Raw genomic sequence first — 42,006 nt, 5'->3', positions numbered from 1 at the left:
GGTTTGCTTCCGGCTTCCTTCAGATTCGACCTCACGACCGACACCCTTGCCTTCAGCTAACAGTTCCTACTGCCAAGCCTGTAGCGGACTTGCACCGCCTAGTTATCGCCCATGCCGGGCGCACAAGCACAAGCAGCTCTGGCCCGGTAACCGGGCCAGAGCTGCTCGCAAAAAACCTCGTTCTACTTGCTGTAATCGCTGAAGTCAATCTCCAGGAACCGTTCCACTTCTACCTTCCAGCGGTTGTCCACAAAGTCGGTATGAAGAGGATGTTCATTATAGGCATCGTAGTCCGCTTGACCAGAGAAAGTCATCGCAAAACCATAGTCGAAGTCATTCTTGGGGCTGATCTGATCGTAGACGCGGAAATCCTGAACAGTCGGAATGCTGCTCAAGATGGAGCGTCCATCCTGCAAAAATTGCTGCGCTTCCGCCGATCCCCTCGGATGCTTCAAGCAAAAGATCACCATGTGCTGAATACGCTCTGACATCAGTATGCCTCCTTCAAAGAATAAGCTCATCTGCTTACTATAGCAAATTTTACCGAATCTGCCTATTCATTTTAAAATCGGCGGGAGTTCCAGCACAGATGGTTCAAGTTCTACTTATAATCGAGGATATAATCCACGTAATCAACGTCATACCAAGTGCCCGAGAGTTTAATTTTCAGCCCCGTTAGTATATATTGAACGGTTGGTACACTTGTTTTATAGCGCTGTATAGCAAGATATGTTTCTCCTCCCCATTCAAGCTTGGAAGCCTTTATTTTGTTCGCGCCATCTATGCTCAGGCCAATGACGTCGACTCCCGCAAAATCAAGTTCAGGGGTGACATCGCCTAAACCGTGGGCAGGCGCCTTAAACTTAATAAGAATCAGATCTGCATCCTGAGAGCCCCTTGGCAGCTCATATCGTTGCCCCTCCCCGGTTACCAAGGGGGCATAAACTTGTCCGGTCACGCTGTGGTAAGGAGTGAGGCTTTCAAGCTCCAACTGGGCTTTGGTCGTAACTACAATCGTCTCTGGCTCCGAGCAGCCTGCCTCGTTGCAGCCTTGGAACGCAAACGTATAGGTCGTAGCCGGAGTAAGAGAGTCGAACAACCAACTCGAACTGTCCACCAGCACACCGTCCTTATATATCTTTACTTGTTCCACATCAACATTTATAAAAATATAGAAATTAACCGACGTAGACCCAATGTAATTAACGCTCAGGCTTTGAAAGGGACCCGGTTTCCCTGTTAGCGTGATCGGCTGGACCGACCGCGGCTCGCCGGAGCCAAGCGTTATGGGAGTTGTTGTCACCGTGGTATACCCTTCCTTAGTAACCGTCAAGGTATAACTTTTTCCTGAAGGAACTTGATCGAACCTATAGAATCCCCACTCGTTCGTTAACGTCTGTCGGTCCGTTCCTTCCAGCACGACGCTTGCTCCAGCCACCTCCTTACCTAGGCGGTCCCTCACATAGCCTTCCAGTGACCCATCAACCCATATGCCTGGAATCGGAACATGGATCCCTCTGGATGGGAGATGGCAAGTAGTAGCCGAGCAGCTATCCTCCAAGCTGCCCCTAAAGGTATGGGCCGGAACCTTGCCCTTAAAGGTCAGGGTATAGAGCTTATCGGCCGTTTGCCCGTCTACGTTCAGAACGACAAGGTCTGGATACTGCGGGTAATGAGTAACCTTCGTTATTTGCAGACCTCCATCCATATCAAACTCGGCTGCCTGCGGACTCACTATAGGCGAATCGAATTCGACGGCAACCAGATCGGAGCGCAAGCTGCTGATGTGCTTGATATTCCCTTCATGCTGCTTGAGCGTCACAACAAAGGATTTAGTCATGATGTATGCCTTATAGTAGATATGGGCTTGGACGGTAACCTCCGCATCCCCTTCTCCTGCTGCAGGACGTTGAAAATTAAAGGAGGAAATAAATTGAGGATGGCTGGACGTCCAAGCTACGTAGTAATCCCGACCGTCCCCGTTGCCCCATAGAGGCTCTTTGGTTACCGACTGTGCCGAATCACCTTCCTTAAAACCAAGCGTCACCTTATTAAAAATCTCGCTCAAAATCCGGTACGTTTCTTTGGCTCTATCGTAGCTCTGCAAGCTTCCGGTATCCAAATCACCTACCGTCGCCCCCAGTTTCTGGGCGGTCTGGAAGGCTTGATTCGCTTCCTCCATTTTGGAGACCAGTAACTCATAGTTAACAATAGCGTTAAGTGAATTATATAAATCATTCACCCGCTGAATAGCTTTCATCTTGGCACTTGCTGCTAGGTCCGGATCAATCTGAGGCGTGACCCCTCCTTCAATAAACAGGTTGGCGATAGACTCGGGGTCTCCGGTAACAGCTAAGGCTGCATCGCTCGTCAACGTATTCAACCGAACGCCTGCCCCAACATGAAGTTTGGAATCTCCTGCTTCGCCCGCGACGTACACCTGTCCGATCCTTCCTTTGCCGTCCAGCCGAAGCTCCATTTTAGGGGAAGCCATCCTTATCGCTCCCCAAGCCGCGGCCTCATCGGTGCTTACCGCTGCGTTAGCTTTCAATATGAGCAGTCGGATAGCAGTCTGATCCACTCCACTTCCACTGGCCGGAGGGGCTGCTTTAAGCACGACCCCTGGTGCCTCGGACGTTACCTCGCTGTCAAACCGACCCTTCAACGTAATGATCTTGCCCTCTGCTGAAGCTGTAAGCTTGATGGCTCCAAATTTCCCTTCTGCCGACGAAGATTCCAGGATCGTCTGAGAGGAAACTTCCGTTTCCGTAATAGCCGTTCCTTGTTGAGCCTCGATCCTTACTTCTTTACCGTTATTATTTAAGGTATGAACCTTTAGCTGCTTGACGATCGTATTTCTCAGCTTGATGGAATTGGCACTTCCCGACCTGACGAATAACCGCTCCGGGTGGATATTTTGCAACGTCACTTCACCGTCGGGACCCGGGTCCACGATCAGTTCCTGAACTGTCGTAACCGCTCCATCAGCTGGTCCGTAGGTGCCCGTTTTGCTGATTGTAATCGAGGTCTGCGGTTTTCCGCTTGCAAGCAGCTGTTCGGCTGTGGACGCGGCAGGAGTTCCCCCACCGCCACCGCCTCCACCCCCGCCGCCTCCGCCAACTAACGGTGTGCCTATGCCTGTTATACTGAGTCCTGTTGCTTTCCCCTTATAGCTGAGCTTATACACCTGACCCGCGCTTTGAGCCGCAGTCGTCAGCACGACGATCTTATTGCTCCCAGCTTTTAAAGCAGACTCCTTTATTTCCAATTTCGGGTCGAAGGAAAACTGCGACTTATTGACGTCCTGAACGGGTAAGGCAAAGGTGAGCTCTACGGTCGTGGAGGAGACAGCTGTCGCCGATTGAATAACCGGAGTATCTCCTGCTGTCTGTTCTTGCTCCTCTATCAATGCTTTGGTCTTGGCTCTATAGTCCGCTTGATTCATCTTGTATTCATAGGTCAGCCTCGCCATAGCCTGACGATCAGCCGGCTGCTTAGGTTTGAAGCTAAGCGTACCGTCGGGATTACCGATACCGTTGACGAGTCCGATCCGTGAGGATATCGCAACAGCGGGCTTAGCCCAGTCTGCCACATCGGCGTAGTCGGCAAAGGATGGAGACTCTCGAAATTGACCTGCTTCTTTCTCCAATCCCAAGGAACGAATAAAAAAGACAATGAGCTCCTCCCTTGTCACGTGAGCATCCGGAGAAAAGCTATGCTCCGAGGTCCCCTTCGTCAGACCGCTTGCAGTCAAAGCCCCCACGTAACCTCGATACCAGCTGTCCTTGCTTACATCCAAGAACGGCTCAGCCTTATCCGGTTCCTCCGCAAGTCCTTGACTCAAGACTAATATCTTGGCCAGCTCCGCGCGGGTGATCAATTTCGCAGGCTGAAATGTTCCGTCCGGGTATCCCGAGAGGATGCCTTGACTGGCCAATTCCGTTATTTCATGCTCCGCAAAAGACTGATGCGTATCCGTAAAAATCGCGCCTTGCTTAGCTTCGGACGCCATAGCTGGGAGAACCAAGCTTGTCAGCATGGTCCCTGCCGCAAGATAAGTGACCATTCTTCGAGTAAATCCCTTATTCATACGCCCTTATGCCTCCAAATGATGTATTCGATGCTATTTCTATGAAGTCGGTCTAATTATAGAAGAAATAGGTAAATAAATATACCATTATTTTAGTAGTTCTACACATGGTTGGAAGATATGTGTTAGACCTAGCATGTGCCCTTACGGAAGCTGGCCTCGCTTTATCGCAAAAAAGCCAGTCCCCCTAAGAAACAGGACTGGCTTAGCCTATGTGAGATATAGAATTACTAAAATATAACAAACACCCGGCCTATCCCATAGCTATGGCATTGAATTCGGCCTACAACGGTGACCCTCCCGGCGCTTGGTCGTGATTTCCATAGGGTTAGCGAAAATTTCTTCGCCTTGAATCGAGTACTTCACCGCCTCTGCGATGAGCCAAGGACTACTTATGCCCTGGATTGCGCAATATAGCTCAAGATCTTAGCGTTCAGCTTGGACACACGCTCCATATCGCCATCAGGGATTGGCAGCAGCGGCAGCCGTGGGGCGCCGATATCAAGACCACGAAGCTTCAATATCGCTTTGCAAGCGCCGTATAAGGAAACCGTGGCAAGCAGTTCAGAAATAATTTCGTTCACGCGGAATTGCCACTCCCGGGCTTCTTCCATTTGGCCGTCGGCAAAGCATTGTTCTATTTTCATGAACAGCTCCGGCATAATGCCGTACGTGCCTCCAATTCCCCCGTCCGCACCGATGCTTCGGCCTGCCAAGTACTGTTCGTCGGGACCGTTGAACACGAGGAAATCGGGTCCGCCCGCCGCTTTGAACTGCTGCAGCTCGTAGGTGCTTTCCGAAGAAATTTTCACCCCGATCACCTTCTCTTGAGCAGCCATCTTCGTAAGAAGCGAAGTTGAGAGCTGGAAGCCTGTCGTCTGCGGAATATGGTAGATGATAAACGGCAGCGACGTGCTGTCGATCATCTCCTGCCAATGCTTCTCCACGCTGGCAGGCGACAGTCGGTAATAAATCGCCGGCACCGCGGATATCGCATCTGCGCCAACCGATTCCGCATGTTGTGAAAGCTCTACGCTCTCCCGTGTCGAAGGCGCGCCGACATGCACGATCACCGCCAGCTCCCCGCGAACCTCCTCCATCACCGCCTCAAGCACAAGCTTGCGTTCGGCAGCGCTTTGCAGCATCCCTTCGCCTGTGCTTCCGCCGACGTACAAGCCTTTTACGCCGACGTTGACATAATGGCGGGCCAGCTTCTTCACAGCTGCCAGGGATACGTCCCCATGCTCATCGTAGCAAGCATACATCGCAATAATAATGCCCTTGAATTTGTCTACATCGTACGGTTTCATCGTAACCATCTCCTGAAGTTGTTCTAGCCTTTCAAAGCAATGCGGCCTTTGATCGCATACAGCCTGGCATTCTTCACTTTAAAGCCAATCTTGAACCCTTGTTCATGACTTCCCAACTCGTCATACTTGTTCCATAGCACCGCGCCGTCGGTCATCGTTTCCGTAATCGTTTGAAACTCTTCAAAACGGTAACCGTCCACCGGATTTCCGTCCCGATCACGGATTTCCACCTTCACATAGCCATCTTCCCAGATGTCCGCGGTTAGACACAGGCATCCTCCCGTCGTGGTTAACATGGAAGTTTCCAATGTTCCCTCCCGCAGTTTATCGACGGGCTCATAGCCGGCAAACCGGTCGATCCCAATCGACGCCACGTTCAGGCTCGTTTCGCGGAAGTTGGTATGCTGCCCGTTGCCGCCCATATAATAAAAATCGATCCGGTCTGGATGGACGACTGGAATACTCGGATAAATGCACCCGCTATCGTAGTCCCCATCCGGGTATTCGCCTTTTCCGCGCGGGATAACCGGAACTCCTGAGCAAACCCGGCTCCAGGACAAGGTGTCTCCGCTGAAGGTCAGCTCGCAGTCAACCTTATCCCAGTGCGCAAGCTCGCGGTCCCCGTCATGGTAAATGGTTGCAAGTCCAAGGTACAAGTCGGCATAACGGAAGATCGGCATCGAATAGATTTGATCGTCCAGCCCGTCTCCCTTAAATACCTCCACCGGCTTGCTCCAGTTTATAAAATCATCGCTTTCGCTGCGGACCACATTGCGCAAATTCCGGGTCCAATGGCGGGAGATCAGCACATACTTCTCTAAATGCTCATCCCAATAAGCAAAATTGTGGGTGTCGGCCTTGATCACGCGAACCCGCGGCTCCCACGGAATCGGCTCGCACCAATGGACGCCGTCCGGCGAGAACGAAGCTGCAAGCAGCCTCGGGTCCTCGTCCAGACGAAGCATCATTTTGTAGCGTTTGGCCGGATCGGTTTCGCGAGGGTCTCGGAATACGGATGCCCCGTGTGCGTCCAGCATGATCAGGTTGTTGTCGGTGCTGCCCTGGAACTCCACCGTGCCCAGACTTGGCTTGATCCAGTTGATCCCGTCTTCCGAGTAAGCGTACGCAAGTCCGGTCTCGCGTCCTGGCCTAGGGACGTACTGATTCCCTCTGCGCTTGTCCAGCGGGGTCGTTGCTGACACCTGATCGATCACGAACAAGGTATAATAACAGCGGTAAATCTTATATGCTTCATCGTAGAACACGTTCGGGTATCCGTTATCGTAACGAACCTCCCATGGACGGGGCGGGTTCGAGAAGAAATCCTCGGTAAACAGCGGGTTATGCGAGCTCTTTTTAATCTCGCCCGGCTTGATGGTCATATTTTCAAATTTCTTGATCACCGCAGTATCTAATAATAAAAGCTTCTTTTCCATGATAACCTCCACAATTCCTATAAAGTTAACCCTTGACCGAACCGATCATAACTCCCTTGACAAAGTATTTCTGAACAAACGGATATACCATCACAATCGGGAATGTGGTAATGATGATCGCCGCGGCTTTGACGCTTTCCGTCGGCAGCGTATTGGCAATCGAATCGACCGCTCCGGAACTCGCGGCTACATGGATCGCGTCCAGCATTTCCTTCAGCAGCAGCTGCATCGGCCACTTGTTCTTATCCGTAATAAAGATCGCCGCGTTAAACCAATTATTCCAATGTGCCACCGCGTAGAAGAGCCCAATCGTCGCCAGCGCCGCCTTCGACAACGGGAGTATGATCGACGAGAAAATTTTATACTCATTCGCTCCGTCCAGATGCGCGGATTCAATCAGGCTATCCGGAATCGCCGAGAAAAAGTTGCGTAAAATCAATGTGTTCCACGCGCTCATTAATCCCGGAAGAATCAAGGCGAGGTACGTATCCTTTAAGCCGATGGACGAAATGAGCAAATACTTCGGAATAAGTCCGCCGTTAAAGAGCATCGTAATAAACAGCAAAATGGTAAAAAAATTACGATAAGGCAAGTTCTTCTTCGACAGACCATAGGCAAACATGCTGGTTACCAGCACATTTAAGAACGTTCCGAAGCCCGTTACGCCGACACTGACGAGAAAGGCGCGCAGCATGGCGCTGTTTTCGACGAGTAAATAGTGGTACGCCGAGAAAGAAATCGATTTGGGAATCAGTGTATACCCATACGTAAGAATATCCTCGTTCCTCATCACAGACTGGTTAATAATGAAGATAAAAGGGATGATAATGGCCAAGCTGAACAAGGAAAGCACAGAATAATTGACAATGTCAAACATTTCGATTTTCCGCTTGCGCGGTTTCATTGTTTTACTGTGCTGCATAGTTACCATACCCCCTTATCCCCGAACATTTTGGCTCCCTTATTAGCCAGCAGGATGAGCACAAGCGCCACCACATTCTTAAATAATCCGATGGCCGAAGCATACGAATAGTTCGCGTTCAATAGCCCTTCGCGGTATACATACGTATCGATAATATCCCCAACGCTGTAAACGCCTGGCGAGTACAAGAGCAGCACCTGTTCGAACCCCGCATCCAGGATATTGCCGAGATCCAGAATTAACAAAATAATAATGATGTGTGAAATGGACGGGATACTGATGTACCACATTTTCTGAAAACGTGACGCTCCGTCCAGATCGGCGCTTTCGTACAATTCCACCGGCGTACCAGCAAGAGCGGCAAGGTACACAATGCTGCCCCAGCCTACCGACGCCCAGACGTGGGTTACGACCAAGATGCTTCTGAAGTAGTTTTCGTTGCCCAAGAAGTCGATCGGCTGCGAGCCTAACGCCTGCATGATCCCATTAATAGGTCCGCCCGACGGGGATAATATAAAGCTCACCAGCCCCGCAATAATAACCGCTGACAAAAAATGCGGGAGGTACGAGATCGATTGTGCGATCTTCTTAAACCTCTTATTTCTTACTTCGTTGATCAGAAGCGCCAGCAAAATCGCCGAGGCAAAGCTCAGCACCAGTTTATACACGCTGATAAGCAGCGTATTGGTCAGCAGGCGCGTAAAATAATAGGAGCTGAAAAAATCCCGAAAGTGCTTCAACCCTACCCAATCCGGATTGAAGATGATCGACTCGATGCCGCCGAACGGCTTGAAATCTTGAAAGGCAATAATAATCCCGTACATCGGAATATATTGAAATATGATCAGGTACAGAAAGCCCGGCAGCATCATCAAATAAATGAGCCAATACCTTTTGAAACCGGTGATCAACTTATTGGTTCTTGTCGCCTCCGCATTCCTGTTCATCGTAGATCACCACCATCTAAGCTGTTACTTGCAGAAAAGTCAGGTCATTGATTTTTCTTAAACTCCAGATATTGCACCGTCTTATCCTCGATAAGCTGCTGTCCGCCTTGGGCAAGCCACTGCTTCATAACTTTATCCCACTCGTCAGCCTTCATCGTTCCGTTAAATACTTTGCCTTTGGCCTCGGTCAGCAGCGTGTTCAAGTCATTCATTTTACTTTGCGACTGGAATTTGCTGTTGTCATACGGCGTAAGCACGTCCGGAGGCGTGAAGGTCGGCAGCGATTTGATCGTGACATTCAGCTTATTCATTAAGTTGTAGGTCCATGTGTCAAGCGGCCACGGGCTTTTTCTCCAGCTTCCGAAGCCTTCATGAATGTTATAAAGCTGGTAGTATTGGGCCGTAGTCCAATCCGTTGGCTTGTCGGAATTAATCTCGATCTGCCCGTTCGGCTTCACGTTGTAGTTCTCACCCTCGATTCCGTACAGCGACAGCTTCTGCCCTTCTTCCGAAGTCGTATAATCCAGATATTCCAACGCCTTCTCCGGATGTTTGCTGGAAGCTGTAATTAAACTGACCACCTTCGCCGGTTGTGCGACCGAGTATTTGTTTACAGCATCCGGGCTTCCGGTCAAGGTAATCGGTTGGAAATCCACATCGGGAATCGAATTTGCCAGAACCTCGATGCCGTTGTACAGAAATCTCGTCCACCAGGAGGCGGTGCTTCCCACCTTGTTTTGAGTCACAAAAACGAGTTGGTCCTGAAGCTTCGTCGTGCCGATTTGATTGTACAGGTAACCTTGATCCGTCCAGTCCTTCATCGTTTTCAGGAAGGCGGTATACCCTGGAGCCAGCTCGTACGGCTTCAACTTGTTATCGCTTTCATCAAACCACCAGTAAGCGCCCGATTTGCCGAAGAACGGCAGCATGGCCTGTTCCAGCTCCGCAATGCTCGTAGCCATCAGTGGAACGGTATCCGCTTTTCCGTTACCGTCGGGATCGTTTTCTTTGAACTTTTTCAGCATAGCTACATATTCGTCCATGGTTGTCGGCACTGGCATATTAAGCTTCTTCAGCCAATCCATACGTACCTGGACAAAGGCCGGGATCGTCTGTGCCACCTGCAGCGGTACGCCAAGGTATTGATCGCCGTACAAGACGCTTGCCCAAGCTTCCGGCGATGCCGAATTCTTCAGGTTCGGGTATTTGTCGAGTTCCGCCTTGCTGATCGTGTGGATCGCACCGCTTTTACTTAATTTAATCGCATCCAGCAGCGGCACTCCCGGAATGACATCCAATTGCTCTTTGGCGGACATCATTAAGTTGGCCTTCTGTGTAACTTGTCCCGACGGCACCATCACAAGCTGCAAGTCGACTCCGGTAGCCTCTTTCAACTTCGTATGCACCTTGTCGCGCTGTTCGCTAGGCTTGTCCTGCGCGTTATTTCCCGAGATCGTCACGATCTTCACGGGTTCGTTCGTCTTTTCAGCCGTTCCGGCACTTTCCGGTGATACTGCTGTTTGGCATCCGTTTAACACAGGTGCGACCAAGAGCATCGTTGTAACCATGGGCAAGAGCTTCTTCATAGATGTTCCCCCTTAGCAGTTAAGTTGAGCTGACTTATTTATTGTAATTCGGACTGCTCTCTATTAAAATGCTAATAGTGACTATTAGATTGCGTTTAGTGATAAGTAGACGAAAGGAGATTTCGCTTATGAATGCGAAAATGGTGATCCCCAAGCCCAAGTACGCCTCGATATCTACGAATTTCAAAATTTTTCATTATTACGACGAGCGAATCGATAAGGCGGGTCCCCATCAGCATGATTTTTATGAAATCTTCTTTTTTCTATCCGGTGAAGTGACTTATATTGTGAATGATGTGAAGTATAAAATTCATCCGGGCGATATTTTGTTGATCAATGCAGGCGAAACTCATTATCCGATCGTCAACGATGCTCATAAGGTTTTTAATCGAATGGTATTATGGATCAACAAGGATTTTTTAAATGAGCTTTGCACTGAGGAAACCGACTTACGCTCCTGCTTCACCGCCGATTCAAAAATACGGCTCATTACCCCTGATGTGACGACGTACGATCATATTAAAGCGGCATTCGACTATTTGTACCAAAACTCCAATATGGACTTTTATGGCAAGGACGTCATGCTGCGGTCTTATTTGGAACAGCTACTCGTGCAGATCAACAGCATCAATATGCATTTCAATATGCTGTTCCAAACCGAAAATATGGAGCAGGATCTGCTCATCGATTCCGTGTTGAACTATATATCCCGTAATTTTCAGAACGACTTGTCCCTTGATCATATTGCCGAGCGGTTCTACCTGAATAAATATAATTTGAACCGAAGGTTCAGGAAGTATACAGGAATCACCATGTATAAATTTATTATTGAGAAGCGCTTGGAATATGCGAAGGTGTTGATTGTTCGAGGGATTCCTATCACGGAGGTTTATAAACATTGCGGGTTCGGGGATTATTGCAATTTTTACAGGCTGTTTAAAAACAAGTTCGGCATCAGTCCGAAGCAGTATTATTCGATTGCCTTTAAAGAGGAACCGCTTCCATGAGAAAATGGCGAGCATTCAAGATGCAATTGATCCATACCGAGCGGGCTGCTTCTTTAGTTGTTATAGGCGCTGTGCATATTCTTCAATTTGTGGATATGCCGTTACCCTGGCTTGCCGGAGCAAATATCGCTTGGCAGCTGTCTGAATTACGGGGTTGACTTATCCCGATACGGTCTCATCGCTAAATTTGACGATGACGACTATTACGGACCCAACTACCTAACGGAAAGCAGGCGGGTCTTGCTCAAAACAGGCGCCGATATCGTAGGAAAGCGAGCACACTTTATGTACTTGAGCGGTAGAAAAGTACTGTTGCTTCGTTACGGCAACAGGGCCGATCGATATGCTTCCCTTGTTCAAGGAGCGACTTTGCTTATACGGCGGCATGTGTTCAGCCAGGTTGGTTTTCCGGATCGAAATCGGGGAGAGTGCGTCAAGCTTTGTTCCGACAGCCCGGCAAAGGGCTTCACCATTTACTTCAGGAAGCCCTTACAACTTCCTGGCCATTCGCAGGAAAAACGCCAAAAGCCACACTTGGACCGCTAACGAGGACGATTTACTAAGTAGACATCCGCAGGTAGGGAAAGTGAAAAACATCCGAAAATTTGTTTGCCGGGGCTAACTTCTACCTCTCTCATCCCCCTATTTATTTCCTGTGACTTTAGTGATATGTTAATATTGTATTCCTTGGATTACTACGCCAATATATGGGAGTGTCTATCGGTGACGATATCGATCATGGCCATCGCGGATTGCTTTGCGGATCAGGTGGAGGGCGCCCGGGTCGTACCTCCTTTTCATTTTCTGAATATTGAAAACGATTCCCCTTTTCGTCTATTGCGGATGCAGCCCATGGAACAGCTGACTGCCGATCCTTACGATGGCGTACGGCATACCACCCCCAGTCATCCGGATAAATGCCGGGAAGCGCTCCGGCTGGCTCACCAGGAACGGGCCGATTTGTTTATGACGCCGGAATATTGCATCCCGCTTGAGCTTGTTCATGAGATTCTACATACGCCTTCCCTGCAGCCCCGCCCGAATACGCTTTGGTGTCTCGGCTGCCAAGGGGTGTCATTAGACTCCTTCGAAGACCATATGATGCAATGGGGAGATCATGCCATCGTCGGGAGAAGACCGCTTGAGGGGATGCGGGAGAGCCGATTCGTTAACTTCCTGCTCTACGTGTTTCTCTCCAAGGAAGGCGACAGGCTGTGTCTGGTTCCCCAATTGAAAATGCAAAGAATGAGCGACCCGCACTTTCTTTGCGAGGGAGCAGGGCTTTCCCTGGGCAATAAGGTGATCGTGTTCGGCGAGCAGTCGGCCAATCAGCTATTCTCGATCTTATGCGCAGACGCCTTCCATCCCGACATCCGGAGCGGCAGCATCTTCTTTCCGAACCGGGAGCAGCGGCGTTACCTCATCCTGCACCCGCAGCTGAACCCGGACCCCCGGGATTCGAATATCGCAGCCTTGCGCAACCAGATGTTCGGTAATACCTCTGCTAGAGATACGATATACATAACGAGCAATTGGGCCAGCGGAACGACCGTTCACAGTGCGGAAGGCCCGCCGCTTACGATTCGCAATCCTTGGTCCTCTATTTACCGCCGGTTTATGAGTCTGGACGGTCAGCGCAGCTGGAACGAGCAGCTTCGGGAAGTTCGGACGCGCAACTTGAGGCACGGACTCGGGCTCGGCTTTCAGCCCAAGAAGAAGTTTAAGGTTTGGTTTGCCGTCAAGACGGAGCATCTTCAGCTCATCCTGCTAACCAAGCCGTATGACGGAGGCGCGGAGCTTGCCCGGCCGCGAGCTAACGTTCATGCGGAGAAAGCCTTTATTCCGACCGGTACGGGAGAAAGCTGGGAAGCGGCGGAGCTGACCTTTCCGACAGAGCTGCCCGCCCCGCTGGCGGAGGAGGCGGCCGGAGACTTCGCTTACCCGCTGACGGCATCGGTCGAGGATCGAGACCGGTTCTTCGGCTATTGCCTCGGTCATCTGGAGGGCGGACAATTATCGCTGTCGGAGCAGGAGCAAAGCCCCAGAATCAGCCACCACATTGACGATCATTGCGAGCAGGGGCGTCAGCAGGAGGCGGGAAGGGTCGTTCGGCTCATTCGCTGCCTGCAGCGAAAGGACTCGCTGCCCAATCAGCTGAAGAGGTTCCAAGGAGAATTCCGGCTTCAACTGGGCAGGAGCGGCGCTCCGTTTAACCTGCTGCCGCGGTCAGGGAACGAAAGGTCCGGGGCGCTCGTGATGTATGCCGATCAGGCGGATCAGACGAAGATGAAACGCATGGTTGACAGCATTTATCAGGCTATGCCGGGGCTCGAGCTGTTCCTGGACGACCATATTTGCGTCTTCTCGCACAGCCTGAGCGGCGAAACGATTCATTATCCCGACTTCTCGGAACAATGGACAACGCCTGTGCATTCGAACCATACCACCGAATTTACCGAAGGAGGCACCTTGATCGATGCCGAATTGGATTGAAGCGATTCGCGGCTGCGGACTGACCTTTGTCGGCAAGCACATGTTCGGCGAATCCTATGAGCTGTACGAAACGCTTCACAGCTGGCAGGGCATCAAGCTCGGCAAATACCTGATCATCCCTGCGCCATTGGAGCTGTTCGACGCCATATCGGAAAGCGCTGACAGCTTCCGCCGCTTTGAAGACGAGGTTATCTCTCCTTATTATTTCCGGCTGAAGGGCGATTGGAGCTGGAATCTGTATATCGTGTTCGTCGTACCGGATATGACCTGCATAACGGCTGATCGCTTGACCCTTATACAACGAGGCAAACGGTTCGGGAAAAAATCGGTCATTTCCTTCGACCAGCTTGCCGACAAGCTGCCGATGGCCAAAATTCCGGACAGCCTCGGAGGATCGGCGGCCGGTAACCCGCTGCAGGACTGGCAGCAACAGCTTGCCTCCGAGGGGCTCCTGTTTTGTCTGGAGGACTTTCGATCACAGCCTGTGAAGTCCTATGTGGAGATGGGCGCCCGCTCCGGCCATGCTCCGATTGAGCCTGCCGCAGCCTCTACTCCGGTCGTACGGCCTGTCGGTCCGCTCGCCGCGCTGGATTTCGGCAATGCGTTTCGCCCGCATGTGCTGGCGAACGTGCCGCCGCTTCAATTTACCCAAGTCAATCTGCTGGCCGGCCCCAACGGGATGGGAAAAACCTCCGTGCTGGAGAGCATAGAGCTAGCCTTTACCGGCTCGATACAGAGAAATCTGCTGGCCGACAGACATGCGGAGGAAAGCTGGAACGGACGTGTGTTCTTTCAAGCTGACGGCGAAGCTCCGTTTCTGGGCACTCCCCAGCAGGAGGAAAAAAGACAGCGGGAGACCGCCTACTACAGGCACAAGGTAAGCCCGCGCGCACATAGCCAGCTGAACAGCGCTTTTCACCAGTACAATTACTTCTCCTCTGAAGCCGTTCATCAGTTTTGCTTCGGCTCTGCGGGCAAGGTCGATTATCGCGCCGCCTTCGCCCGCGTCATATTCGGCGAGCAGCTCGAGAGGTACGAGCAGTGCTGGAGGCAGCACGTGGAGGAATTCCGGAAGCTGGGCAGGAAGCTGAATGAGGATTGCCAGGAGCTAGCCGCCGACTTGCAAAGCAAGTTCAGCGAAGGCGTACAGGACAGCGAGCTGCTGAAGGGACGAGCGCACGCTCAGCTGCAGCAGGTGAGCAAGTGGATGCGACAAAGCATGTTCAGCTATCCGGTCCCGGAGGAAGGCTCCAGCTTGACCGAAATCGAGCAGTGGCTGCACCATATGAAGCCGCTGCTTCATGAGCTGGATATTGCCAGCGAGCCGTTCGCCAGACAGGAGCCGCCGGACATCTCCACCATCCAGCAGTTGAACGAACAGGAACAAGCCGGCAAGGCTTCGCTCAGCGGCCTGCAGGCACAGTTTGCAGAGCTAAAGCGACAGCTGGAAAAGCTTCCGAGCAGCTCCGAATGGGAGGAGACGGTTCGGCTGCGCTGGAACGAGTTTAGTCGACTTCGCGGTGAACAGGATGCTTTCCTGAGGCTCTCCGAGCGGCTAAAGGAATTGTCCTATCTTATCGACCAGCGCGATTCCCGTCTGGCTCGGGAGCGCATCGAGGAGCGGATCCTATCCTTGGAATCCGCGCTCAGCCTCTTGTCGGATGTCGACAACCTGTACGGTCATCTGACGGCACACCCACTAACGGATACGGACATTACCGGGCTTCGGGCACGATTGAGAGCTCTGGAGACCAGCCGCGCGTTGACCCAGGAGGCTCTGAATCAAGCGAGTGAGCAGGCCGAGAAGCTTAAGGAACAAACCGGCCGGCTCCAGAAGCTTCTTGCGGAGCTGAAAGCAACAGCCCGGCTTGCTCTCCAGCTGCAGCCGAATCCGTCACATTGCCCATTATGCGGTCATGACCACGAAACGACGCAGGTTCTCACGCAAGCCATCGACTCCAGCCTGCAGGCGAACGACAACGAGCTGACCGAACGATTGACAGAGATCGAACAGGACAAGATCAAGCTGGAAGCCATCGACTCGGAGTACAGGCGGCTGCGCCATGCGCTTAAACTACTGGAGCAGCTTGCCGAAGCACGCGAATACTTGCTTGACCGCCGCGATATCGAGGAAGCGTCAGCGCTGGACAGCGGCTCCGGCTTGCAAGCCGTTCAGCACGTCTTAATCCGGATCAGAGAGCGAATCGACAGCCATACCCGCTCGCTGATCGATATGCGGCGGCAAGCTCAGGCGCTCGATGAGCGCGGCATTACGATTTCCTCCATTCGCGAACTGAAGGAGCTTCTGGGCGATGCGCTTCTGGCCCCCTATCTCCCGCTTGAAGACTCGGAGCTTACGGGCGCTTTGCAGCTGTCTGCTCTATTCAAGCAAGGGCTGGACGACCTTCTCGAGAAGGTTGAGATGGCTCGACTGGACTATGCAGCTGTTCAGGACAGGGCCAGGCAGACTGAAGTTCAACGGCAAGCGTTAACCGACCAGATCGAGAGTCTGTCCACTCAGGAGCAGCAACTTAAGCTTCGCCTGCATCGCATCGGCGAATGCCGGCGAGCCTGCTCCCGCCTGGAGGAATTAAACGTGCGGCTTCCGGACCATCAGTCATGGAACGAGTGGCGATTAACTTTTCAGAAGCTGATGCTGGCGGCAGAGGAGCTCGAGCAGGCGCTAGAACCGCTCGTTCTAGTGGAGCGGAAAGCGCAGGAGGTAGCTGAGCTGATGAACAGGCTGGAGGTAGCGAACGTTAAGAAGGAGCGCTGCGACCGGGCCGTGCGTGTCTTGTCGGAGTTAAGGAGCCTGACCGACTATGGGGATGATTTCGTTCGCAGCAATTTCGAAGCCATCAGCCGGCTCTTCGTTGCCCTGCACGCGCCCAACGAATTCGAGGGATTGGAATGGACAGCGGACAACCGGATCGAGGCCAAGCGCAGAGGCAGCGGGGCTCCATGCGCCCTTTACCAGATGAGTACGGGTCAGCGTACCTCCGTGCTTCTGGCGATCTTTTTCATTATGCATCTCGTGATGGAGTCGGCTCCGCAGTTTCTGCTGCTGGATGAGCCCGTCGCCAACCTGGATGAGCTGAATGTGCTCGGTTTGCTTGACTTCCTGAGACAGCTCACAATTACGCGCGGTACGCAGCTGTTTTTCACAACGGCCAATCCGCAGATCGCCACCTTGTTCCGGCGGAAGTTCAGCTTCCTGGAGGACCGATTCCGTGTTTTTCATTTGCGCCGCGATGTCGAGGGTCCCGTCAGCGTTCATATCCAGCATTTCAAGCCTTATCAGGAAAAGCCGGTTGCCCTTACCCACTAACTTCGAAGGCGGACTGCTACATATGTTTCTAAAATGGAAAGCCTTTTTTTCGCTTCATGCATGGCGTCATTCTTTAACCGTCAAAGCGTTTTTCGGCTATTGGCTGGCCGTATTTGCGGTCATATGGACGTTCATGGAGTTTACCGGTTATTTCTTCACGATGAACAACGAGCCGGTGAAGCCGAATGTCTGGCTGGTACTTGGCCTCGGAATCGTGATCGCGGCTTGGATGAGCCGCCCCCGGCTAACCCGGACCGTCCGAATGACGGAGAAGGATATGCAGCTGCAGGTTGCCGTAGACAACCTGTTTCGTCTGAAGGATGCGTCTCTGATCATCCCATCCAACTGCTGCTTCAAGCACGACCATATCGATGAGGATGCGGTCATCGCCCAATTCCGCCGCCTGTTCTTCACAAGCCCCGCCCAGTTCGATCAGGCTGTGGACGATGCGCTTCGGGATCTACCGGCGGAGCATGCCATCGTAAACGGCCAGCAGGTCAAGAAATATCCGGTCGGAACGGTAGTCCAGCTCCCTCTGCCAGGCTCCGGAGGACGGTACGCGTATATCCTCGCCTCCTCTGAGCTGAACGAGTATGGGAGAGGAGTACCGCATATTAACGATCTACAAGCCGCCTTATCCGCGTTATGGAACCATATCGGGGAGCGCGGCAATACCCGGCCGCTCGCTATTCCGATGCTTGGCAGCGGCCGCCAGCGTCTAACCCAGACCAGACTGGAGCTGCTCGCGCTGATCGTCCAGTCGTTTCTTCGGGGCAGCCGGCACCGCAAATTTACAAGCCGATTGACCCTCGTCATTCATCCGAATGCCTACCTCGGCAACAAGTATAACCTGGATGATGTGGAGTGCTATCTAGCGTGTGCCGATAAGTTTAATTATGACAGGTAAGGATTTCCTTCATCAAAAATGGGGAGGGCCATAGTCGCCTCTCCCCATTTCTATTTCATTAATTTGGCTACGGTGGTCAACAGCTCATCCAATACGTCACGATCGCCTTCTTCGATACGCTCCACCACACAACTCTTTAAATGGTCTTCCAGCAGCTGCTTTCCGACTCCATTGAGGGCGGATTGAATCGAGGCGATTTGATGGAGGATATCGTCGCAATACACATCCCGTTCAATCATCCCTTTCACCCCACGGACCTGCCCTTCAATCCGGTTGAGTCGATTGATTAAATTTTGCTTCGTTTTATCGGAATGATGGCTTTTTCGCTCGGTAGACGATGTATGGCTGCATGAGGCATCCTCATTTACATGGTGATCGATTTGAATCCCTCCTTATCTATCCTATACCTTACCATGCCCCTTTATCCTAAGTAAAGAAATCCCCTGGCACCATGAGGCTGCGCTTTATTGAATCTCAATGACATAAGGGACCGTAAAAACTTTGCCTTGATGCTGGAATTGTCCCCAAATTTTATACGTGCCCGGATTCGGGAAGGCGGTCATAAATGCTGCGGCCGGTCCGGATGCTTTTTCGTCCATTGGATGCACATGAAGATATTGCTCCGCGTCCTCCGAAAGAATGACAACGTGTCCGACAGCGCCGAGGTATTGCTCCAAATTGCTGATGCCTGCCTTCGTTTTTTGGTCCTTGATGGTAAATGTCAGCTTAGCCTCAGCTTTTGCCTTTGTGCTGCTTAAAGTCAGTGCGACTTCTTTGCCATCAACAACTTTCACCAGCCTCGCATCCGCTTTGACGCTTTCCAGCGGTTTTGTTACTCCTTCTACCTTCACCCACTCGCTAAGGGTTGTGCCCGATCCGCCTTTCGGAACAAAATCTGCAAAGAGCTTGTATTCTCCGCCGCTCGGAAACGAGGTATCTACCGTGAACGTCCCTTTTCCGTCCCATACGGGATGGATGTGGTTGAAGTAAGAAAGGTCCTTGTTCACGATGATCAGATGCATCAGCTTTTCATGGCTCCATTCAAAATCATGAACGGCCTGACCGTTAGTGTCTGTCACTTTAATGTTCAGCTTCGTGTTTTCGGATGCTTTGGCCTTACCTGAAGCAAATGAGAAGGAAGCATGATAGTTGTGTCCCGCGTGGCCGCCTGTATCATGACCGCCGTCTCCAGCGACACTCTCTTTTGACGTACCGCAAGCGGCCAGCAGCCCCAAGGCCAAAACTCCGGTTATCATTAGCGTTATCCTATGTTTCATTTTAGGGTTCGCTCCATTCCGACTTCATAATTAGTGGCGTACTTACACGCTGCAAGCGAAGCGCGTTAAGGACAACCGATACCGAGCTTAACGCCATCGCTGCGCCCGCCACCCATGGGGCAAGCAAACCAATCGCGGCAATCGGAATACCGAGCGTGTTATAACCCAGCGCCCAGAAAAGGTTTTGCTTGATATTGGCCATCGTCTTCCGGCTCATAAAGATCGCATCAGGAATGCTCGACAGATCGCCGCGCATCAGGGTCACATCCGCCGCTTCCATCGCAACATCCGTTCCGGTGCCAATGGCCATGCCGATGTCCGCTGTCGCCAGCGCTGGCGCATCATTGATGCCATCGCCAACCATCGCTACCTTTTTGCCCTGGGCCTGTAATTTCTTCACTTCCTCGGCTTTGCCTTCAGGCAGCACCTCCGCCCGAACATGGTCAATTCCAACTTGGGCCGCAATCGCCTTGGCGGTTCGTTCATTATCGCCGGTAATCATGATGACCTCAATGCCCATTTGCTTCAGACGGCTCACCGCCGCTTTCGACGTTTCCTTGATCGTATCGGATACAGCTACCATACCGGCATAACGATTGTCGATGGCAACCAGCATAGCGGTTTTGCCTGCTTCCTCCAGAAGGGACATCCGCTCATATGCCGCCTCCGCATCCACGTTATATTTCTCCATCAAGCGGCGTGTGCCGACAAGCAATTCCCGGCCTTCTACCCCTGCCTTGATACCATACCCTGGAATGGCTTCAAACGATTCCGTTCCTGGCAGCTCCAGTTGCTTAGCTTGAATACCAACAACAATCGCTTCTGCCAGCGGATGTTCTGAATTTTTCTCAGCCGCACCGACAAGTCGGAGGAATTCCGCTTCGTCGCCCTCCGTTATCACATCTGTCAGCTCCGGCTTGCCTTTGGTGACCGTGCCTGTTTTGTCCAGAATGATCGTATTGATCTTGTGCGTCTGCTCCAAATGCTCGCCGCCCTTGAACAAAATGCCAAGCTCCGCCGCGCGGCCGGAACCGGCCATAATCGAAGTTGGCGTAGCCAGCCCGAGGGCGCACGGGCAAGCAATAACGAGAATCGCAATGGCAATTTCGAGTGCATGGGCAAAGTCGCCAGGCGTAATGAAGAAGTACCAGACCAGAAACGCCACAACCGCAATCCCTACAACAATCGGAACAAATATACCCGAGATGACGTCGGCTACCCGCTGAATCTGCGCTTTAGAGCCCTGCGCTTCTTCCACGACTTTAATGATTTGAGCAAGTGCAGTCTCTTTGCCGACTTTGGTCGCCTTGATACGCAGGATGCCGTTCTTGTTGAGGGTAGCCCCGATGACCGCATCGCCTGCCTTCTTCTCGACCGGAAGACTTTCACCAGTCAGCATGGACTCATCTACCGAGGACACGCCTTCAAGCACTTGACCGTCCACCGGCACTTTATCGCCAGGGCGAACCAGCACCACATCCCCGGCGATAACGTCTTCCACCGGGATCGTTATTTCCTGGCCATCCCGAACGACCAAAGCCGTTTTCGCTTGCAGCCCCATCAGCGACTTGATTGCTTCCGAAGTGCGGCCCTTGGCCAGCGCCTCGAACAATTTACCCATGATGACCAGCGTAATCAGCACCGCGCTAGTTTCATAGTAAAGCGCAGGGCTATCATGCATCTGACCCCCAGCGGCGTACCAGTCGATCGTCAGATACAAGCTGTAAAAATACGCGGCCGATGTTCCAAGCGCAATCAGAACATCCATGTTTGCGCTGCGATTACGCAGCGCCTTATACGCGCCGACATAAAACTGCTTTCCGATATAGAACTGTACCGGTGTGGCCAGCAGGAGCTGAACCCAAGGGTTCATCAGGAAATCTGGCGTGTAAATCCACGAAGTAAATGAGAAGTGACCAACCATCGTCCACAGCAGCGGAAAAGCAAGCACCGCCGAGATGAGTAATTTCCGCTTCTGCCCACGAATCTCATGATCGCGATGGTCTCCCGCGTTCTGATTTTCCTGTTTGACCAGAGCTTTATAGCCCAGCTTTTTGACTTTTTCCTGCATGTCCTCAATCGTGATTTCACCCGCCGAATACTCGACACGGGCCGTTTCCATCGCAAAGTTTACGGTTGCGCTGGTCACGCCGGGCAACTTACTAAGCCCCTTCTCAATTTTGTTGGCGCAGGCAGCGCAGGTCATGCCTTCCAGATTAAACTGCGCCACCTCCGTCACCGTGCTATATCCGAGCTTCTTGATGGTATCTTCTAGGTTTTTCACATCCACCTTGGCCGGATCGTAGGTGACATTCGCTTTTTCCAGTGCAAAGTTGACATTCGCAGTAGTCACGCCATCCAATTTAGTAAGCCCTTTTTCAATCCGGTTGGCGCAAGCGGCGCAGGTCATGCCCGTTATTTGAAAAGACGACTGTTTCGTCTTAGCTGCCGTAGTGGCCACTATCTTCACCCCCTTAACGAATAAGCTTACCCCACATCATATCCCTGTTCTTCAATGACTTCTTTGATCTGATCCAGTGAAACCTTCTGCTCATCGAACGACACGTCGACCGACTCGCCCTTCAGGTTCGCTTTTCCCGTTACGCCCATTTCTTTCAGTGCACCTTCAATAGAGTTAACGCAATGCTGGCAGCTCATGCCTTGTACATTCAATGTTACGTTCTTCATGGTTTCATCCGTCCCTTCATGAATTAAATAGTTATCTAACCCTCATAATATGAGGGTTGGCTGCTGTAAAACCATCGCTTTATGAAACTTAGTATACCCCGGTACCCTATATTAAGTCAAATGCTTTTCTCATCTTTTTACATTTCCCTCTATAAAAAATAAAAACTTTTGGCTTGACAGCCATTTTCGATGCACCTATAATAAGCTCAACATAACATATGAATACATGCTCACATATAAATAGTTGGAGGGGTTTTTATGTCTGGACATCATCATGACCATGGCCACGATCGCGAGCACAGCAGCAATAGGAGAATTTTGCTCATCTCATTTGTTATCATTACGGCGTATATGGCGGTCGAAGCTGTAGGCGGATTTATTACGAATAGCTTGGCCTTGTTATCGGATGCGGGCCATATGTTGTCCGACTCCTTGGCCTTAGTGATTGCCTTGCTCGCCTTCAAGTTTGGCGAAAAAGCGGTCAGTACAGGAAAAACATACGGGTACAGACGCTTTGAAGTACTAGCTGCTACACTTAATGGATTGACCTTGATCGGCATTGCCCTTTACATCTTTTATGAAGCAATTGAACGTTTTGCCAACCCGCCGGAAGTTGCTACGGTCGGCATGCTGATCATCAGTACAATCGGGCTTCTGATTAACATCCTGGTTGCTTGGATTATGATGCGCGGAGCTGACACAGAGCATAATTTGAACATGCGTGGTGCCTTCTTGCACGTCATCAGCGACATGCTGGGATCGGTAGGCGCCATTGCAGCCGCTCTGCTCATCATGTTCTTTGGCTGGGGCTGGGCAGACCCACTGGCCAGCGTTATCGTCGCCGTACTCGTACTTCGCAGCGGATATATGGTGAGCAAGTCTTCCCTGCATGTGTTAATGGAAGGCACTCCGCGCCATATCAATTTGGAGGACATCGCGCAGGCGATATTGAAGATCGATGGAGTTAAAGGGGTTCATGATTTGCATATCTGGTCGATTACCAGCAACATGCATGCCCTGACTGCCCATATAGTCATGGATGGAAACATGAAGTTGTATGAAACGGAAGCCTTGCTGCGCAAAGTCGAACATATGCTGCAGCATAAAGAGATTCGCCACACAACCTTGCAAGTTGAATCTGAACAACACAAACATGAGGACAATCTCTTATGCAGCATTAAAGCGAGTCCGCCCGATGCACACGCCCATCACCATCATTAATGCCCGCGGCCTTATCATTTCTGGAGAGCAGCTGGATGCCCGGCCGCTCTCTTTCTTACACCTTCATCCCCCGCTTTACTTCCTCAATAACGGCTTTTACGCCCTCATAAATTTGCTCCGGTTGGGAGCGGGAAATGCTGATGCGCAAAAACTTCTCCCGCTGAAGATAGTCTGAGAGGTAGAACAGCTTCCCGCTTGCCACGAGAACCCCCCGTTCCTTCAGCCGATCCACTACCCGCTCCAGATTGACTGCCAGCGGCACCTTGAACTGCGTGAACACGCCCGACCGGACATCCGCCACTTCGAGCAGCCCCGCATCATTATACCTCTTGACGGCATCATGCAAGATCTCGATCCTCGATTCATACTGCCGAAATATTTTTTCCCTGTGCCTTTCGTACATGCCGTTCTTGATGTAAATATCAAGAGCTGCTTGTGACAGCATGGCAGCGCCATTCTGCCCATTATACGTATAAAAGCGATCCAAAAGCGGCTCCGGCAGTACCACGGCGCCTAATCGCAATCCCGGGAAAATGATCTTGGAGAAGCTTTTCAAATACACCACATGCCCGCTCTGGTCATACGCAAATATCGGTTCAAAGCCTCGCCTGTCTCCGAGATCCGCCATATAATCATCCTCTACCACATACACATCATACTTGGCCGCGAGACTGGCTATCGTCTTCTTCTCCTTGACATCGTAAGATGTGCCGAGTGGATTATGATGTCTCGACATCGTATAGAAGCATTTGATTTCCCCGTCGCGGAATAGTTCCTCCAGCTGCTGCAGATCGATGCCGTCTGTGGTACGCGCGATGATCTTCACCGGCAGTCCTTCCGCCTCAAGGAAATTCAAAAACAAATTATAGCTCGGCTGCTCCACCAGGACCGTCTTCCTGTCGTTCGGGAACGGCATCCGCGCTAACGTTTGAAGCGCCTGGTGGATGCCCGACGTCACCGCAATATGCTGGGCCTTGGTAAACACTTGATCATCGGCGAGATGCTTAACGAGCGTTTCGCGCAAAGCGGCAAGCCCCTTCGAATCCCCATAGGTAAACAAATGGTATTTGTAGGTGTCGATTGCCTTGTTCAAGCAATGCTGAAAATCCCGGTATGGAAATACATTCAGATCCGGAGACGAAGAAGCAAAATCAATGACCCTGACATCTATACCGGTATCTTCCTCTTCGTCCTCCACCATATAGTAACCGCTCTGCGGAATCGAGTAGATCGCATGACGTTTTTCAAGCTCCTCATAAGCCCGCGTCACCGTGCTGATGCTGCAGCCATACAACTCTGCTGCCTGACGAACGGACGGCAGCTTCTGTCCGGGGCGAAGCTCGCCTACAGCCCGCTTTTGTTCAATATCCGCCAGGATCTCCAAATATTTTTTCATGATCTGCTGACACCCCATGCTTCAAAATCGATCTGAAGTACTTCTTATCTCCCACTATAGCGAAAAAAGCTCCCCCACACTATAACGGCTGACCCTAACTGTATCGATACAGTTTCGTTTTTTTCAAATTGTGCCTGGAAACGGGATGACTTACGATTCTAATTACAGGTTCAAATCTCTTTCATTCGCCAAAAGGAGGAAATCATCTATGCAATCCAGGACACAACGCGGTCGCTACTACGCTTATATCGCCGTTCTCGTCTATGCGGCCATCATCGGGTTATCGTTTCTGTTTTCGAAGGTCGCCCTCACGTACGCAAGCCCCATCGACACCCTCGCTCTTCGCTTCACCTGGTCGTTCGCGGCAATTGTCGTGCTGCTTGCCACCCGCGTGTTTCGTATTTCACTCAAGGGTAAGCCGTGGCCGAGATTACTCTACTTAGCCCTGTTGTATCCGCTCGGCTTCTTTATCTTGCAGACATTCGGATTGAAGCATGCTACATCTGCCGAGGGCGGCATTATCTTTGCGACAACGCCGATCCTAACCGCTTTGTTGGCGGGGATTTTTCTGAAGGAATCCACGAATCTGAGACAGAAGCTCTCGATTCTGATTTCCGTAATCGGCGTGGTTTTGATCTTTGTCATGCAGGGCACCGGCCTTGATCTTACAAATGTGACGGGCATCTTGCTACTGACCCTTTCATGTCTCGCATCTGCGGGCTATGTCGTGCTTTCGCGCTATCTGCTTCGCACATTCACTCCGCCCGAGGTTACCAGCTTCATGATGGCGATCGGGTTCGTCATCTTTTGGATAGCGTCACTCACTGATCATGCGGCTAACGGGACAATGAACCAAATCTTCGCGCCGCTCGCGAATGCGGAATTTGTCTGGTCCATCTTTTTTCTCGGCATACTGGCGTCGCTGGTGACCGCTTTCTCGTCCAGTTACGCGCTGACCAAGCTTGAAGCCTCCAAGATCAGCGTATTTTCCAATCTATCTACCGTCATCTCCATCGCAGCCGGAGCTTTCATACTTGGAGAGACAGTAACCGTCTACCATCTCATCGGTTCCGCACTCATTATTGCAGGAGTAATTGGAACGAATGTGAAGCAGAAGGCCCGGCAGGGCAGCATCGCTCCGAGTTATCAGACGAAGCAAGCCGAAGGGTAAACTCTTTGACCCATACACCATAAAAGGAGTGCAAAGAGAATGAATGTGTTTGTGGTATTATTAGGAATATGACTATGCTTTTGGATGGCGGTGACTCCTAATCATTCAAACTCAGTTTGAACTGTTAATCGAACCACATATTTCTGCGTTACAAGCTTAGAGCCTACTTATTTCGTGTTGCCAAGAATACTTGGATAGATGGATTCCGAAAAAAACAGTTCATCAGTTACCTTTTATGGACGAACACATTGCTGATAATAATGACAATCACGCTTGTCTCGATATGCCTCAGAAACAGATTCATATGAGCAAAAGAAAACGAATAACAATGCTTCTGAATGTATGTCTCATGAGTTAATGGAGCTTTTTATTCAAGCATTTCGAAGCGGAAATATGAATCAAATATATACTTCGTACAGAAAGCTTCGAAATCGTGGTTTAGACGTTTCGAGAGTGTGGATGCAAGAGGAATACATTTACTTTGACTTTCAAGACCCCAACGGATATGTAATGCGCATCAGTTCAAACAAATATTTTTAGTAGCCGTTTCTTTTATCTGCTAAGAATCGTTATATAAAAATGAAAACAATTTAGGAGGGGATCATTTGTCGGGAAAATCATTTCATCTTCAGGTTATCGAGCTGCCAGTAAAGAATGTTAAGGAGTCTGCTAAGTGGTATACCGAAATGTTTGGGTTAGGTTTTTGTTTTCCGTATAACGAAGGTGATGATGAAGCATGGTTAAACTTAAATGGTATGGGATTGGGTTTGATTCGCTCGAACGAACTGGCAAAATTGGACTTTGTCACGTCAAAAGGTGAAAGGAAACCCTTTTTCACTTTCCAAGTTGATAACATTCAGGAGCTTCATGAAGAAATGATTCAAAAAGGCGCAGAAGTTCAAGAAATGGTTTATAAACAAGGAGGCGGATATAGCTTCCAGTTTTTTGACCCGAATGGAAATCACTTGGGTATATGGGGCGGATGGCCAAAAGAAGAAAACGACAGTATTAATTGAAGAGGGGCCATGGCCCCTCTTCGTTGTATCCGCCAATGCATCTCCGATTTATGCTAAGGGGCGACCCTGCTATTTCACTTTAAATAGGGACACGGAATGGTTCAAATTCCTCGGCAAGCTGGGCCAGAGATTGCGAGGTAGACGCCGTTTGTTCAGCAGCAGCGGCCGCTTCCCCACTGGCAGCGGCGATCGATTCGATGGAACGCAAAACCTCCTCTGTTTGTGCCGACTGTTGTTCCCCAGCCGCCGCAATCTCCGATACTTTATCAGCGGACTCGTTTACCATAGAGATGATTTTCTCGAAAGCCTTACCTGTCTGCAGCGACTTTTCAACACCGTCAGCTACGGAACTAACGCTTACCTTAGTATTATTTTGCATACCTTTGATAATCCGGGTGATTTGCTTGGTCGCTTCGCCGCTACGTTCCGCCAGCTTTCGGACCTCGTCCGCAACCACGGCGAAGCCTCTTCCCTGCTCTCCGGCGCGCGCAGCTTCAATAGCGGCATTCAAGGCCAATAAATTAGTCTGATCAGAGATATCGTCGATCACCTCTATGATCTCCCCGATTTTGTTGGAATCCTGCTCAAGCAGCCCCATTTGCTCTTTGATTTTATTCATCCCTTCAATGGAAACGGCAACTTCTTGTCCCCCGGCTTGGGCCGTTCTGGCCGTATCGTTAGCCAATTCGGCTGCTTTTTCCGCATTGCGGGCAACGTTATAAATCGCGATATTCAGTTCCTTAAAGAGATCGGTTATCGTCTGTGAAGCCCTGGCCTGCTCAGAGCTGCCACCCGCTATTTCTTCGGTGCTAGCGGAGATTTGTTGAGAAGCGGCAGCAACGTTCATTGAGCTTTGTATGATCCCGCCGATCAGCTGCCTGAATTGCCCGACCATATGATTTAGAGAAGAGGCGAGCTGGCCGACTTCATCTTTGGTACGGATGGGCAGATCCTCTCTTAAATCCCCATCCGCTATTTGTTGGACGTGCGTCACCATGAGCTCAATTGGTTTGGTCAAGCGGCCCGCGTAAAGGAATGTAATGATACTGCCAATAATCGAGGCGCCGAGAAGGGTTACGACGAGTATATAAAAAATACCGTCGGCACCTTTGTTGAAGTCGGACAAGTATGTACCTGCACAAACAACCCAGCCCCAGTTCGGATCCAAATTGGAGTATGTAATTTTCGGTGCCGTCTCGTTCGGATCGTTGGGAAGTTCCCACTCAAACGACGTAAATCCCCCTCCGCCAATCGCTTGCTTAACCAGCTCCTGTTGCACCAGAATACCATCAGGAGATCTCGAATCCCATAAATTTTTCCCTTCATTTAAAGGATGTGCCAGCGCATTCCCCTTTTGATCGTAAATAAAGATATAGCCGTATTGCCCCAGATCGATTTTTCTGTTTATCGGGCGATGGCCATTGGCATCTTTCTTCCCGAGGATTTGTTGCTTAACCTGCTCCTGGGCCTCTTCCAGACTGACTTTGCCGGATTTGACCTGGATGTCAAGCGCTTCAATCATCTCAAGAACAAGTTGAACATCGTTTTTCAACTGCATTTTACCGGAGTCGGTCAACCTGCTTTTTGTTTCATGATAACTAACCAGTCCGATGATGAGGCATGGAATAAGCAGTAATACCATGCACAGCATAATCATTCTCATGCGAATGGAGCGAAATTTCTGTAAGATTTGTTTCATCGTAGGTCTCACCTTTCTGTAGCTGATATGTTTTGATTCAGTACGACCCTGAGATTACGCTGCCTGACAGCCGCGATTCCACTTTTTATCAAAAAAACGACTTAAATCGACAAAAATTTTATTAAAAAAAGATCATTTCTCTTGTAAGAAATGATTTCGACAAGATTCAAGGCTACATCGATGATCGGCTAAACTGCGCGATCAAGGACATAAATATTCCAAAAGACCCGAATATTCCCCTTGCTCTATTCAATTATAAGACTTTACGACTAGAAAATAAAGACATTTACCGAACCTTATTTAACGAGGTGTGTATGTTTTCATGCAGAAAATGCCGATCTCCACCCAACCCCAGCTATATACGAGGGAAAACATATAAATGAAAAGGAAGGTACTCGTATGAAAAGATGAAGATACCGATGGGCCTAAAATGAACGCCTTCAAAACATACGCACGTTACCACGCCATCACCTGCCGGCTGCAAAATTCCATCATTACATTCTACTTGCTTCAGCCCGGTTCTATGCTCAATTAGGCCTAGCTCTCCGCACCAACTATCATAAAAATGTCATTCCCTACGTTTTCATATTGTACAAGAATCACTAGCATTGTATCGTTGAATAAGGTGATCGCTATGAAAACATTCCTGCTCCGTTGCAGAAGACGGCGTGCTAAGCTTCTGATTTGGAAAAAGAGACTTTTTAAGCAGTTGCACAATCTGACGCCATCGCTACCTGCTCATATACGCGTTTCGCTCAACGTTTCATGGGGACCTTTCTATGGGGGGACAGTTATCGTGGACCGTGCGATGGAAAAGGTTAAGATCATGGTGCAAATACCGTACGACGGTTTTTTGACGAATGACGAGAAGATTATTTTGCAGCGTTATCAACTAAGTAAGAGGGATCTCCCCTACTTTATCTTATTCCATGAGTTTTCCCATCTCAGGGATGCTCTCTTACATCTGAACCATGGAACCCTGAAAGACTTCAAGCGTTATCTGGCCGATTGCCAGCAAATCGTACGAGATGCTCCCGATTATCGGGAAGTCCCGTTCGAGGAGCAAGCGGACCAGTTCGCCTACCAATGCATGCTTGAGCATTGCAGGAAAGCAGGATAAGGTTGTGCATCATAACTGCAGGCAAGCCAGTTATCCCCGGCTTGCCTGCAGTTCTCTTTTCTTCACGATTTCTTTGATATAATCGGCCGTGCGAAGCGCGAGCGACATAACGGTATTGGTCGGATTTCCCGCGCCGGAAGTAACGAAGATACTCGCGTCGCATACGAACAAATTGGGAATGTCGTGGCTTTGTCCATAAGAATTAACGACCGAATCGGCGGGATTTTTGCCCATCCGGCATCCTCCCATCATATGGGCCGTATCCGGTACGACGAATTCCACTTTACCTCCCTCCGCCTCTAAAATGGAACTCATCTTACTTACCGCGTGTTCGATCAGTTTTTGGTCGTTTTGCCCGTAGCTAAACGTCACTTTCGCCCGCGGCAAACCATATTCGTCTTTCTCATCTGCCAAAGTCACACGATTATTCGGATTCGGCAATACTTCGCCGACCATGGTGACCCTTCCGTAATGATTGTAGTCCAAGAGCGCTTGCCTGAATCGCTCACCCCAAATCGGGCCGCCCTGCGCTTTGGAAATTCCGCTCGCGAATTCGACCGGTCTTGCACCATGAGCATGAAGCGTATAACCACGGACAAAATCGCGATTCGGGTCTGTTCGATAATAATCCAAAGTCGTCGCGAGTACCGGCGTCCCTTTATACAAGCGGATCTCGTAATCGAACTTTGCATACACGTCATTACTGCTGTGTACCATGATGGATTTCCCGACCATGCCGCTGCTGTTTGCAAGTCCGTCCGGGAACTGCGCATTGGCCGAATTGAGCAGCAGCCTTGGCGTCTCCACAACGAATGCGCTGAGAATGACCAGCTTGGCCTTCTGCTCATATGTTTTGCCGTTACGGACAAATGTCACCCCTTTAGCCAAACCGTCTTTGCCCATCATCACCTGCGTCACCATGCAATCAGGCAGCACCTCGGCTCCGGCCTTGATCGCTTTCGGGATGTGCACAATGAGCGTGCTGAATTTCGCATCGGGCATGCAGCCTTGATTGCAAAAACCGCGGTTGATGCACGGAGGACGGCCTTCAAAAGGCGCAGATAAGATGGCCAGCGGCGCAACGGACGAGCGAATCCCCTGTTTTTCGCAGCCGTTCATGAACAAGTAGGCGTTTGGACTCAGCGGTTCGCGCTCCGGATACGGATAAGGACCGTTAAAGTGCCCCCAGGGAAAATGCTTCGGTCCCGACACCGCAATAGCTTTTTCCGTTCGGGTGTAATATGGCTCCAGGTCCTCATAGCTGATCGGCCAATCTTCCGCAACCCCATCGATGGTCTTCGCCTGAAAGTCCACATCCTGAAAGCGCAAAAATACGCCCGTAAAATGAACGGTTCCCCCGCCGACGCCGCGTCCGGAATTGTTATGCCCCATCGTGAGGGGATCGCTGCCATCCACGATTCGCGTATCCTGCCAACCGAGATTCTTCATGGTGAGCTCGTCGCTGGCAAAATCCTTCTGCGGATCGCGCAGCGGTCCTGCCTCCAGCACAACGACAGACATCCCGGCTTCGCTTAATTCCTTGGCCAAGACGCCTCCCGCAGCACCGGCTCCGACAATGACAACATCCACCTCTTCATTCGCATACTTATGCTTCATGCTCCGCCTTCGCCTCCCAGGGATCCAATTGTCCTAGCTGTGTACGCACGTATCCGCGCGGATATGCCGGTCCGGCATATCCGATATCCGACCAGACCCTCGGGTGCGAGCAATACGATTCTACCGTGAAGCGCATCAGGCTATCGAAGAAGATCTTCTGAGGAATATCATGCCATACTTCTGCCGGTTCCGCTTTCCCCGTGCTGATGTCACCTATCATCTGTTTTTGCCCAGTTGCGTCCACTTGCGAAAAAGACGAGGAGTAGTTGTGTTGAGAAGTCTGTTCGAGCGCTGACAATCCTTGTCGAATCAATTCCGGTGCAGCGGGTACGCCGACCTTCCTTTGTCCTTCGCCAGGCGATGAATATAAGCTTCGATCAATATGGACAACGACTTTCGCGAGGGCGTCCGACGACGAATCATCCACCAGCAAGCTGCAAACGCTGCGTAACAGTTCAGCCTCCTGTTTAGTAAGAAACTGAAATCCTACGACAAAATCTATTCGCGAGGTCACGATTTTTTGCGTGTGGTCGTCCCACTCGTCCTTTTCGTCCAAGACGTTAAAGGAAGGGTACCGCGTTTTTCCGTTCATATCGGGTTCCTCCAATAGACCGCGATAAGTCCGAGCACACTCAGCGCCGTGAACATCAACGGAAGCGTAACCGGCGGTCCGATCAGGAAATTACGCAATGCCCATCCTCCAACTCGGATGCCAACCCCCCGGAAGTGGAAATAAAACCCGATTGCCCCGGAAACGATCCCAACCCACATGAGAATCTGAAACAAAGCACTTAGCCAATTCGCGTTATAAACCGTAAAGGCAATTCCGGCTATAAGGAAGATCGGCGCCAAAATAACCGGCACCCACATGGCCTTGTGGTTAAAATTTTGCCGGTAGTGGAACATCGTCACCTGAATCCCTATCACCAAGAAAGCCAGGCTGACAAACAAAACCAAAATTCGTGCTATGGGCCAAGCATCCCAAAACATGCGTCTTCCCTCATTTCATTATGTCGTCATTGTATCGGCTCTCGTTAGGTTATCATTTCCAGCATCCAGAAAATTCATCCAAACCTGTTCATAATGAACAAGCCGCGCATCCATACTAAGAAAAAGGCAAAGTCAAGGAGCTGTCATCAAAATGAGAACCGAAATTCAAAATGTTGCGGATGTCATCATCGAGCAGCTGCGATTATGGGGCGTCAAGCGGATTTATGGGGTGATCGGGGACGCTATCTTTGGCTTTATGGAAGGTCTCTCTCGGCACAATGATTTGGAATGGATTGGCGTAAAACACGAGTCTGTCGCGGCCATGATGGCGTCGGCCGAAGCCAAATTAACCGGCCGAATCGCCGTATGCGCCGCGCAAATGGGACCTGGCCTGACCAACTTAATGACCGGCCTTGGAGATGCGTACTTAGACGGCGTTCCAGTCCTGGCTATTTCCGGACAAGCGCCCACCCGCAAGATCGGAACGGCATACAAGCAGTATATCAATCAGCAGGAACTCGTTCAGGCGATCACAGGGTTCAGCCGTATCGTCATCCATCCCGATGCAGTCGTTGACACACTTGCACAAGCCATGTTTAAGGCAGTGCATCAGGCAACGCCCGTTCATCTGTCTATCCCTTCCGATCTATGGAGCCTTCCCTGCGGGACAAAACCGCGCGAACCGATTCAGATCGCGAAGCCAATGGCTGGACGGAGCCAAATCCAGCAAGCGGCGAACATGATGCTTACGGCGAAACGCCCTGTCATCCTCGCCGGCAATCGAGCAAGATTGGCCTCTGATGCCATCAAGAAATTGGCTGATCGCTGGGGATGCGGAATTGTCATGAGTTACGGAGCAAAGGGGATTATAGCGGATTCTCACCCTTACCTGGCGGGCGGTTTGGGCGAGGGCGGCAATCCTTATGCAAGCGACTTATGCAAACAATCGGATGTCGTCCTTGCCATCGGTACCTCTTGGTGGCCCGAGCATCATGTCCCTGGGCATGCCCAAGTGATCCATATCGAAGAGAGGATCTCGGTGATCGGAAAGGTTATTCCGTCACAATTCGGGATCGTCGGGAATATCGCAGAGACCGTAGGAGCACTCACAGCATGCATCGCAGACTACCGTCCCGATCGAAATTGGCTGCAAGTCGTGAACCATTGTAAGCAAGCCTGGAATGATCAGAATGACAGCGAACGCGCCATCACCTCTTCTCCGCTTCACCCTGCAGCCATTGTCAGCGTCATAGAACTAACGACGGACAACGACGCCATTATTGCGCTGGATGAAGGAGATGTCACCCTATGGTTTCTGAGAAGCTTTAAAGGAACCGCACATCAATTGGTGTTGTCGGAGCGCTGGAGAACGATGGGATTTGGATTGCCGGCCGCAATGGCAGCGAAATGTTCATATCCGAACCGGCAAGTCGTTTGTGTTACGGGGGACGGCGGATTAGGAATGGTACAGGCGGATTTGATCACAGCCGCACGTTACGGACTTCCCATCAGCGTCATCGTTTTCAATAATGGAACCCTGCAAATGGAACAAGACAAAATGATGATGAAACATCGCCGTCCGTTTGAAACGGACATCTCGAATCCGAAATTCGTCCAAATTGCGGAAGCGTCTGGATGGGCAGCCAAACGGGCGGAAACGAATGATGAGCTTCGCATCGCCTTAGATGAAGCGAAATCTGCCTCCAAGCCTTACCTGATCGATGTCCCGACGGCGAAAATAACGCATCCGGACTTTCAAATCCAACATGAAGGGAGCATGAATCCATGACAACGGCAACCGAAAAACATCCCGTATCCGTAACCATGCCCAAACCTCCTTATCCGCTTCAGCACCAGGATACGCAGCCCGGTATTGAGTCTCTGATGAATCCGCGTCCCATTTATGACGATCCGAACTATAAACCGGGCGGCAAGCTGAAAGATAAAGTGGCCATCATTACCGGGGGAGACAGCGGCCAAGGACGCGCCATAGCCGTGGCATTCGCCAAAGAAGGCGCAGATGTCGTCATTGTGTATCTTAACGAGCATACGGATGCAGAAGAAACCAAACAAGCTGTCGAGCAGAGAGGGCGCACCTGTCTGTGTATAGCCGGGGATCTTGGCCAAGAAGCCTTTTGCCAACAAATCGTAGAACAAACCGTGGCACATTTCGGCAAGCTGGATATTCTCGTGAATAACGCGGCAGAGCAGCATGTACAGAACGATTTGGAGAGCATTACATCCGAACAGATGGAAAAAACGTTTCGGACCAACTTTTTCTCGGTATTTTATTTGACGAAGTTCGCTCTTCTCCATTTGAAGCAAGGGAGCACCATCATCAACGCCGCCTCCCTCACCGCCTATGAGGGGAATGAGCAGCTCATCGATTATTCAGCCACCAAGGGCGCCATCGTTGCCTTTACCCGTTCGCTCTCGAAATCGTTGCACAGCAGGGGCATTCGAGTAAACGGCGTCGTCCCCGGAAGCATATGGACGCCTCTGATTCCCGCATCCTTCCCTGCGGGTCAAGTCGCCAAGTGGGGAGAAAAAAATCCGATGGGACGCGCAGGCCAGCCCTGCGAGATTGCACCCGCGTATGTTTTTCTGGCATCGGATGACTCCTCGTATATTTCCGGACAGTTCATTCATGCCACAGGCGGCGTTGTTATGAACAGTTAAGAAGAACCAAACTCGTTCGGACCCTAAAAAATTGGCATTCGCGCGCCGCTGCTGCCGTTAAGTATGGTGCGGGTTTGCGCACGAAAAAGCATCTACAGCGGCAGTGGCTGTAGATGCAACAATAGCATGGCTATATGGTTCCTAGGCGGCCGAGCGCTGTTGCAAGATCTTGACGGGGCCGCCAATACGGTTGACGGGATGGATACGTGCTGCCCCTGCTAATTCTACAATCCCAGTTACAACTCGGAACCATTGGGGCAATCCCAAATGATTAAATGCTTCCACATGCATGTTGATACCCGTAACTTTTCCGAATCCTGCAAATAGAAACATGATGACAAGGATTCCTTGTAAGATATAAGTTAAGATTTCCACGACACGTCTCACTTCCTTCTTCAATTTCGTGTTACTGTATGTTATTTAGATAAAGCCCTGCGTACCATTGGCGCTACTTTGTTCGCCAGTAGATCGATTGCTTTTTCTACCCGAGATGATGGCTGACCACCCATATCGAATTGTCCCATGAAGCGTGAATGCCTGAATAACTCATGCTGATACAAGATTTTCTCTGCTAATTCTTCTGCACTACCGATTGCCAATATTTGTTCCGCTGCTCTCTGAGGCATCAATTGCTCTTCCGTCGTTCGAAAGTGTTGACCACGCTCCTTTAAAAAGTATTCGAAATAGTGATTATAGTGCGAAACAAATTCGGTAATCGCTTGCTCCCCAGTTTGCGCAATATACGAATGCCCCGACACTGAAACCCTTAGCTTGGATAAATCATGACCTGCTTCTCTTGCAGCTTGCCAATAAAGGTCTACTAATGGCTTGACGGATTCTGGACGACCGCTTAGCAAGGCAAGTGCCATATTTACTCCAAGTCTGCCTGCACGAACGGCACTTTCAGGTGTGCCTCCCACCCCAATCCAAAGGGGAAGTTTCTTCTGAACGGGTCTAGGTGCTATTTGTGCATTTAGAAGAGATGAACGAAACTTTCCTTGCCAGCTAACAACTTCCTGTTCTTGCAATTTCATAAACAGATGCAGCTTTTCATCAAACAATTGATCATAGTCATCTAGACTTTCTCCAAAGAGAGTGAATGATTCTAAAAATGCCCCACGTCCTACAACAATTTCAGTTCGTCCGTTAGATAATAAATCAAGCGTTGCAAAATCTTCATAGACACGTACTGGATCCGCTGTGCCAATAACGGATATGGTACTGGTTAGTTTAATATTTTTCGTCTCGCGTGCAATCGCTGCAAGCAGCATGGCATAAGAAGATGTTACAAAGTCCAGACGATGATGTTCGCCAACACCAAATATATCGAGGCCTGCTTCATCCGTCATTTTTGCTATTTGTATAATAGCTTCGACTCTGGATTGTGCGTTAGGGCTATTTCCACTTGCATCAGGTACTCGTTCTCCTAATGAATATACTCCGAATTCAAATTCGACCATTTTCTTACCTCCTAGTCAATTTTAAATAATGTGCTTGCGAATCATGATTTTTCCTACCCAACAACTTTCGTTTATACAACACTTGTAGTAAAATCAATGTAACAAGTTGGATAAATATAAGCAATCGACAGTATTTCAGATCTATCGCTTAACCAACATAATGATAAAAATGTCTAAAAAGCAGGTGAGAATGCTATGGAAAAACAAATCGACCCCCGTATTCTTCGCACTCGTAAGCTCATTATGGACGCATTTATTGAGTTAACTAAGAAAAAAGATTTTAATGACATCACAATCGGGGATATTACATTTGCTGCAACGGTTAATCGCGCAACCTTTTATAATCATTTCATTGATAAATATGACTTGCTTGAAAAAGTGTTAAGTGAAAGCGTGATGAGAGAAGTCCTTCAAGAAGTAAGTATGCATGAGGTCATTAACGAAGAGACGATAACGTCGATTTTCACCTCGATTATTAAGTTCCACACATCGGTTGGTAACCAGTGTCAGCGAAGTTATGAAGCTTTTACACCCCAAATAGAAACGATCTTTAAAAGGGAACTCCGAGCCTTTTTTTCAGAGTCGGCGCAAAGACAATGGTCTAACCAAAATCAAATAGAAATAGAGACTTTTGCGGTGATGTTAAGCTGGTCACTTTATGGGGCTGCCATGTATTGGATGCAAAATCGCACGACAAAACCAGAAGATTACGTAAAGCAAATATTGCATAACATAAAACTGGGATGATGTGGATGCGAATTAGCTTCATTTTGTCGTGTTTTTAATTATTTTCATGAAAAAAAGCATCTACAGCGGCGGTGGCTGTAGATGCTTTTGCAATACTGTCACATCTCATTTCGTACCATCAATATAAGGCACTCCACATGTGTTGACTGCTGAGTGTAGCGCAACTAACAATTCCTTACAATTCTCATAAAGCGACTGATTACTTCACGTGTAATAGACCTCATCGCTGCAGATGCGCTCTCCCACATGAGTTAGTTCGACTACTTCTAATCTTAAGTCATTGAGCATCCGATCAGCCTGATAGCCTATGAAGAACATCCTGCAAAACAGCCGCTCATTCCTGGGGCACCTGTCTGCCTTAAGGGGAGTATATCCGTTCGCATGAGGCCTCAAGAATAAATAGTACGACGTCTTGAAATGATGCGTTTATACATCGTTTTGTTGCTCAGGCTTTTAAATGTATTAAATTGGGGAGCAGTATTTGCTTCAATAATCCATATATAACCTTTACGATCTACGCCAACATCGATACCTAACTCGCGAATGCCGGGAAACTTCCGATCCATCGTTCTGGCCAAAGCCAGACACAATGCGTTGATACGATTTATCTTTTGACTCGCTATTTTCGGTTGATTTTTATATATGGAGCTGAAGACCTCCTCTACTGTTTTCGGAGTGGCCCCCTGACTATAATTCGTTAAGAATCTGCCTTGAACAGCCACCCGCACCACTTTCCCCGAGATAAACCACTTTGAAGCAGGTTTCTGCATATATACGCGTATATCAAAAATGCGATTCTTATATTTTGCCAACTCCAATCCTTGTTGAATCAAATACGTCCTCTTCGGCTTCATCAATCGTTGCACGGCCTGGACCGCCTTTTTTCTTGGAATTTCGCGGTGCTGCAACCCCCATGAAATCTGAATTTTTCTATAATGAAGTCGCCGCAAACGTATGATTCCTTTGCCTTGGCTGCCTCTATTCGGTTTTATGAATAGAGATGGATATTTTCTTATCATTTTCCGAGCTGTTACCGATGTATACGGGTACGTCTCTGGAAGATGCCGACGAAGAATCGGATCGGACTTCATCGCATTCTCTTTTCGCAGCTTCTCTCTCACTTTGCGAACATACATTTTTATCCCTTACTTTCATTTTGGTTTTTATTCCGTTTCAAAAATCTCGCGATTATTTCTCATATGCTTATATTTGGCCCATGGGTTTCTCCTGGACGGCACACTCACCATATCTAACCTCGCTTTCTGTTGATACGGCAATATATGATTGTTTGATCGCCATGATCACGACTATTTTCCCTTTCCATTCGCACAAAAATTGCACATCCGAATCAGTGTCCCGGTTTATACGGCTCCTGCTTTTCACGGTTTTTGAGGAACCGGCGGACAACGTTGAAGTTCAATTGTGTATTGATCCGGTCATCAAAAGCGGATTTTGAGCCTGCCCTGGCTTGGATAAGGCGTTTATATCTTTCCAACTCATCTCAGCAAGTATATCTTGTTACCGAACCAATAATTGAGGAGTGATTAAAATTCCTCTGGAAAATATTTACTAAAAGTTACTAAAAGGTAATGTGATGCGGAACCATCCGGTACTCCGACGTCATCTTCCCGAAACCCGCCGTTTCAAACAATCCAATCTTGTACGAATACAGAAACGTTTCTCCACCCTATTCATCAAACCCGATACGGGAAGACAAGGCGACGGAATCATAAGGGTAAAGTACGCTGAAAACCGTCATGCTCAAATCTCGAAGGGTCTTCGTCACTGGAAAGTGAGGAAACGTAACGTCGGGAAAACAGTTAAAAAGCTTATCCAGGGGAAAGGGACTTATATAATCCAACAGGGACTCCCATTGGTCAAGTACAAAAAGAGGCTTATTGATATCGGGTGTTTATGCAAAAACCGGCATCCAAATGGCTCGTTTCAGGTGAAGTAGTACGGGTAGGAGCTGCAGGCAGGTTTGTCACCAATTACCACAACGGAGGAAAGCCGGCGTACCTGAAGAGCGTGTTGCATTCCATTTATAAAAATCAGCCAAATAAAGTGAATCGCATGATTCGTGATATAGAAAAAATTTCGATGATCTCATCAAAAGAGTTAAACCGAAAATTCCCGAAAAACCACCAATGGGGCGTAGATATTGCGCTGGATAAAAATGGACGCCTTTGGATTATCGAATCCAATGCCAGTCCGGCTTTCTTGACTTTTAAGCATCTGAAAGACAAAACCATGTATAACCGTATTTTGAGAAGGAAGCACCATATTCGCTCGAAATACTCGAGAGGATGAATGACGAACGAATGACGGAACCGATGGAGGTATCGAACATCAATGATGAACTACAACATTGTGAACGCAGAAGAAATCGAAGCGCTGAAAAAATCGATCATCGTATTGACTGACCGGGAGAGGGATGAGATCACCGGATCATATCCGAGCTTCCGCAGCTGGACATTCGGTCGATTGATGACGATACGTTGCTATTAATTGAACTGGCAGGCCAGCAGTTGCCGAAAAGACTATTGGAAGCGTTGGTCCGTTTCCGTCGAACCCCCAATCCGTACGGAACATTGCTGTTCCGTAACCTGCCTATCGATTCTGTTTTGCCGGTTACGCCGATGGACGGTAAATTTTCCGCGGCGAAAGACTCTTATTACAGCGAATATCGTCTGCTCTTATTTATGTTGTTTTTTGGAGAACCTATATCCTATGAGGATGAGAAGGAAGGATTGCTCATTCAAAACATCTGTCCGGTGAAAGGCCACGAGACCCGTCGGGAAAATACGAGTTCCAACCTCTTGAACTTTCATACGGAAAACGGGTTTCATCCGTATCCACCGGATTATTTGACTTTGACGGGGTTGCGGCCGGATCATGAGAAAGCAGCAAAAACACTGACGACTTCCATTCGTATCGCCTTGCGTTATTTGCCGAGCACATGCTTAACCTTATTAAGGCAGCCTTTATACCGCCTTCGCCCTTCTTCTTCATTTAATATCCAAAAGGAGGGTGATTATTCGGTGCAGATGCCCGTTCTTTCCGGGAACTTGCTGGAACCGGATATGTGTGTCCATTTTGTTTCGATGGAGGCCGAGACGCCCGATGCCCGTTGGGCGCTCGATTCCTTGAAGGAGGCGCTGCTTAAGAACGTTGTGGCTTTTAATATACTGCCGGGAGATATGCTGATCGTGGACAACAGGATGGCCGCGCATGCCAGAGCGCCGTTTAAGCCGCGCTTTGATGGGACCGATCGTTGGCTTCAGCGGATGTTTACGATCACTGATTTCCGGCGCTCCAGCTTCAGCCGGGGACACAGCAGGCATGTCTGTTCACCGCTCAGCGTCGAATATATCAAGAACAGATAGGCAAATGCATGACTAAAGGACACCGATAGTCGATCTTCATAAAGAAAGGCGGAGCAAGGAATATAATCTGACTCCGCCTTATAAGTCAGCCTCAATCGTTTCAACTTGACAGCCGCTTGAGCTCTGGTCGTGTGTTCGGAAGGCGCCATCATATCTTCTGTTACCCCATGGATGATTCCCGCCGCTACGGATTGTGCAGTGTTCCTTATTATCTCGCTGTCCGGTGCAAAGCTGTCTTCCGAAATCCCATCGATCAATCCTGCATTTTACCCCTGCTTCGATGTCTCAAAATGCTACTTCCTTAGATACCTTTTTTATTCTTCTCCTTCACTAGTGGTTATTTCGTTAAGCGTGGCTATCCTTGATGATGGCTTCGCCTAAGGGTTGCCCCTGGCCAATGCTGGCTTTTCTCACGAAATTATAAATATTGTTTTTATATATAAACCGCAATTAATATCATAACCGAACAAGTAGACGATCGATGGTATCCATTGGATGCTTATTGATCCGCTTCATGAATTGGCTCACATGAAGTCTGATCTTATAGAACTTTTCAAAGAAAATGTTGTTGACCACGTCTGCTTTGAGCCAAAGCCAGAGCCCTTCGACTGGGTTGAGATTGGGACTGTAAGGCGGCAGGAAGACTAGCTGTAGACGAGGATGTTTTTTGAGAAACGGCTGTAAACTTGTGGCATGATGAATTCGGCTATTGTCCAGAACAAGTGCAATTTTTCCAGTCGGGTATGCAGTGAGAAGATCTTCAAGAAAGCGAACAAAAGCCGCTACGTCCGCTTTCTCTTCTTCCCGGTGATGCACCTGTCCGGTTTCGTAGTTAATCGCTCCAAACAACTTGGCTCCTTCATGCTTGCCGTACGTCGGTACTTTACGTTGTTTGCCGCGCGGGAACCAATTGTATTGCAGTGCTTGATAGGAACGGATCATGGATTCATCTTCAAATAGCAGATGATCCATTTCTTCAGCCTCAATTTGTTGCTTGAGCGCAGTAAAGGTTTGCTTACGAAAAACAGCTTGGGCGTCCGGATCGGCCTTAGCCAGCGAATAAGTCGCTTTGGTAAAGCTGAAGTTCATCCGTTTGAGCATCGCACTGATGCCTCGTACACTCATGTCAACACCATATGTTGTCTTGATCCACTCGGCTACCAACGGAAGCGTCCAGGTATAACGCGCTTCAAAGCCAACATCGACAGGTGTTTTTTGTTCCAGCATGGCGCCAAGCTCATTGCGTTGCTCATTCGTGAGCTTCGTCGGTTGACCGGGGGAATGATCCATTTCCAGCCCGGCAAGACCATACTTCTGGTAGGCTTGCCAATAAAGGCTGATTGTTTGGCGCGTTCGATTGAGTAAACGGCCGATCTCTTCAAACGAGTGACCTTCAAAGCGAAGGCGGACTGCAAGGTACCTCTCGTAAAGTCGTTTATCTGATGTTTCTCTCATGGACACATTGAGTTGCTCGATTTTTACGGTACTCATTTCCATCACCACCGGTTTTTTT

At 49.7% G+C, this 42,006-nt stretch carries 35 protein-coding genes and 1 pseudogene; 15 read left to right on the top strand and 21 right to left on the bottom strand.

Annotated elements, in window-relative coordinates; genetic code table 11:
- Positions 1 to 182: 182 nt before the first annotated feature.
- From GSF01_RS27525 to GSF01_RS27495, 7 genes are all read right to left on the bottom strand, one after another.
- Positions 183 to 491, bottom strand: coding sequence for a Dabb family protein (locus GSF01_RS27525; protein ID WP_407945805.1), 309 nt, complete (start codon positions 489 to 491; stop codon positions 183 to 185).
- A 110-nt stretch (positions 492 to 601) separates the two neighbouring features.
- Positions 602 to 4,090 (bottom strand): S-layer homology domain-containing protein, encoded by a 3,489-nt coding sequence (locus tag GSF01_RS27520; protein ID WP_159888459.1) that lies wholly within the window; start codon positions 4,088 to 4,090, stop codon positions 602 to 604.
- A gap of 392 nt (positions 4,091 to 4,482) precedes the next feature.
- Positions 4,483 to 5,400 carry a dihydrodipicolinate synthase family protein gene (locus GSF01_RS27515; RefSeq protein WP_159888458.1) on the bottom strand — a complete coding sequence of 306 codons (918 nt, stop codon included), beginning with the start codon at positions 5,398 to 5,400 and terminating at the stop codon, positions 4,483 to 4,485.
- Positions 5,401 to 5,423: 23 nt separating this feature from the next.
- Positions 5,424 to 6,836, bottom strand: coding sequence for a hypothetical protein (locus GSF01_RS27510; RefSeq protein ID WP_159888457.1), 1,413 nt, complete (start codon positions 6,834 to 6,836; stop codon positions 5,424 to 5,426).
- 25 nt (positions 6,837 to 6,861) lie between these two features.
- Positions 6,862 to 7,758, bottom strand: coding sequence for a carbohydrate ABC transporter permease (locus tag GSF01_RS27505; protein WP_159888456.1), 897 nt, complete (start codon positions 7,756 to 7,758; stop codon positions 6,862 to 6,864).
- Positions 7,759 to 7,760: 2 nt separating this feature from the next.
- Positions 7,761 to 8,705, bottom strand: a complete 945-nt coding sequence (locus tag GSF01_RS27500) for an ABC transporter permease (RefSeq protein WP_159888455.1) — start codon at positions 8,703 to 8,705, stop codon at positions 7,761 to 7,763.
- A gap of 44 nt (positions 8,706 to 8,749) precedes the next feature.
- Entirely contained in the window at positions 8,750 to 10,291 is a 1,542-nt protein-coding gene (locus tag GSF01_RS27495; protein ID WP_159888454.1) for an extracellular solute-binding protein, read from the bottom strand.
- A gap of 128 nt (positions 10,292 to 10,419) precedes the next feature.
- Here GSF01_RS27495 and GSF01_RS27490 point away from each other — a divergent pair, with 128 nt between their 5' ends.
- The 5 genes from GSF01_RS27490 to GSF01_RS27470 all read left to right on the top strand — a co-directional run bounded on the left by GSF01_RS27490 (position 10,420) and on the right by GSF01_RS27470 (position 18,026).
- Entirely contained in the window at positions 10,420 to 11,298 is an 879-nt protein-coding gene (locus GSF01_RS27490) for a helix-turn-helix transcriptional regulator (protein WP_159888453.1), read from the top strand.
- Positions 11,295 to 11,456, top strand: coding sequence for a hypothetical protein (locus GSF01_RS27485; RefSeq protein WP_159888452.1), 162 nt, complete (start codon positions 11,295 to 11,297; stop codon positions 11,454 to 11,456). Before GSF01_RS27490 ends, GSF01_RS27485 begins: the two co-directional genes overlap by 4 nt.
- Positions 11,457 to 12,021: 565 nt before the next feature.
- Complete coding sequence (locus tag GSF01_RS27480) at positions 12,022 to 13,791, top strand: hypothetical protein (protein WP_159888451.1); 1,770 nt, start codon at positions 12,022 to 12,024, stop codon at positions 13,789 to 13,791.
- Positions 13,775 to 17,119 carry a hypothetical protein gene (locus tag GSF01_RS27475; RefSeq protein ID WP_159888450.1) on the top strand — a complete coding sequence of 1,115 codons (3,345 nt, stop codon included), beginning with the start codon at positions 13,775 to 13,777 and terminating at the stop codon, positions 17,117 to 17,119. Before GSF01_RS27480 ends, GSF01_RS27475 begins: the two co-directional genes overlap by 17 nt.
- 22 nt (positions 17,120 to 17,141) lie before the next feature.
- Positions 17,142 to 18,026 carry a macro domain-containing protein gene (locus GSF01_RS27470; protein ID WP_159888449.1) on the top strand — a complete coding sequence of 295 codons (885 nt, stop codon included), beginning with the start codon at positions 17,142 to 17,144 and terminating at the stop codon, positions 18,024 to 18,026.
- A 50-nt stretch (positions 18,027 to 18,076) separates the two neighbouring features.
- Here the strand turns inward: GSF01_RS27470 and GSF01_RS27465 are convergent, their stop codons facing one another.
- The 4 genes from GSF01_RS27465 to GSF01_RS27450 form a co-directional block, all read right to left on the bottom strand.
- Positions 18,077 to 18,406 (bottom strand): metal-sensitive transcriptional regulator, encoded by a 330-nt coding sequence (locus tag GSF01_RS27465; protein WP_407945807.1) that lies wholly within the window; start codon positions 18,404 to 18,406, stop codon positions 18,077 to 18,079.
- A gap of 84 nt (positions 18,407 to 18,490) precedes the next feature.
- Positions 18,491 to 19,303 carry a hypothetical protein gene (locus tag GSF01_RS27460; protein ID WP_201305496.1) on the bottom strand — a complete coding sequence of 271 codons (813 nt, stop codon included), beginning with the start codon at positions 19,301 to 19,303 and terminating at the stop codon, positions 18,491 to 18,493.
- A 1-nt stretch (position 19,304) separates the two neighbouring features.
- Complete coding sequence (locus GSF01_RS27455) at positions 19,305 to 21,767, bottom strand: heavy metal translocating P-type ATPase (RefSeq protein ID WP_159888462.1); 2,463 nt, start codon at positions 21,765 to 21,767, stop codon at positions 19,305 to 19,307.
- 23 nt (positions 21,768 to 21,790) lie between these two features.
- Positions 21,791 to 21,991 (bottom strand): copper ion binding protein, encoded by a 201-nt coding sequence (locus GSF01_RS27450; RefSeq protein WP_159888448.1) that lies wholly within the window; start codon positions 21,989 to 21,991, stop codon positions 21,791 to 21,793.
- 258 nt (positions 21,992 to 22,249) lie between these two features.
- Here GSF01_RS27450 and GSF01_RS27445 point away from each other — a divergent pair, with 258 nt between their 5' ends.
- A complete protein-coding gene (locus tag GSF01_RS27445) occupies positions 22,250 to 23,212 on the top strand; it encodes a cation diffusion facilitator family transporter (RefSeq protein ID WP_159888447.1) in 963 nt (320 codons plus the stop codon).
- 55 nt (positions 23,213 to 23,267) lie between these two features.
- Here GSF01_RS27445 and GSF01_RS27440 read toward each other — a convergent pair whose 3' ends face one another.
- The gene (locus GSF01_RS27440; protein WP_159888446.1) at positions 23,268 to 24,608 is read right to left on the bottom strand and encodes an aminotransferase-like domain-containing protein; all 1,341 of its coding nucleotides are present in this window, start codon (positions 24,606 to 24,608) and stop codon (positions 23,268 to 23,270) included.
- 208 nt (positions 24,609 to 24,816) lie between these two features.
- Here GSF01_RS27440 and GSF01_RS27435 point away from each other — a divergent pair, with 208 nt between their 5' ends.
- Positions 24,817 to 25,779 carry a DMT family transporter gene (locus GSF01_RS27435; protein ID WP_159888445.1) on the top strand — a complete coding sequence of 321 codons (963 nt, stop codon included), beginning with the start codon at positions 24,817 to 24,819 and terminating at the stop codon, positions 25,777 to 25,779.
- 605 nt (positions 25,780 to 26,384) lie between these two features.
- Positions 26,385 to 26,795 carry a VOC family protein gene (locus GSF01_RS27430; protein ID WP_159888444.1) on the top strand — a complete coding sequence of 137 codons (411 nt, stop codon included), beginning with the start codon at positions 26,385 to 26,387 and terminating at the stop codon, positions 26,793 to 26,795.
- Between the two features lie 79 nt (positions 26,796 to 26,874).
- On the opposite strand, the gene GSF01_RS27425 is transcribed toward GSF01_RS27430, so the two are convergent.
- Positions 26,875 to 28,494: a methyl-accepting chemotaxis protein gene (locus tag GSF01_RS27425; RefSeq protein ID WP_159888443.1), complete on the bottom strand. Its 1,620-nt coding sequence runs from the start codon at positions 28,492 to 28,494 to the stop codon at positions 26,875 to 26,877.
- 796 nt (positions 28,495 to 29,290) lie between these two features.
- On the opposite strand from GSF01_RS27425, the gene GSF01_RS27420 reads away from it, so the two are divergent.
- Positions 29,291 to 29,614 (top strand): hypothetical protein, encoded by a 324-nt coding sequence (locus GSF01_RS27420; protein ID WP_159888442.1) that lies wholly within the window; start codon positions 29,291 to 29,293, stop codon positions 29,612 to 29,614.
- A gap of 30 nt (positions 29,615 to 29,644) precedes the next feature.
- Here GSF01_RS27420 and GSF01_RS27415 read toward each other — a convergent pair whose 3' ends face one another.
- From GSF01_RS27415 to GSF01_RS27405, 3 genes are read right to left on the bottom strand one after another with little or no spacing between them, the layout of a single operon-like run.
- Positions 29,645 to 31,231, bottom strand: a complete 1,587-nt coding sequence (locus GSF01_RS27415) for a GMC family oxidoreductase (RefSeq protein ID WP_159888441.1) — start codon at positions 31,229 to 31,231, stop codon at positions 29,645 to 29,647.
- Positions 31,221 to 31,823, bottom strand: coding sequence for a gluconate 2-dehydrogenase subunit 3 family protein (locus tag GSF01_RS27410; RefSeq protein WP_159888440.1), 603 nt, complete (start codon positions 31,821 to 31,823; stop codon positions 31,221 to 31,223). The genes GSF01_RS27415 and GSF01_RS27410 overlap by 11 nt, the downstream gene beginning before the upstream one ends.
- A complete protein-coding gene (locus tag GSF01_RS27405; protein WP_159888439.1) occupies positions 31,820 to 32,221 on the bottom strand; it encodes a hypothetical protein in 402 nt (133 codons plus the stop codon). Before GSF01_RS27405 ends, GSF01_RS27410 begins: the two co-directional genes overlap by 4 nt.
- Positions 32,222 to 32,372: 151 nt before the next feature.
- Between GSF01_RS27405 and GSF01_RS27400 the strand changes: the two genes are divergently transcribed.
- Positions 32,373 to 34,010 carry a thiamine pyrophosphate-binding protein gene (locus tag GSF01_RS27400; RefSeq protein ID WP_159888438.1) on the top strand — a complete coding sequence of 546 codons (1,638 nt, stop codon included), beginning with the start codon at positions 32,373 to 32,375 and terminating at the stop codon, positions 34,008 to 34,010.
- Positions 34,007 to 34,900: an SDR family oxidoreductase gene (locus GSF01_RS27395; protein ID WP_235941770.1), complete on the top strand. Its 894-nt coding sequence runs from the start codon at positions 34,007 to 34,009 to the stop codon at positions 34,898 to 34,900. Before GSF01_RS27400 ends, GSF01_RS27395 begins: the two co-directional genes overlap by 4 nt.
- 141 nt (positions 34,901 to 35,041) lie before the next feature.
- On the opposite strand, the gene GSF01_RS27390 is transcribed toward GSF01_RS27395, so the two are convergent.
- Together GSF01_RS27390 and GSF01_RS27385 are read right to left on the bottom strand one after the other, a co-directional pair.
- Positions 35,042 to 35,275 carry a DoxX family protein gene (locus GSF01_RS27390; RefSeq protein ID WP_235941769.1) on the bottom strand — a complete coding sequence of 78 codons (234 nt, stop codon included), beginning with the start codon at positions 35,273 to 35,275 and terminating at the stop codon, positions 35,042 to 35,044.
- Positions 35,276 to 35,316: 41 nt separating this feature from the next.
- Positions 35,317 to 36,360 carry an LLM class flavin-dependent oxidoreductase gene (locus GSF01_RS27385; protein ID WP_159888437.1) on the bottom strand — a complete coding sequence of 348 codons (1,044 nt, stop codon included), beginning with the start codon at positions 36,358 to 36,360 and terminating at the stop codon, positions 35,317 to 35,319.
- 195 nt (positions 36,361 to 36,555) lie between these two features.
- Between GSF01_RS27385 and GSF01_RS27380 the strand changes: the two genes are divergently transcribed.
- Positions 36,556 to 37,107, top strand: a complete 552-nt coding sequence (locus tag GSF01_RS27380) for a TetR/AcrR family transcriptional regulator (RefSeq protein ID WP_159888436.1) — start codon at positions 36,556 to 36,558, stop codon at positions 37,105 to 37,107.
- 389 nt (positions 37,108 to 37,496) lie between these two features.
- Here GSF01_RS27380 and GSF01_RS27375 read toward each other — a convergent pair whose 3' ends face one another.
- Positions 37,497 to 38,243 carry a YheC/YheD family protein gene (locus GSF01_RS27375; RefSeq protein ID WP_159888435.1) on the bottom strand — a complete coding sequence of 249 codons (747 nt, stop codon included), beginning with the start codon at positions 38,241 to 38,243 and terminating at the stop codon, positions 37,497 to 37,499.
- 458 nt (positions 38,244 to 38,701) lie between these two features.
- On the opposite strand from GSF01_RS27375, the pseudogene GSF01_RS30520 reads away from it, so the two are divergent.
- From GSF01_RS30520 to GSF01_RS27360, 3 genes and pseudogenes are all read left to right on the top strand, one after another.
- Positions 38,702 to 39,417, top strand: a pseudogene (locus tag GSF01_RS30520) (YheC/YheD family protein).
- Positions 39,418 to 39,459: 42 nt separating this feature from the next.
- Positions 39,460 to 39,615 carry a hypothetical protein gene (locus GSF01_RS27365; protein ID WP_159888433.1) on the top strand — a complete coding sequence of 52 codons (156 nt, stop codon included), beginning with the start codon at positions 39,460 to 39,462 and terminating at the stop codon, positions 39,613 to 39,615.
- A gap of 131 nt (positions 39,616 to 39,746) precedes the next feature.
- Positions 39,747 to 40,493, top strand: a complete 747-nt coding sequence (locus GSF01_RS27360) for a TauD/TfdA family dioxygenase (protein WP_328803714.1) — start codon at positions 39,747 to 39,749, stop codon at positions 40,491 to 40,493.
- Here the strand turns inward: GSF01_RS27360 and GSF01_RS30515 are convergent.
- Together GSF01_RS30515 and GSF01_RS27350 are read right to left on the bottom strand one after the other, a co-directional pair.
- Entirely contained in the window at positions 40,388 to 40,750 is a 363-nt protein-coding gene (locus tag GSF01_RS30515; protein WP_159888431.1) for an S-layer homology domain-containing protein, read from the bottom strand. The two genes, GSF01_RS27360 and GSF01_RS30515, sit on opposite strands and share 106 nt — an antisense overlap.
- 199 nt (positions 40,751 to 40,949) lie before the next feature.
- A complete protein-coding gene (locus GSF01_RS27350) occupies positions 40,950 to 41,993 on the bottom strand; it encodes an IS630 family transposase (RefSeq protein WP_407945806.1) in 1,044 nt (347 codons plus the stop codon).
- Between the last annotated feature and the right edge of the window lie 13 nt (positions 41,994 to 42,006).

It is taken from the genome of Paenibacillus puerhi, assembly GCF_009846885.1.
Taxonomy (GTDB): domain Bacteria; phylum Bacillota; class Bacilli; order Paenibacillales; family NBRC-103111; genus Paenibacillus_G; species Paenibacillus_G puerhi.
Note: the sequence above shows the minus strand (reverse complement) of the source record. Positions and strands in the feature narration are given on the sequence as shown.

What these genes read in the sequence shown, in the direction of transcription:
- GSF01_RS27525 (WP_407945805.1), bottom strand. Translation starts at nt 491, where the DNA reads ATGTCAGAGCGTATTCAGCACATGGTGATCTTTTGCTTGAAGCATCCG.
- GSF01_RS27520 (WP_159888459.1), bottom strand. Translation starts at nt 4,090, where the DNA reads ATGAATAAGGGATTTACTCGAAGAATGGTCACTTATCTTGCGGCAGGG.
- GSF01_RS27515 (WP_159888458.1), bottom strand. Translation starts at nt 5,400, where the DNA reads ATGAAACCGTACGATGTAGACAAATTCAAGGGCATTATTATTGCGATG.
- GSF01_RS27510 (WP_159888457.1), bottom strand. Translation starts at nt 6,836, where the DNA reads ATGGAAAAGAAGCTTTTATTATTAGATACTGCGGTGATCAAGAAATTT.
- GSF01_RS27505 (WP_159888456.1), bottom strand. Translation starts at nt 7,758, where the DNA reads ATGCAGCACAGTAAAACAATGAAACCGCGCAAGCGGAAAATCGAAATG.
- GSF01_RS27500 (WP_159888455.1), bottom strand. Translation starts at nt 8,705, where the DNA reads ATGAACAGGAATGCGGAGGCGACAAGAACCAATAAGTTGATCACCGGT.
- GSF01_RS27495 (WP_159888454.1), bottom strand. Translation starts at nt 10,291, where the DNA reads ATGAAGAAGCTCTTGCCCATGGTTACAACGATGCTCTTGGTCGCACCT.
- GSF01_RS27490 (WP_159888453.1), top strand. Translation starts at nt 10,420, where the DNA reads ATGAATGCGAAAATGGTGATCCCCAAGCCCAAGTACGCCTCGATATCT.
- GSF01_RS27485 (WP_159888452.1), top strand. Translation starts at nt 11,295, where the DNA reads ATGAGAAAATGGCGAGCATTCAAGATGCAATTGATCCATACCGAGCGG.
- GSF01_RS27475 (WP_159888450.1), top strand. Translation starts at nt 13,775, where the DNA reads ATGCCGAATTGGATTGAAGCGATTCGCGGCTGCGGACTGACCTTTGTC.
- GSF01_RS27470 (WP_159888449.1), top strand. Translation starts at nt 17,142, where the DNA reads ATGTTTCTAAAATGGAAAGCCTTTTTTTCGCTTCATGCATGGCGTCAT.
- GSF01_RS27460 (WP_201305496.1), bottom strand. Translation starts at nt 19,303, where the DNA reads ATGAAACATAGGATAACGCTAATGATAACCGGAGTTTTGGCCTTGGGG.
- GSF01_RS27450 (WP_159888448.1), bottom strand. Translation starts at nt 21,991, where the DNA reads ATGAAGAACGTAACATTGAATGTACAAGGCATGAGCTGCCAGCATTGC.
- GSF01_RS27445 (WP_159888447.1), top strand. Translation starts at nt 22,250, where the DNA reads ATGTCTGGACATCATCATGACCATGGCCACGATCGCGAGCACAGCAGC.
- GSF01_RS27440 (WP_159888446.1), bottom strand. Translation starts at nt 24,608, where the DNA reads ATGAAAAAATATTTGGAGATCCTGGCGGATATTGAACAAAAGCGGGCT.
- GSF01_RS27435 (WP_159888445.1), top strand. Translation starts at nt 24,817, where the DNA reads ATGCAATCCAGGACACAACGCGGTCGCTACTACGCTTATATCGCCGTT.
- GSF01_RS27425 (WP_159888443.1), bottom strand. Translation starts at nt 28,494, where the DNA reads ATGAAACAAATCTTACAGAAATTTCGCTCCATTCGCATGAGAATGATT.
- GSF01_RS27415 (WP_159888441.1), bottom strand. Translation starts at nt 31,231, where the DNA reads ATGAAGCATAAGTATGCGAATGAAGAGGTGGATGTTGTCATTGTCGGA.
- GSF01_RS27410 (WP_159888440.1), bottom strand. Translation starts at nt 31,823, where the DNA reads ATGAACGGAAAAACGCGGTACCCTTCCTTTAACGTCTTGGACGAAAAG.
- GSF01_RS27405 (WP_159888439.1), bottom strand. Translation starts at nt 32,221, where the DNA reads ATGTTTTGGGATGCTTGGCCCATAGCACGAATTTTGGTTTTGTTTGTC.
- GSF01_RS27400 (WP_159888438.1), top strand. Translation starts at nt 32,373, where the DNA reads ATGAGAACCGAAATTCAAAATGTTGCGGATGTCATCATCGAGCAGCTG.
- GSF01_RS27395 (WP_235941770.1), top strand. Translation starts at nt 34,007, where the DNA reads ATGACAACGGCAACCGAAAAACATCCCGTATCCGTAACCATGCCCAAA.
- GSF01_RS27385 (WP_159888437.1), bottom strand. Translation starts at nt 36,360, where the DNA reads ATGGTCGAATTTGAATTCGGAGTATATTCATTAGGAGAACGAGTACCT.
- GSF01_RS27380 (WP_159888436.1), top strand. Translation starts at nt 36,556, where the DNA reads ATGGAAAAACAAATCGACCCCCGTATTCTTCGCACTCGTAAGCTCATT.
- GSF01_RS27375 (WP_159888435.1), bottom strand. Translation starts at nt 38,243, where the DNA reads ATGTATGTTCGCAAAGTGAGAGAGAAGCTGCGAAAAGAGAATGCGATG.
- GSF01_RS27365 (WP_159888433.1), top strand. Translation starts at nt 39,460, where the DNA reads ATGATGAACTACAACATTGTGAACGCAGAAGAAATCGAAGCGCTGAAA.
- GSF01_RS27360 (WP_328803714.1), top strand. Translation starts at nt 39,747, where the DNA reads ATGGACGGTAAATTTTCCGCGGCGAAAGACTCTTATTACAGCGAATAT.